Source organism: Janibacter indicus (genome assembly GCF_900176385.1).
GTDB classification, from domain to species: Bacteria; Actinomycetota; Actinomycetes; order Actinomycetales; family Dermatophilaceae; genus Janibacter; species Janibacter indicus.
In genome coordinates this window covers 1-54564 of sequence record NZ_FWXN01000015.1, presented here as the reverse complement: position 1 = coordinate 54564, position 54564 = coordinate 1, and the positions used below count along the sequence as shown (strand labels likewise).

60 protein-coding genes, 2 tRNA genes, 1 other RNA gene and 2 pseudogenes (1 of these 65 only partly in view) are annotated in these 54564 nt (G+C 70.2%); 36 read left to right on the top strand and 29 right to left on the bottom strand.

All coding sequences use genetic code 11. The annotated features are described in order from the left end of the window. From B9B60_RS16095 to B9B60_RS16080, 4 genes are all read left to right on the top strand, one after another. A protein-coding gene (locus tag B9B60_RS16095; protein WP_200811256.1) for an acyl-CoA dehydrogenase family protein crosses the window boundary here: on the top strand, window positions 1–394 show its 3' end. It extends 932 nt beyond the left edge of the window; the window shows 394 of its 1326 coding nt (coding positions 933–1326); its start codon lies off the left edge, out of view; the stop codon is at window positions 392–394. Between the two features lie 44 nt (window positions 395–438). Beyond that, a complete protein-coding gene (locus B9B60_RS16090) occupies window positions 439–1704 on the top strand; it encodes an acyl-CoA dehydrogenase family protein (protein ID WP_084453022.1) in 1266 nt (421 codons plus the stop codon). 152 nt (window positions 1705–1856) lie between these two features. Further along, window positions 1857–2651, top strand: a complete 795-nt coding sequence (locus B9B60_RS16085; protein WP_084453020.1) for a ParA family protein — start codon at window positions 1857–1859, stop codon at window positions 2649–2651. Window positions 2652–2749: 98 nt separating this feature from the next. Continuing rightward, window positions 2750–4495, top strand: coding sequence for a S8 family serine peptidase (locus tag B9B60_RS16080; RefSeq protein ID WP_084453018.1), 1746 nt, complete (start codon window positions 2750–2752; stop codon window positions 4493–4495). 84 nt (window positions 4496–4579) lie between these two features. Here the strand turns inward: B9B60_RS16080 and B9B60_RS16075 are convergent, their stop codons facing one another. The 4 genes from B9B60_RS16075 to icmF form a co-directional block, all read right to left on the bottom strand. Next, entirely contained in the window at window positions 4580–5335 is a 756-nt protein-coding gene (locus tag B9B60_RS16075) for a helical backbone metal receptor (RefSeq protein ID WP_084453016.1), read from the bottom strand. After that, window positions 5335–5652 carry a DUF202 domain-containing protein gene (locus B9B60_RS16070; RefSeq protein WP_084453014.1) on the bottom strand — a complete coding sequence of 106 codons (318 nt, stop codon included), beginning with the start codon at window positions 5650–5652 and terminating at the stop codon, window positions 5335–5337. Before B9B60_RS16070 ends, B9B60_RS16075 begins: the two co-directional genes overlap by 1 nt. A gap of 2 nt (window positions 5653–5654) precedes the next feature. Beyond that, a complete protein-coding gene (locus tag B9B60_RS16065) occupies window positions 5655–6020 on the bottom strand; it encodes a YidH family protein (RefSeq protein ID WP_084453013.1) in 366 nt (121 codons plus the stop codon). An 85-nt stretch (window positions 6021–6105) separates the two neighbouring features. Continuing rightward, on the bottom strand, window positions 6106–9357 hold the full coding sequence (gene icmF / locus B9B60_RS16060; RefSeq protein WP_084453011.1) for a fused isobutyryl-CoA mutase/GTPase IcmF: 3252 nt from the start codon (window positions 9355–9357) through the stop codon (window positions 6106–6108). Window positions 9358–9493: 136 nt separating this feature from the next. On the opposite strand from icmF, the gene B9B60_RS16055 reads away from it, so the two are divergent. Continuing rightward, window positions 9494–10033, top strand: coding sequence for a hypothetical protein (locus B9B60_RS16055; protein ID WP_084453009.1), 540 nt, complete (start codon window positions 9494–9496; stop codon window positions 10031–10033). 44 nt (window positions 10034–10077) lie between these two features. Here the strand turns inward: B9B60_RS16055 and B9B60_RS16050 are convergent, their stop codons facing one another. Beyond that, a complete protein-coding gene (locus tag B9B60_RS16050) occupies window positions 10078–10575 on the bottom strand; it encodes a MarR family winged helix-turn-helix transcriptional regulator (RefSeq protein ID WP_084453007.1) in 498 nt (165 codons plus the stop codon). Window positions 10576–10675: 100 nt separating this feature from the next. On the opposite strand from B9B60_RS16050, the gene B9B60_RS16045 reads away from it, so the two are divergent. Continuing rightward, entirely contained in the window at window positions 10676–11272 is a 597-nt protein-coding gene (locus B9B60_RS16045) for a superoxide dismutase (protein WP_084453005.1), read from the top strand. A 97-nt stretch (window positions 11273–11369) separates the two neighbouring features. On the opposite strand, the gene B9B60_RS16040 is transcribed toward B9B60_RS16045, so the two are convergent. From B9B60_RS16040 to B9B60_RS16030, 3 genes are read right to left on the bottom strand one after another with little or no spacing between them, the layout of a single operon-like run. Continuing rightward, window positions 11370–11726: a fluoride efflux transporter FluC gene (locus B9B60_RS16040; protein ID WP_084453003.1), complete on the bottom strand. Its 357-nt coding sequence runs from the start codon at window positions 11724–11726 to the stop codon at window positions 11370–11372. Beyond that, the gene (locus tag B9B60_RS16035) at window positions 11723–12169 is read right to left on the bottom strand and encodes a fluoride efflux transporter FluC (RefSeq protein WP_084453001.1); all 447 of its coding nucleotides are present in this window, start codon (window positions 12167–12169) and stop codon (window positions 11723–11725) included. Before B9B60_RS16035 ends, B9B60_RS16040 begins: the two co-directional genes overlap by 4 nt. Further along, a complete protein-coding gene (locus B9B60_RS16030) occupies window positions 12166–13383 on the bottom strand; it encodes a pyridoxal phosphate-dependent aminotransferase (RefSeq protein WP_084452999.1) in 1218 nt (405 codons plus the stop codon). Before B9B60_RS16030 ends, B9B60_RS16035 begins: the two co-directional genes overlap by 4 nt. 609 nt (window positions 13384–13992) lie before the next feature. On the opposite strand from B9B60_RS16030, the gene B9B60_RS16025 reads away from it, so the two are divergent. Genes B9B60_RS16025 through B9B60_RS16005 form a run of 5 tightly spaced genes read left to right on the top strand, consistent with a single transcriptional unit; the run spans window position 13993 to window position 17845 of the window. Further along, window positions 13993–14619, top strand: coding sequence for an ATP-binding cassette domain-containing protein (locus tag B9B60_RS16025; RefSeq protein WP_223277920.1), 627 nt, complete (start codon window positions 13993–13995; stop codon window positions 14617–14619). Then, on the top strand, window positions 14616–15932 hold the full coding sequence (locus B9B60_RS16020) for a hypothetical protein (RefSeq protein ID WP_084452997.1): 1317 nt from the start codon (window positions 14616–14618) through the stop codon (window positions 15930–15932). The genes B9B60_RS16025 and B9B60_RS16020 overlap by 4 nt, the downstream gene beginning before the upstream one ends. After that, window positions 15929–16549: a hypothetical protein gene (locus B9B60_RS16015; RefSeq protein ID WP_084452995.1), complete on the top strand. Its 621-nt coding sequence runs from the start codon at window positions 15929–15931 to the stop codon at window positions 16547–16549. Before B9B60_RS16020 ends, B9B60_RS16015 begins: the two co-directional genes overlap by 4 nt. 38 nt (window positions 16550–16587) lie before the next feature. After that, complete coding sequence (locus B9B60_RS16010; protein WP_234993907.1) at window positions 16588–17442, top strand: MFS transporter; 855 nt, start codon at window positions 16588–16590, stop codon at window positions 17440–17442. A gap of 22 nt (window positions 17443–17464) precedes the next feature. After that, window positions 17465–17845, top strand: a complete 381-nt coding sequence (locus B9B60_RS16005; RefSeq protein WP_200811255.1) for a hypothetical protein — start codon at window positions 17465–17467, stop codon at window positions 17843–17845. An 18-nt stretch (window positions 17846–17863) separates the two neighbouring features. On the opposite strand, the gene B9B60_RS16000 is transcribed toward B9B60_RS16005, so the two are convergent. Further along, window positions 17864–19522, bottom strand: a complete 1659-nt coding sequence (locus tag B9B60_RS16000) for an acetolactate synthase (protein ID WP_084452993.1) — start codon at window positions 19520–19522, stop codon at window positions 17864–17866. A gap of 33 nt (window positions 19523–19555) precedes the next feature. Here B9B60_RS16000 and B9B60_RS17250 point away from each other — a divergent pair, with 33 nt between their 5' ends. From B9B60_RS17250 to B9B60_RS15985, 5 genes are all read left to right on the top strand, one after another. Continuing rightward, window positions 19556–19696 carry a hypothetical protein gene (locus B9B60_RS17250; RefSeq protein WP_159451240.1) on the top strand — a complete coding sequence of 47 codons (141 nt, stop codon included), beginning with the start codon at window positions 19556–19558 and terminating at the stop codon, window positions 19694–19696. A gap of 177 nt (window positions 19697–19873) precedes the next feature. Beyond that, window positions 19874–21415, top strand: coding sequence for a Re/Si-specific NAD(P)(+) transhydrogenase subunit alpha (locus B9B60_RS17020; RefSeq protein WP_143445629.1), 1542 nt, complete (start codon window positions 19874–19876; stop codon window positions 21413–21415). A 3-nt stretch (window positions 21416–21418) separates the two neighbouring features. Then, window positions 21419–22867 carry a Re/Si-specific NAD(P)(+) transhydrogenase subunit beta gene (gene pntB / locus B9B60_RS17015; RefSeq protein ID WP_143445628.1) on the top strand — a complete coding sequence of 483 codons (1449 nt, stop codon included), beginning with the start codon at window positions 21419–21421 and terminating at the stop codon, window positions 22865–22867. A gap of 114 nt (window positions 22868–22981) precedes the next feature. Beyond that, a complete protein-coding gene (locus B9B60_RS15990) occupies window positions 22982–23317 on the top strand; it encodes a PadR family transcriptional regulator (protein WP_072625545.1) in 336 nt (111 codons plus the stop codon). Then, window positions 23314–24276, top strand: a complete 963-nt coding sequence (locus tag B9B60_RS15985) for a permease prefix domain 1-containing protein (RefSeq protein ID WP_143445627.1) — start codon at window positions 23314–23316, stop codon at window positions 24274–24276. The genes B9B60_RS15990 and B9B60_RS15985 overlap by 4 nt, the downstream gene beginning before the upstream one ends. Window positions 24277–24348: 72 nt before the next feature. Here the strand turns inward: B9B60_RS15985 and B9B60_RS15980 are convergent, their stop codons facing one another. The 3 genes from B9B60_RS15980 to upp form a co-directional block, all read right to left on the bottom strand. Beyond that, window positions 24349–25101: a PH domain-containing protein gene (locus B9B60_RS15980; RefSeq protein ID WP_084452989.1), complete on the bottom strand. Its 753-nt coding sequence runs from the start codon at window positions 25099–25101 to the stop codon at window positions 24349–24351. Between the two features lie 2 nt (window positions 25102–25103). Further along, a complete protein-coding gene (locus tag B9B60_RS17360; protein ID WP_164513600.1) occupies window positions 25104–25277 on the bottom strand; it encodes a hypothetical protein in 174 nt (57 codons plus the stop codon). Between the two features lie 91 nt (window positions 25278–25368). Next, window positions 25369–26007, bottom strand: coding sequence for a uracil phosphoribosyltransferase (gene upp, locus B9B60_RS15975; protein ID WP_084452987.1), 639 nt, complete (start codon window positions 26005–26007; stop codon window positions 25369–25371). Between the two features lie 81 nt (window positions 26008–26088). Between upp and B9B60_RS15970 the strand changes: the two genes are divergently transcribed. From B9B60_RS15970 to B9B60_RS15960, 3 genes are all read left to right on the top strand, one after another. After that, entirely contained in the window at window positions 26089–26535 is a 447-nt protein-coding gene (locus tag B9B60_RS15970; protein WP_084452985.1) for a nucleoside deaminase, read from the top strand. A gap of 63 nt (window positions 26536–26598) precedes the next feature. Continuing rightward, window positions 26599–26688 (top strand) — tRNA-Ser (locus B9B60_RS15965). A gap of 73 nt (window positions 26689–26761) precedes the next feature. Then, a complete protein-coding gene (locus tag B9B60_RS15960; RefSeq protein ID WP_084452983.1) occupies window positions 26762–27115 on the top strand; it encodes a hypothetical protein in 354 nt (117 codons plus the stop codon). 24 nt (window positions 27116–27139) lie between these two features. Here the strand turns inward: B9B60_RS15960 and B9B60_RS15955 are convergent, their stop codons facing one another. Next, entirely contained in the window at window positions 27140–27640 is a 501-nt protein-coding gene (locus B9B60_RS15955) for a LytR C-terminal domain-containing protein (RefSeq protein ID WP_084452981.1), read from the bottom strand. A gap of 9 nt (window positions 27641–27649) precedes the next feature. Then, window positions 27650–27949, bottom strand: coding sequence for a hypothetical protein (locus tag B9B60_RS15950; RefSeq protein ID WP_072625538.1), 300 nt, complete (start codon window positions 27947–27949; stop codon window positions 27650–27652). 51 nt (window positions 27950–28000) lie between these two features. Between B9B60_RS15950 and B9B60_RS15945 the strand changes: the two genes are divergently transcribed. The 3 genes from B9B60_RS15945 (at window position 28001) to B9B60_RS17245 (ending at window position 31582) form a co-directional block, all read left to right on the top strand. Continuing rightward, the gene (locus B9B60_RS15945; RefSeq protein WP_084452978.1) at window positions 28001–29560 is read left to right on the top strand and encodes a helicase HerA-like domain-containing protein; all 1560 of its coding nucleotides are present in this window, start codon (window positions 28001–28003) and stop codon (window positions 29558–29560) included. 323 nt (window positions 29561–29883) lie between these two features. After that, on the top strand, window positions 29884–31146 hold the full coding sequence (locus B9B60_RS15940; protein ID WP_084452976.1) for a hypothetical protein: 1263 nt from the start codon (window positions 29884–29886) through the stop codon (window positions 31144–31146). Further along, a complete protein-coding gene (locus B9B60_RS17245; RefSeq protein ID WP_159451239.1) occupies window positions 31079–31582 on the top strand; it encodes a hypothetical protein in 504 nt (167 codons plus the stop codon). The genes B9B60_RS15940 and B9B60_RS17245 overlap by 68 nt, the downstream gene beginning before the upstream one ends. Here B9B60_RS17245 and B9B60_RS15930 read toward each other — a convergent pair. Beyond that, window positions 31536–32000 carry a DUF3817 domain-containing protein gene (locus B9B60_RS15930; RefSeq protein ID WP_084452972.1) on the bottom strand — a complete coding sequence of 155 codons (465 nt, stop codon included), beginning with the start codon at window positions 31998–32000 and terminating at the stop codon, window positions 31536–31538. The two genes, B9B60_RS17245 and B9B60_RS15930, sit on opposite strands and share 47 nt — an antisense overlap. A gap of 84 nt (window positions 32001–32084) precedes the next feature. On the opposite strand from B9B60_RS15930, the gene B9B60_RS15925 reads away from it, so the two are divergent. The 7 genes from B9B60_RS15925 to B9B60_RS15895 all read left to right on the top strand — a co-directional run bounded on the left by B9B60_RS15925 (window position 32085) and on the right by B9B60_RS15895 (window position 37837). Continuing rightward, window positions 32085–32172, top strand: a tRNA-Ser gene (locus B9B60_RS15925). A 92-nt stretch (window positions 32173–32264) separates the two neighbouring features. Next, window positions 32265–32361: signal recognition particle sRNA small type (gene ffs, locus B9B60_RS15920), an RNA gene on the top strand. A 136-nt stretch (window positions 32362–32497) separates the two neighbouring features. Beyond that, window positions 32498–33760, top strand: a complete 1263-nt coding sequence (locus tag B9B60_RS15915) for a hypothetical protein (protein ID WP_084452970.1) — start codon at window positions 32498–32500, stop codon at window positions 33758–33760. Window positions 33761–33827: 67 nt separating this feature from the next. Then, window positions 33828–34397, top strand: a complete 570-nt coding sequence (locus tag B9B60_RS15910; protein ID WP_084452968.1) for an NADPH-dependent FMN reductase — start codon at window positions 33828–33830, stop codon at window positions 34395–34397. A gap of 68 nt (window positions 34398–34465) precedes the next feature. Next, on the top strand, window positions 34466–36625 hold the full coding sequence (locus B9B60_RS15905; RefSeq protein ID WP_084452966.1) for a DNA polymerase III subunit gamma and tau: 2160 nt from the start codon (window positions 34466–34468) through the stop codon (window positions 36623–36625). A 59-nt stretch (window positions 36626–36684) separates the two neighbouring features. After that, window positions 36685–37284 carry a recombination mediator RecR gene (gene recR / locus B9B60_RS15900; RefSeq protein WP_084452964.1) on the top strand — a complete coding sequence of 200 codons (600 nt, stop codon included), beginning with the start codon at window positions 36685–36687 and terminating at the stop codon, window positions 37282–37284. Further along, complete coding sequence (locus B9B60_RS15895; protein ID WP_084452962.1) at window positions 37277–37837, top strand: DUF5063 domain-containing protein; 561 nt, start codon at window positions 37277–37279, stop codon at window positions 37835–37837. Before recR ends, B9B60_RS15895 begins: the two co-directional genes overlap by 8 nt. A 54-nt stretch (window positions 37838–37891) precedes the next feature. On the opposite strand, the gene B9B60_RS15890 is transcribed toward B9B60_RS15895, so the two are convergent. Next, complete coding sequence (locus B9B60_RS15890; RefSeq protein ID WP_084452960.1) at window positions 37892–38923, bottom strand: ABC transporter permease; 1032 nt, start codon at window positions 38921–38923, stop codon at window positions 37892–37894. After that, on the bottom strand, window positions 38920–39831 hold the full coding sequence (locus tag B9B60_RS15885) for an ABC transporter ATP-binding protein (protein WP_084453029.1): 912 nt from the start codon (window positions 39829–39831) through the stop codon (window positions 38920–38922). The genes B9B60_RS15890 and B9B60_RS15885 overlap by 4 nt, the downstream gene beginning before the upstream one ends. 131 nt (window positions 39832–39962) lie before the next feature. Here B9B60_RS15885 and B9B60_RS15880 point away from each other — a divergent pair, with 131 nt between their 5' ends. The 4 genes from B9B60_RS15880 to B9B60_RS15865 all read left to right on the top strand — a co-directional run bounded on the left by B9B60_RS15880 (window position 39963) and on the right by B9B60_RS15865 (window position 44638). Next, window positions 39963–41237 carry an aspartate kinase gene (locus tag B9B60_RS15880; RefSeq protein WP_084452958.1) on the top strand — a complete coding sequence of 425 codons (1275 nt, stop codon included), beginning with the start codon at window positions 39963–39965 and terminating at the stop codon, window positions 41235–41237. Window positions 41238–41278: 41 nt separating this feature from the next. Further along, window positions 41279–42307, top strand: a complete 1029-nt coding sequence (locus B9B60_RS15875) for an aspartate-semialdehyde dehydrogenase (protein WP_159451238.1) — start codon at window positions 41279–41281, stop codon at window positions 42305–42307. Between the two features lie 232 nt (window positions 42308–42539). Further along, window positions 42540–43442, top strand: a complete 903-nt coding sequence (locus B9B60_RS15870) for a LytR C-terminal domain-containing protein (RefSeq protein ID WP_159451237.1) — start codon at window positions 42540–42542, stop codon at window positions 43440–43442. Beyond that, a complete protein-coding gene (locus B9B60_RS15865) occupies window positions 43442–44638 on the top strand; it encodes a pyrophosphate--fructose-6-phosphate 1-phosphotransferase (protein ID WP_084452952.1) in 1197 nt (398 codons plus the stop codon). Before B9B60_RS15870 ends, B9B60_RS15865 begins: the two co-directional genes overlap by 1 nt. A gap of 185 nt (window positions 44639–44823) precedes the next feature. On the opposite strand, the gene B9B60_RS15860 is transcribed toward B9B60_RS15865, so the two are convergent. The 6 genes and pseudogenes from B9B60_RS15860 to B9B60_RS17725 form a co-directional block, all read right to left on the bottom strand. After that, on the bottom strand, window positions 44824–45558 hold the full coding sequence (locus tag B9B60_RS15860) for an enoyl-CoA hydratase-related protein (RefSeq protein WP_084452950.1): 735 nt from the start codon (window positions 45556–45558) through the stop codon (window positions 44824–44826). After that, the gene (locus B9B60_RS15855; protein WP_084452949.1) at window positions 45555–45920 is read right to left on the bottom strand and encodes a YchJ family protein; all 366 of its coding nucleotides are present in this window, start codon (window positions 45918–45920) and stop codon (window positions 45555–45557) included. Before B9B60_RS15855 ends, B9B60_RS15860 begins: the two co-directional genes overlap by 4 nt. Before the next feature lie 14 nt (window positions 45921–45934). After that, a complete protein-coding gene (locus tag B9B60_RS15850) occupies window positions 45935–46570 on the bottom strand; it encodes a GntR family transcriptional regulator (RefSeq protein WP_084452947.1) in 636 nt (211 codons plus the stop codon). 8 nt (window positions 46571–46578) lie between these two features. Beyond that, entirely contained in the window at window positions 46579–47004 is a 426-nt protein-coding gene (locus B9B60_RS15845; RefSeq protein WP_084452945.1) for a VOC family protein, read from the bottom strand. A 99-nt stretch (window positions 47005–47103) separates the two neighbouring features. Next, window positions 47104–47352, bottom strand: a pseudogene (locus tag B9B60_RS17355) (AMP-binding enzyme); the annotation flags it as partial. Between the two features lie 12 nt (window positions 47353–47364). Then, window positions 47365–47592 (bottom strand): annotated as a pseudogene (locus tag B9B60_RS17725) (aldehyde dehydrogenase family protein); the annotation flags it as partial. Between the two features lie 381 nt (window positions 47593–47973). Between B9B60_RS17725 and B9B60_RS15835 the strand changes: the two are divergent. Next, complete coding sequence (locus tag B9B60_RS15835) at window positions 47974–49119, top strand: tyrosine-type recombinase/integrase (RefSeq protein ID WP_084452943.1); 1146 nt, start codon at window positions 47974–47976, stop codon at window positions 49117–49119. A 286-nt stretch (window positions 49120–49405) separates the two neighbouring features. Here B9B60_RS15835 and B9B60_RS17010 read toward each other — a convergent pair whose 3' ends face one another. The 5 genes from B9B60_RS17010 to B9B60_RS15810 all read right to left on the bottom strand — a co-directional run bounded on the left by B9B60_RS17010 (window position 49406) and on the right by B9B60_RS15810 (window position 52738). Further along, window positions 49406–50176, bottom strand: a complete 771-nt coding sequence (locus B9B60_RS17010) for a DUF6414 family protein (RefSeq protein ID WP_143445625.1) — start codon at window positions 50174–50176, stop codon at window positions 49406–49408. Between the two features lie 356 nt (window positions 50177–50532). Next, window positions 50533–51645, bottom strand: a complete 1113-nt coding sequence (locus B9B60_RS15825) for a YihY/virulence factor BrkB family protein (RefSeq protein WP_234993906.1) — start codon at window positions 51643–51645, stop codon at window positions 50533–50535. Further along, entirely contained in the window at window positions 51642–51977 is a 336-nt protein-coding gene (locus tag B9B60_RS15820) for a DUF3618 domain-containing protein (RefSeq protein ID WP_159451236.1), read from the bottom strand. Before B9B60_RS15820 ends, B9B60_RS15825 begins: the two co-directional genes overlap by 4 nt. Further along, window positions 51964–52389: a phage holin family protein gene (locus tag B9B60_RS15815; RefSeq protein WP_094078862.1), complete on the bottom strand. Its 426-nt coding sequence runs from the start codon at window positions 52387–52389 to the stop codon at window positions 51964–51966. The genes B9B60_RS15820 and B9B60_RS15815 overlap by 14 nt, the downstream gene beginning before the upstream one ends. Further along, window positions 52376–52738, bottom strand: coding sequence for a hypothetical protein (locus tag B9B60_RS15810; protein ID WP_084452937.1), 363 nt, complete (start codon window positions 52736–52738; stop codon window positions 52376–52378). The genes B9B60_RS15815 and B9B60_RS15810 overlap by 14 nt, the downstream gene beginning before the upstream one ends. A 174-nt stretch (window positions 52739–52912) precedes the next feature. On the opposite strand from B9B60_RS15810, the gene B9B60_RS15805 reads away from it, so the two are divergent. Next, a complete protein-coding gene (locus B9B60_RS15805; RefSeq protein WP_084452935.1) occupies window positions 52913–53185 on the top strand; it encodes a DUF4235 domain-containing protein in 273 nt (90 codons plus the stop codon). A gap of 135 nt (window positions 53186–53320) precedes the next feature. Here B9B60_RS15805 and B9B60_RS15800 read toward each other — a convergent pair whose 3' ends face one another. Next, the gene (locus B9B60_RS15800; RefSeq protein ID WP_226282804.1) at window positions 53321–53458 is read right to left on the bottom strand and encodes a hypothetical protein; all 138 of its coding nucleotides are present in this window, start codon (window positions 53456–53458) and stop codon (window positions 53321–53323) included. Between the two features lie 197 nt (window positions 53459–53655). Between B9B60_RS15800 and B9B60_RS15795 the strand changes: the two genes are divergently transcribed. Further along, complete coding sequence (locus tag B9B60_RS15795; RefSeq protein ID WP_234993905.1) at window positions 53656–54306, top strand: TetR/AcrR family transcriptional regulator; 651 nt, start codon at window positions 53656–53658, stop codon at window positions 54304–54306. Window positions 54307–54564 lie beyond the last annotated feature (258 nt).

Here is a 54564-nt window from a genome sequence, read left to right as displayed (position 1 = left end):
CGTGCGCCGTGCTCGGCTGGCCTGGGCGGCCGCCGCCGTGGGCACCTCGCAGGCGGTGCTCGACCACGTGAGCGAGTACGTCAAGGAGCGCAAGGCCTTCGGCGAGCCGATCGGCTACCGCCAGGCCGTCGCCTTCACCGTCTCCGACATCGCCATCGAGCTGGCCGGACTGCGCCTCGTCGTGTGGAAGGCCGCCGCCCGCCTCGACCGCGGCGAGGACGCCAGCGCCGAGATCGCCCAGGCCCGCAGCCTCGTCAGCCGCCACGCCACGTGGATCGGATCGAGCGGCGTGCAGCTGCTCGGCGGCCACGGCTTCGTCAAGGAGTTCGACAACGAGCGCTGGTACCGCGACCTGCGGGGCGCCGGAGTCCTCGAGGGCACGCTGCTCGTCTGAGCGCGGCCCCTTCACCCCACAGACCTGACACGAAGGACACGATCATGATCGACCTCGAGGTTCCCAAGAAGTTCCGCCCCCTCGTCGCCCAGGCGCGCGGCATGGCGGAGGAGGTCTTCTGGCCCATCTCGCGCAAGTACGACCGCGCCGAGCACGAGTACCCCGCCGAGCTCGACCTCGTCTCGGCCGTCATCGACGGCATGTCCGACGGTGGCGCCGGCCAGGGCGCGGGTGCCTCCTCCTCGACCCGCGCCAAGGACGACGGCGCGGAGGAGGGCGACGTCGCGGCCGTCGGCTCCGGCCGCAGCCCGAAAAAGGGCCCCAAGGACAACAAGAACGGCTCCAACCTCTCGTCGGTGCTCTCCATCCTCGAGACCTGCCGCGGCGACGTGGGGCTGACCCTGTCCATCCCGCGCCAGGGGCTGGGCAATGCGGCGATCGCCGCCGTCGCCAACGACGAGCAGAAGGCGCGCTACGCCGGCAAGTGGGCCGCCATGGCCATCACCGAGCCCGACGTCGGCTCGGACTCCGGCGCCATCCGCACGACCGCGGTCAAGGACGGCGAAGAGTACGTGCTCAACGGCGAGAAGATCTTTGTCACCTCCGGTGAGCGGGCCGAGCTCGTCGTCGTCTGGGCGACCCTCGACCGCAGCCTGGGCAAGACGGCGATCAAGTCCTTCGTCGTCCGGCGCGACAACCCCGGACTGCAGCTGGTGCGCCTGGAGCACAAGCTCGGCATCCGCGCGTCCGACACCGCGGCCTTCGTCCTCGACGACTGCCGCGTGCCGGCGGAGGACCTCCTGGGTGACCCGGAGATCAAGATCGAGGGCGGCTTCGGCGGCGCCATGCAGACCTTCGACAACACGCGTCCGCTCGTCGCGTCGATGGCGCTGGGGCTGACCCGTGCGTCGCTCGACAAGACCACGGAGCTGCTCAAGGAGGCCGGCATCGAGGTCGACTGGGACCGGCCGGCCAATGTGCAGTCCGCCGCTGCCGCCAAGCTCATCGAGCTCGAGGCCGACTACCAGAGCGCCTACCTGCTCACCCTGCGCGCGGCGTGGATGGCCGACAACGGCAAGCCCAACTCGATGGAGGCCTCGATGGCCAAGGCGAAGGCCGGGCGCACCTGCGTCAACGTCTCCCTCGCCTGCGTGGAGCTGGCCGGCGCCACCGGTTACGCCGAGACGCACCTGCTCGAGAAGTGGGCCCGCGACTCCAAGATCCTCGACATCTTCGAGGGCACGCAGCAGATCCAGCTGCTCGTCGTGGCCCGCCGGCTCCTCGGCTACTCCAGCAAGGAGCTCAAGTAGTCGCATTGCCGTAGGGCAATGCGGTCTCGGGTGTGCATTGCCGTAGGGCAATGCGGTCTCGGGGGCGCACGACCTTCAGGAGACTGCAGCCGCCGCCGCGCCCCCTTCGTCCCACCCCGGACGAAGGGGGCGCCGCGCCTTATCATCGGGGCGTGATCGTCCTCGCGGTGTGCAGCCTCAAGGGTGGTGTGGGCAAGACGTCCGTCACCCTCGGGCTCGTCGCGGCCGCGCGGGCCGCCGGGCTGCGCACGCTCGTCGTCGACCTCGACCCGCAGGGCGACTCGACTGCCGGTCTCGACGTCGACGGGGAGGTCAGCGCCTCGAGTGCCCTCGTCATCGACGAGCCGCGCCGCCGTCACCTGCGCGCCGCGACCCTGCGCAGCCACTGGAGCGACGGTGACCACCCGCCCGTCGACGTCGTCGTCGGCGGCGACGGCCTGGCCGCGATGGACCGCACCGACCTCTCCTCCCGGCGGCTGACCTCCCTTCGCGCCGTGCTCGACAAGGTGTCCGGCGACCACGACCTCGTGCTCGTCGACTGCCCGCCCTCGCTCGGGGGCCTCACCCGCATCGGTCTGGCCGCGGCCGACCGGGCGATCATCGTCACCGAGCCGGGGGTCTTCGCCATCGCCGCGGCCGACCGGGCGCTGCGGGCGGTGCACGACGTGCGCACCCAGCTCAACCCCCGCCTCCAGCCGCTCGGCATCGTCATCAACCGCGTGCGCCCCAACATCGGCGAGCACCGCTACCGCGTCGAGGAGCTCACCTCGCTCTTCGGGCCGCTCGTGCTGACCCAGCAGATCCCGGAGCGCACCGCGGTCCAGCGTGCGCAGGGCGCCTACGTCCCCATCCACGCCCTGCGCAACCCGGGCGCCCGCGAGGTCGCGGCGCTCTTCGACGGGATCCTCGCCCACGCCCTGCGGGCGGCTCGACGGCAGCGTCCCTGACCATTTCCTGACTCAGCGATCTCCCCCGGATGCGTGACCTGAGTCATACAGTTCCCGATGGCGGCGTACCGCCGCCGATCACCATCGGGAGGAACCACATGCGACACCAGCGCATGGCCGCGGTCCTGGGCGCCCTCGCGCTCGGGGCGACCGGGCTGACCGCCACTGCAACCGCCACCGCAGCACCCACCGTCGAGACCGGATCGACCGTCTCCGCCACCGGGGCCGAGACGAGCTACGTCGTGCTCGCCGACCGTGGCGGCAGCGCCACCGCCCTCGCCAAGCGCCTCGAGGCGAAGGGGGCGAAGGTCGTCTCGGTCAACGACAAGGTCGGGATGGTCACCGTCACGTCCACCGACACCGCCTTCGCCGCGAAGACGCGGGCGATGAAGGGCGTCTTCGGCGCCGCCGAGGAGGGCATCGTCGGTCGCTCCCCGCAGGAGCGGGCCAAGAAGCAGCAGCTCGAGCGTCCGCGCGCCCAGGCCAAGGGCAAGGCCGCCGCCGCGGGCCAGGGCAAGGGCAAGAGCAAGAGCAAGGGGGCCGACCCCCTCGACGACAAGCTCTGGGGCCTGGACATGATCAACGCGTCTGCCGCGCACCAGGTCGAGTCCGGCGACAAGCGGGTCAAGGTCGGTGTCATCGACACCGGCGTCGACGCGAGCCACCCGGACATCGCGCCCAACTTCGACCACAAGCTCTCGCGCAACTTCACCACCGACATCCCCGACATCGACGGGCCCTGCGAGGTCGAGTCCTGCGTCGACCCTGCCGACGTCGACAACGGCGGGCACGGCACCCACGTGGCGGGCACGATCGCCGCGGCCAAGAACGGCATCGGTGTCTCCGGTGTCGCGCCGGACGTCTCGATCGTCAACGTGCGCGCTGGTCAGGACGCGGGCTACTTCTTCGTCGGCCCCACCGTCAACGCCCTGACCTACTCCGCCGACGCCGGCCTCGACGTGGTCAACATGAGCTTCTACGTCGACCCGTGGGCCTACTACTGCGAGGGCGGTGCGCCCGAGGACAGCCCGGAGGAGGCCGCCGAGCAGGACATGATCATCGAGTCGATGTCGCGTGCGCTCAACTACGCGCACTCCAAGGACGTCACCATGGTCGGTGCGCTCGGCAACGCCGCGACGGACCTGGCCAACCCCGGGACCGACTCGGAGAGCCCCAACTACCCCGAGGGCAATGCCCACGACCGCACCATCGACAACTCGAGCTGCAAGGACCTGCCGGTCGAGGGTCCGCACGTCATCGGGGTCTCGGCCGTCGGCCCGACGGAGCGCAAGTCCTACTTCTCCAACTACACGACCGACCTGACCTCCGACGAGATCGAGATCAGCGCCCCCGGTGGTGACTCCCGCGACAACTACGGCACCCCCGACTACCGCAGCCCGAGCAACCTGATCCTGTCGTCCGTCCCGGAGAACGTCGTCAAGGCCGAGGGCTCGGTCGACGAGGACGGCAACATCACCGAGGCCGGTGAGGGTTACGTCTTCAAGGACTGCGGCAGGGTCAAGGGCAAGGAGCAGTGCGGCTACTACGAGTACTACCAGGGCACCTCGATGGCCTCGCCGCACGCGGCGGGTGTCGCCTCCCTGATCGTCTCGCGCTACGGCAAGACCGCCGGCAGGGCCGGCTTCGGCCTCGCCGCGGACACCACCCGTGAGGTGCTGCTGGGCACGGCCCGCAACAAGGCCTGCCCCGAGCCGCGCACCGTCGTCTACCCGGGGCTCCCGGCGGCCTACACCGCCACCTGCGTCGGTGACGAGGACTTCAACGGCTTCTACGGCGAGGGCATCATCGACGCCCAGGCCGCGGTGGCGAAGAAGAAGCTCTGACGCACCACCACGAACCGTCGTCCGCAGGTGCGACGCAGGAGCCTCGAAGGGGGCCGGTCACCGCGAGGTGACCGGCCCCCTTCGTCACGTCGCGAGCGTCTCGTGGGCCTCGACCATCGCCGGGCCGTACCAGGTGAGCAGGCGGCCGCTCACGAGCCGGGTCGGCGCGTGGGTGAAGGCCTCCGGTCCGTCCTCGGCCGTGAAGACATAGGGCTCGTCGGGCAGGAGGACGAGGTCGACGCGGGGATGGTCGAGATCGGCCAGGTCGACGCGCGGGTAGCGGTCGCTCGGGTCGGCGTCGGGGCCGGCGAGGGCATTGGTCCAGCCGAGCCGCGTCAGCAGGTCGGTCGTGTAGGTGCGGGGGCCGACGGCCATCCACGGGTCGCGCCAGATGGGGACGGCGACGGTCCCTCGGGTGGCGGGCGCCGCTGTGCCCCAGAGCTGCTCGGCCTGCACCAACCACTCGGGCACCGGCTGGCGCAGCGCCTCGACCCAGAGCCGGCGCATCGAGGTCAACGCCGACGGCACGTCCTCGATGTCGGTGACCCAGACGGTGACACCTCGTTCACGCAGGCGGCGCACGTCGAGCTCGCGATTTTCTTCCTTGTTGGCGACGACGAGGTCGGGGGAGAGGTCGGCGATCGCGCGCAGGTCGGGGTTCTTGGTGCCGCGGACCCGGGCCACGTCGAGGTCGGCCGGGTGGGTGCACCAGTCGGTCGCGCCGACGAGGGTCTCGGGGCAGCTCGTGGCGATCGCCTCGGTGAGGCTGGGCACGAGCGAGACGACCCGCCGCGGGGGAGCGGTCAGGTCGACGGGCGCACCCAGGTCGTCGCGCAGCATCAGTGCACCGCCAGGGTGAGCAGCTCGGTCGCCGCCATGCCGACGATGGCCACGGCGAGGACGAAGGGGGCCCGGCCGTCCCGTCGCCGGGTGGACTCGGGCTCGGCCGCATAGCGGCGGCGGCCCATGGCGAAGGCGGCACCGGCCAGACCGAGGGTGGCGAGCATGATGAGCAGCGCGGCCGGTCCGATCTCGCCGGTCGTGTGCCGGGCGATGACCGCGGCCCCCGCAGCGGTCGTCAGCGAGGTGCGCTGCCACGACAGCGCGGTGCGCTCCGGCTGGGCGCCCCGCGGCGCCGACCTCGCGAGCTCGGTCATCGTCAGCCGCCCGCCACGACGACGGCGAGGGCGGCCGCGGCGACGAGCACGACACCGGTGATGACGGCAGCCGACACCCCGAGCGAAGGGAGTGGCTCCTCCCTTCGCATCGCCCGCTCGGCCATCGCCCACCGGAGGAAGGCGAGGAGCGGGCACAGCGCGCCGAGGGCCAGCAGCATCGCGGCCAGCCCGGTGGTCATCGCGGCGGGGACACCGATGTCGATGACGTCCACGGCGACACCGGCGGCGAGCAGCGCGAGGGTCGTGCGCAGCCAGGCGAGGAAGGTGCGCTCGTTGGCGAGGGAGAAGCGGTAGTCCGGTTCTTCTCCCTCGCCGTAGACGTACCCGGGCCAGCGGTCTGAGGTCACGGTCGCAGGCTACCGAGGTCCGCATTGCCCTCCGGCAATGCGGCCGGGAGTGCGCATTGCCGTAGGGCAATGCGCGAGAGGGGCGTCAGACATTGCGGCGGTACTGGCCGCCCACCTCGAAGAAGGCGTCGGTCACCTGCTGCAGGCTGCACACCCGGGCGGCGTCCATCAGCACGGCGAAGACGTTGGCATCGGTCGTCGCCGCCTCCTTGAGGCGCGCGATCGCCTCCTCGGCGTGTTCGCGGTGCGTCTCCTGGTAGGTCTGCACCCGCTCGAGCTGGGAGCGCTTCTCCGACTCGCTGGCGCGGGCGAGCTCGATCTCGTCGGGCTCCCCCTTCGCGCCGTCCTCACGCAGGAAGGTGTTGACGCCGACGATCGGCAGGGACCCGTCGTGCTTGCGGTGCTCGTAGAGCAGCGACTCGTCCTGGATCCGGCCACGCTGGTAGCCGGTCTCCATCGCGCCGAGGACACCGCCGCGGTCGTTGATCCGGTCGAACTCGGTGAGCACGGCCTCCTCGACGAGGTCGGTGAGCTCGTCGATGATGAAGGACCCCTGGAGCGGGTTCTCGTTCATCGACAGGCCCCACTCGCGGCTGATGATCAGCTGGATCGCCAGGGCTCGGCGCACCGACTCGGTGGACGGCGTCGTCACGGCCTCGTCGTAAGCGTTGGTGTGCAGGCTGTTGGCGTTGTCGTAGAGCGCGTTGAGTGCCTGCAGCGTCGTGCGGATGTCGTTGAAGTCCATCTCCTGCGCGTGCAGCGACCGGCCGCTCGTCTGGATGTGGTACTTCAGCTTCTGGCTGCGGTCGTTGGCACCGTACTTCTCCTTCATGGCGACCGCCCAGATGCGGCGGGCGACGCGGCCGAGGACCGAGTACTCGGGGTCCATGCCGGAGGAGAAGAAGAAGGACAGGTTGGGCGCGAAGTCGTTGATGTCCATGCCCCGCGCGAGGTAGGCCTCGACGTAGGTGAAGCCGTTGGCCAGGGTGAAGGCCAACTGGCTGATGGGGTTGGCCCCGGCCTCGGCGATGTGGTAGCCGGAGATGCTCACCGAGTAAAAGTTGCGCACCCCCTGCTCGATGAACCACTCCTGGATGTCGGCCATCATCCGCAGGCTGAACTCCGTGGAGAACAGGCAGGTGTTCTGCCCCTGGTCCTCCTTGAGGATGTCGGCCTGCACCGTGCCGCGGACATTGGTCAGCGCGTGGGCGCGCAGCTCCTCGGCCTCGGCACCGGAGGGCTCGCGGCCCTCGCGCTCGCGGAAGGCGTCGACCTGCTGGTCGATCGCCGTGTTGAGGAAGAAGGCGAGGACCGTCGGCGCGGGGCCGTTGATCGTCATCGACACGCTTGTCGTGGGGGAGACGAGGTCGAAGCCCGCGTAGAGGGCCTTCATGTCGTCGAGGGTGGCGACGGAGACGCCCGAGGTGCCGACCTTGCCGTAGATGTCGGGGCGCTCACCCGGGTCGCGCCCGTAGAGGGTCACCGAGTCGAAGGCCGTCGACAGACGGGTCGCCGGCTGGCCCTGCGAGAGCAGCTTGAAGCGGCGGTTGGTGCGGAAGGGATCACCCTCGCCGGCGAACATACGCGCCGGGTCCTCGTTGTCGCGCTTGAAGGGGAAGACACCGGCGGTGTACGGGAAGAAGCCCGGCAGGTTCTCCGACCGCCAGAAGGTGACGAGGTCGCCGTGGTCGGTGTGCTTGGGCAGGGCGACACGCGGGATCTTGTTGCCCGACAGCGACTCCTTGGTCAGCTTGGTGTGCAGCTCCTTACCGCGGATCGTCACGACCTGCTCGTCACCCGAGTAGGACTCGACGACCGAGGGCCAGCGCTCGATCTGGTCGGCCACCTCGGTGGGCAGCGCCTGGCGGGCCGCGTCGAGCAGCTCGTCGACGCCGTGGCCGTCCTTGCCCGCGGCCGTCAGCTCGTCGTCGACGGCCGCCAGCCGCTGCACGCGGCGGGCGCTGTCGGCGAGCTCGGTCGTGCGTGCGTGGTAGCCGCGGACGGCCTCGCTGATCTCGGCGAGGTAGCGCACCCGGGTGGCCGGGACGACTTGGCCGAAGCGGGTGGAGTGCTTGGTGTCGACGGGCGCCAGCTGGCCCTCCTCGACCGGCAGCCCCTTGGCCGCGAGCAGGTCGCGCAGGTGCTGGTAGAGGCCGGTGACGCCGTCGTCGTTGAAGGTCGCGGCAGAGGTGCCGAAGACCGGCATGTCCTCGGGGCGCTGGCCGAAGGCCTCGCGGTTGCGGACGAGCTGACGGCCGACGTCGCGCAGTGCGTCGGCGGCGCCGCGGCGCTCGAACTTGTTGATCGCCACGACCTCGGCGAAGTCGAGCATGTCGATCTTCTCCAGCTGGCTGGCCGCGCCGAACTCCGGCGTCATGACGTACATCGGCACGTCGACGAAGGGGACGATCGCGGCATCGCCCTGGCCGATGCCGGGCGTCTCCACGACGACGAGGTCGAAGCCGGCGGCCTTGGTGATGTCGATGACCGTCGACAGGGCCTCTGGCACCTCGCGGTCGCCGCGGGTGGCGAGCGAGCGGAAGAAGACGGGCGACGCCCCCGAGAGGCTCTCGCCCAGGGAGTTCATCCGGATGCGGTCGCCGAGCAGGGCGCCACCGCCCTTGCGTCGGGTCGGGTCGACGGCGATGACGGCGATGCGCAGCTTGTCCTGCTGGTCGACGCGGAAGCGGCGCACGAGCTCGTCGGTGAGCGAGGACTTGCCCGAGCCGCCGGTGCCGGTCAGCCCGAGGACCGGGGCGTGGGACTTCTGTGCCGCCTCGGCGATGCCGCCGAGGAAGGTCTCGTCGAGGTGGCCGAGCTCGGCGCCCGAGATGGCCCGCGCCAGGGCGGCGCGCTCGCCGGCGAGCACCGCTTCGAGGCCGACCGGGCCGCCCTCCCAGACGTCGGTGTCGCAGTCGGTGATCAGCTGGTTGATCATGCCGGGCAGGCCGAGGCGCTGGCCGTCCTCGGGGGAGAAGATCGTCACACCGGCCTCGCGCAGCCGGGCGATCTCCTCGGCGACGATGACGCCGCCGCCACCGCCGAAGACCTTGACGTGGCCAGCGCCCTGCTCGCGCAGCAGCTGGGTGAGGTACTCGAAGTACTCGACGTGCCCGCCCTGGTAGGACGAGACGGCGACGCCCTGCACGTCCTCGTCGATCGCCGCGTCGACGACCTCCTGGACGGAGCGGTTGTGCCCCAGGTGGATCACCTCCGCGCCCTGGCTCTGCATGATGCGGCGCATGATGTTGATCGACGCGTCGTGGCCGTCGAAGAGCGCGGACGCCGTGACGAACCGGACCGGGTGGGTCGGGGAGTGCAGCTCGGGCGTGGACATGTCCTACCTCGTCGTCGAAGTGCGGGTCACCTCAGATGCTAGGACATCCAAGTATTTTTGGGAAACCGGCCGACCTCCACACGATCTGCAGATCTCCGCCCGATGATCGCCCCGGTCGGCGTGCCAGCCTGAGCCCGTGCGCCGCCTGCTGACCTCGCCCTGGACGACCGCGGTCGTCGTGGGGCTCTTCGTGCTCTCGCTGTGGGGTCCTCCCTTCGTCGTCGGGGGCCTCCTCCTGCGACCCGAGGTCGTGACCGCGGTCCTCGGCCTCGTCGTGGTCGGCCTCGTCGTCCGGCGGGTGCGCGCAGGTGGTGACGGGGCCGCCGGCCGGAGTGCCTGTGCTGCCCTTGCGGTGCTCGCCGTCGTCCTCGTCGTCGGCGCGCGGGGCGTCCTCGGTCTCGGCAGCTCCTACGTCGTGCTCGCGCCCGTGGGGCCGTCGGGGTGTCGGGTCGTCGTCGAGGAGTCGAGCTTCCTCATGCTCGGCTCCGGCCGGGTGGGCGCTGCGGGGAGGGTCGGGCCGGTCCGTCTCCAGTCGGACTACACCGCCGACGACGGTGGTCGACCGGCGAGCCTGGGGGAGTACGCCGTCCGGTGGTCGGGGCCGGACGCCGTCGTCCAGCTCCACGGCAACCCCGGCCAGCCGGTCTGGCCGGCGCTGCACGAGGTCACCTGCTGAGGCCGGGTGTCGAGGCTCCTTCGTCGCACCTCCACCAGCGTGGGTCAGCCGACGGTGTCCCCGTGCGCGGCGCGAAGGGAGGACAGCAGCGCCGTCGCCTGCCGCACCTGCGCCTCCGCCAGGCCGGGAGAGGAGAAGACCTGTGAGTTGAGGTCCGTCGTCGCGGACTCGACGACGTCGGCCCCCTTCGTCGTCAGGGAGGCGAGGACGACGCGACCGTCGTCGGGGCTCTGCCGTCGCTCGACGAGGCCCTGCTTCTCGAGCCGGGCGACCGCGCTCGTCACGCTCGTCGCGTGCACCTGCAGCAGCGAGCCGAGTCGACTCATCGGCATTTCCCGCCGCCGGCTGAAGGCGAGCAGCCGCAGGATCTCGAAGCGCGCGAAGGTCAGGTCGTGGGGCCGCAGCACCGACTCGACCCGCTCGTGGACCAGCTGCTGCGCGCGGACCACCGAGGTCATCAACGCCATGCCGTCCGCGGCGTCGGTCCACCCGTGAGCCACCCACTGGTCATGGGCGGCGGCGATGGGGTCGCGGTCGGTCATGGAGCCCGATCCTACGGGTGAGGGTGCCCTTTCATGGACTCGTTCCAGACGACGTGGAAGGGTAGGCAGGGCAAGCACATCCGCACGCATCGGAGGCCTCATGTACACCCTTCCCGATCTTCCCTACGACTACGGTGCCCTCGAGCCCGCCATGAGCGGCGAGATCCTCGAGCTGCACCACGACAAGCACCACGCGACCTACGTCAAGGGCGCCAACGACACCACCGAGAAGATCGCCGAGGCTCGCGACAAGGGTGACCTCTCCGGCATCGTCGGCCTCGAGAAGACGCTGGCCTTCAACGTCTCCGGTCACGTCCTGCACTCGATCTTCTGGGAGAACCTCTCCCCGGACGGTGGCGACAAGCCCGACGGCGCCCTCGGCACCGCGATCGACGAGCACTTCGGCTCCTTCGACAAGTTCCGCGCGCAGCTGACCGCCGCGACGCAGACGACGCAGGGTTCCGGCTGGGGTGTCCTCGCGTGGGAGCCGATCGGTCAGCGGCTGCTCGTCACGCAGGTCTACGACCACCACGGCAACGTCGCTGCGGGCATGACGCCGCTCCTGGCCTTCGACGCCTGGGAGCACGCCTACTACCTGCAGTACAAGAACGTGAAGCCGGACTACATCGAGAAGCTCTGGGACATCGTCAACTGGAACGATGTCTCCGCGCGCCTCGAGAAGGCCACCAAGGCCTGACCACTTCGGCACCGTGCCCGGGTCCCGTCCAGGGGCCCGGGCACAGCCGTGTCCAGCCGCATGTCCTCAAGGTCGTGCGAAGGGGAGGCCCCTCACCTCACGCGGTGACGGCCCAGCCGAGCGAGACGAGCGCGAGGCCGAGGGCGAGGTTGAGCGCGAGATCGGCCAAGGCGTGGCGGGTCCGGCCGGTCCGCAGGGCGCTCGCCACCTCGACCGCGTGGGTGGCGAAGGTCGTGTAGGCGCCGCAGAAGCCGATGCCGACGAGCGGCAGCAGCCACCCCGGGGCGGCGCCGGAGGCGTGCCCCGCCGCCAGGCCCAGCACCAGCGACCCGGTGGCGTTGACGACGAGGACCGCCCCGGCGGTCGTGGCGCCCGCGCCGCGCAGCCGCTCGACGACGAGGTGCCGGCACAGGGCGCCCAGAGCGGCACCGACGGCGACGAGCAGCGCGGTCACAGCTCCTCCTCGGCGACGGCCTCGTCGGCGAGAGCGTCACTGTTCCAGATACGGTCGCCGACGACCAGCCCCGCGACGGCAGCGCCGACGCCGAGCCCGATCGTCAGGACGAGGTAGCCGAGCAGCCCCCCGAGACCGTCGCCGGCCAGGGCATGCGTGTCGAGCGCGAAGCTCGAGTAGGTCGTCCACCCGCCGAGCAGCCCGACCGAGAGGAAGGGGCGCGCCAGCGGGTGGGCGGTGCCGCGCGCCAGCCACGCGACGAGCACCCCCATCGCGAAGGCGCCGGTGACGTTGACCAGGAGCGTCGCCCAGTGCGACCCGCCGGCCGCGAGGCCCACGCCCCACCGGCAGAGCGAGCCGACGGCGCCGCCAGCGGCGACGGCGGCGAGGGGGCCTCCCTTCGAGGCTCCTGCGTCGTGCCCCGGGACGACGCCCTGGCTCATGCCCGGATCGACTCGAGGTACTCCGCGATCCGGCCGATCGCCTCGGTGAGCACGTCCTCGTCGGGCAGCGTCACGAGCCGGAAGTGGTCGGTGTCGGGCCAGTTGAAGCCGGTGCCGTGGGTGACGAGGATCTTCTTGGCGCGCAGCAGATCGATGACGAAGGCCTCGTCGTCCTCGATTGGGTAGACCTCGGGGTCGAGCCGGGGGAAGCAGTAGAGGGCGCCGCGTGGCTCGACGCAGCTGACGCCGGGGATCTCGTTGAGCAGGCGCGAGGCGAGCTTGATCTGGTCGTGGTAGCGGCCGCCGGGGACGATGAGCTCGTTGATCGACTGGTATCCGCCGAGTGCGGTCTGGATCGCGTGCTGCGCGGGGACGTTGGCGCACATGCGCATGTTGGACAGGAGCGTCAGGCCCTCGAGGAAGTCGGCCGCCTCGTGCTTGGGTCCGGAGATCATCACCCAGCCGGCGCGGTAGCCGCAGACGCGGTAGGCCTTGGACAGGCCGGAGAAGGTCAGGCAGAGCACGTCGTCGCCCGCGTACTCGGCCGCGTGGTGGTGGACCGCGTCGTCGAAGACGATCTTTTCGTAGATCTCGTCGGCCATGACGACGAGGTCGTGGCGACGGGCGATGTCGACGAGGCCGCGGACGATCTCGGGCGAGTAGACCGCGCCGGTTGGGTTGTTGGGGTTGATGATGACGAGCGCCTGGGTGTGCTCGGTGATCTTCGACTCGATGTCCGCGAGGTCGGGGTTCCACCCGTTGTCCTCGTCGCACCGGTAGTGCACGGGTGTGCCGCCGGCGAGCGAGACCGCTCCGGTCCACAGCGGGTAGTCGGGGGCGGGCACGAGGATCTCGTTGCCGTCGTCGACGAAGGCCTGCAGCACCATCGAGATCAGCTCGGAGACGCCGTTGCCGATGTAGACGTCCTCGACGGTCGTCTCCTTGAGCCCGCGGGACTGGTAGTACTGCGCGACCGCGGTGCGCGCCGAGTAGATGCCCTTGCTGTCGACGTAGCCCTGCGCGTCGGGCAGGTGGCGGGTCATGTCGGCGACGATCGCCTCGGGTGCCTCGAAGCCGAAGGGGGCGGTGTTGCCGATGTTGAGCTTGAGGATCTTGTGGCCCTCGGCCTCGAGGCGCTGGGCCTCGACGAGGATCGGTCCCCGCACGTCGTAGCGGACGTCCTTCAGCTTGCGGCTCTGGCGGATCTGGCGCATGAGGCGCAGTCTTTCAGCAACCTCGACTTGCTGTTGACGAGGTCCATGCTTGGCTCTACCTTCAACCCCACCATCATCAGCCCGGGGAAGGGGAGGACATGTTCAAGAGATTCTCAAAAGGGGGGCGCTGGCTTTGGGCCTTGCCCTGATGCCGACGGCAGCCTTTTCAGTGGGTACGTCGTCGGATGACGGCGCTGGTTGGCAGACGCGCAAACAGGCGTACTCCAACGGAGCGTCGACCAACGGTGTCATCAGGAGCACACGAGGCGACATGGTGTACCACTCGGGTCAGGTGGCCAGGAACAACTGCGAGGACGTGGGGACCGGTCGCTACACGAGCAATGTCACGTCACTGACGAACGTCGGGAACAACGGGCGCATCATCACCACGTGGATGAACTGGCCGTGTCATGAGTTCCAGGGTGTCCGGGCCAAGATCTGCCGAGTCCGAAACAACGTGCCTGACGCCTGCGGAGCTTGGAGCTCCAGGTTTTGACGACACGTTCGCCCGACCTCCATGTCTCGTTGAGGGACGTGGAGGTCGCGTATCGGGGCAAGCAGGTCGTCCAACCGACGACGCTGTCGCTCCCTTTGGGGATCACGGCCTTCATGGGCAACAACGGTGAGGGCAAGAGCAGCCTGATCCGAGTGCTCGCGGGGGTCCAGCCTCCGTCCCGTGGGTTCCTCCTGCGCGGAGGTCAGGACGCTCACGCATCTGGGGCAGCCCGAAGGCAGCACCACCGAGTCACCGGATGGCTTCCCCAGGAAGCCGGATTGCCGCGCAACGTCACGGTGCGCGAGTTGGTCGACTACGCGGCCTGGCACAAGCAGGTGGCGCGAAGGGAGCGTCGCACCGCGTCGAGCGTGGCCATCGAGCAGGTGGACCTCGTGGAGCAAAATGACTCTCGGGTCGGCGCGCTCAGTGGCGGTCAGCGCCGACGAGTCGCGCTCGCAGCAGCGATCGTGGGTGCCCCGGACCTGCTCCTCCTCGACGAACCAACCACGGGGCTCGATCCCACCCAGCGCGATCAGCTGCACGGAGTGCTCAGATCGCTCCCTGCGAGCAGAGTCGTCGTCGCGACCCATCTCGTCGAGGACGTCCTCGCCGTCGCCGACCACGTCCTCTTCATCCGGGGTGGAGTCGTGCAGGCGCCGATCCCCATGTCTGAGCTCGTGCCCGCGGGAACAGACCTGGAGACGGCGAGCAGGGCACTCAGGCTCGGGCTGGCGGGATGACCATCGCACGTGCCGCACTGCTCGATCCGTGCCCGCCGTTGGTCCGTCGCCCGGCCCGCACGTGGGCAGCGCTGACCGCCTTCGTAGTTGTCGTGGACCTCGCGCTCGCCCTCACCACGCGTGAGCAGTGGTTGGGTTGGATGCCCTCAACGACCAATGCTTGGGCGGCCATGACCGTGACGCTGCCGCCTTCGCTCCTCGCTGGTGCCGCAGCGTGGCTCGTGGGCGCACCCCGGAGGAGCGGTGCGCAGGAGTGGTTGATCGCCTCGCCACGGCAGCTGAACTCGGCCGCGGTGTGGTCGGTCCTCTGGGTGGCCCTGGCAGGGGCGGTGGGGCACGTGATCACCTTCGCGGCCATGCTGATCTTGAGTTCGCGAGCAGCCCCCGTCGACTGGGCGGGGAGCCTGCCCGCGACTGCGTTCACCCTCGTGCTGATCATCGCCTTCTCTGTTCTCGCGGCGTCCTTCGGTGGGTGGGTGGGTTCGATCCTCCCGACGGCGGCTGCACTGCCTCTCGGCGCGGCTCTGCCGTACGGACTGGCCGTGTGCAGCGCCTTCATCAGCAGGGAGTCGCCGCTGGCGGCACTCTTTGTCCACAACGCCGTTCCCGTCGCGGCTCGCTCGACGACATGGGTGCTGCTCGCGCAGTCGGTGACCTACGCCGCCGTCGCCGTCTGGCTGCTGTTCCTGATGACGCGGCATGCCAAGAGTTCGTGGATGGCGTGGGTGGTCAGCGCGTCGGTTGCCGTAACGATGTTCGGAGGGCTGCCTCTGGTCTTCCCGCCCGGCGCCGAGGAGCCGGTCTGCCGAAGCGCGGCCTCGACGGTGTGTGTGCCCAGATCGCAGCTGGCTGCACTCGACGACCTGACCACGTTCACGGACGATGCGCTCGCGGACATGCCCGAGTCGATGCGGCCGGACTACGTGATCGGCAGCATGCCGCCTCCCGGGCGCGGCGCGATGGTCTCTGTCGGCAGTGACAAGGTCGTGGACCGTCAGCAAGTGATCGCCATGCTGGGTGCTGACTCCTTCGAGCCGCCGTGCGCGACGTCGACGGGAGACCCGTCAGCCACTCTTGCCCTGCTGACCTGGTGGTGGCGGGCGCACGACCTGCCGGAGGATGAGCAGGTCTATCCCGGTGGGCCGGTGCTGGCAGGCGAGGGCGCCATCGTCCCCACGGACAGCAGCAGAGTGGACCGTGTGGCCGTTGCAGAGCGGTTGTCGGCGATGTCGAGGGCCGAGCGAAACCGATGGTTCTCGGTCAGGGCAGACAAGATCCGGAGCTGCTCCCTCACAGCCGCGGACGTCAGGTGACTGCGCGCAAGACGGCGGCGCGGGTGCAGGGCATCAGCTCAGCTTGGCTCGTGCTGCTTCCCGTGGTCTGGGGGTTGGTGCCGACGTTGTCGTGGGCCACTCTGCCGCAGATCGCGCCGGGTGACCTCGGGATGACCAGGCCCTTGGAGATGTTCGGTACGGCTGTGCTCGCGGTGAGCGTCGCGCACATGGCCTGGCCGCTGGGGGATGAGGCGCCGTGGCTCTCGTCTGTGTCGGCACGAGGGGCTGCCCGACAACGCGTCGGGCGGTTCATGGCGCTCAGCGGACTGTGCGCTGTCGCGGCCGCTGTTACCGGACTGGTGCTCGTGCGGGCAGGGGTGGACCTGGCGCATTTCGTCGGGGTAGGGCTCTTGCTCTGGGCGCTCGCAGCTGCTGGCGCTGTGACGCTCGGACGCCGCGCCGCGGCGGTACTGCCCGTGGGGCTCATGCTCATTTCCAGCCGGGCCCACCTGATCCCCTGGGACAAGAACGTCGTCTTCAACGAGATGGCGACGGGCCCGCTGTGGGCGTTGGCAGTGGCCTGTCTGGCAGGTGCGGGGGTCGCCTTCGCGTACTGGGGGGAGGGCATCGCGCGCCGGGAGGTTCGCTCTGCGTGACCGACCGCCCAGAGGCGACCCGTGAGTAGCCTTCCGTCATGGCGGAGGACACGGCGGTGCTGCCGGCTCGCGTGCGGCGCGGCTACGGCCTCGGGTCGGTGGCGACGGGCGCCTTCGGCACGGTCCCCGGCCTGCTCCTGCTGCCCTACCTCACCGACCGGCTCGGCGTGGCCGCCGGCCTCGCCGGACTCATCGTCCTGCTGCCCAAGGCCTGGGATGTCCTGCTCAACCCGATCGCCGGCCGGGTCTCCGACCGCAGCACGCACCCCGATGGTCGGCGCCGCCCCTTCCTCGTCCGGGCCGGCCTGACCCTCGCCGTGCTCTTCGCGCTGCTCTTCGCCGGGCCGACCTCCCCTTCGACCCTGGCTGCCGCGTGGGTCGCCGTGCTCTTCCTCGCGTGCGCCAGTGCCTACGCCTTCTTCCAGGTCCCCTACGTCTCCATGCCTGCCGAGCTGACCCGTGACTACGGCGAACGCACCCGCCTGATGACGTGGCGGGTCGCGGTCCTCGCGCTGACGATCCTCGTCGCGGGCGGCCTGTCCCCAGCCCTGCGCGACGCCCTCGGTCCAGAGTGGGGCTACCGGGCCGTCGGCGTCTTCGTCGCTCTCCTCATCGTCGTCGGCGCACTCGGAGCCTGGTGGGGGACGAAGGGGGTTCCCCCCGTCGAGCACGTCGCCGCCGGCGGCTCCCTGGCCCACCAGCTGCGGGTCGTGGCGGGCGCCCCGGACTTCCGGGCCCTGCTGCTCACCTTCGCCGTCCAGGCGCTCGCGACCGGTGTCATGCTCGCCGGTGTCGACTACATGGCACGGTGGGTGCTCGGCGACCCCGGCGCCGCGACGGTCCTCTTCGTCGCCTTCGTCGGCCTCGCGCTCCTCGTCACCCCGCTGCTGTGACGTCATCACGATCGCCGACGAGATGAGCTCTCGCGGGTGGCTCGTGCAGCCCCAGATGGCCTTCGCCGACCACGCCGCGACACTGCACCTCACCCTCTGCGCGGCGACCGCTGCCCACACCGACGAGCTCGTCGCCGCCCTGACCGAGGCCGTCTCTGCGGCAAGGGAGTACGGCCCGGTCGAGGTCAACCCCGACCTCGTCGCGGCCGCCCGGCAGATCGACCCCGCAGGTCTCGACGAGGCGACCCTCGACGGTCTGCTCGCCATCGCGGGCCTCGGGGGCGGTGGCGGCACGCTGCAGGTGCCCGACCGCATGGCCGAGGTCAACGCGCTGCTCGACGCCGTGCCGCGGGCGCTGCGCGAGGCACTGCTCGCGGCCGTGCTGGACCGGCTCACCCGCTGAGTGGACCTCCCCTTCGGCTCACATACCGGTGGTCGACCGCGGATAGGGGATCTGCGGGTCGGTGACGACGTTGACGAGGTAGGGGACGCCGGAGGCGCAGGCCCGGTCGAGGGCCGGCCCGATCTGCCGGGGGTCGGTGACCATCTCGCCGGCGCCGCCGAGGGCCCGCACCACCTCGTCGTAGCGGGTCTGCGGGGCCAGGTCGGCGGCGACGTCGTAGCCGTAGAGCATCTGCATCGGCTGCTTCTCCAGACCCCACGCGCCGTTGTTGCCCATGACCATGACGACCGGCAGGTCGTGGCGCACGAGGGTGTCGACGTCCATGAGCGACATGCCGGAGGCGCCGTCGCCGAGGAGCAGCACGACCTGCGACGAAGGGCGGGCGATCCGGGCCGCGATCGCCGCACCGAGGCCCGCGCCCAGGCAGCCGAAGGGCCCCGGGTCGAGCCACGAGCCCGGCCGCGCCGGCTCGACGAAGCGCCCGGCCCACGAGACGAAGTCACCGCCGTCGCCGATGACGACGGCGTCGTCGGCCAATCGCGGGAGCAGCTCGCCGTAGATGCGCGCCGGGTGCGCGGGGGAGACGGCGCTGGTGAGCAGCTCGTGGTCGGCGGCGGCCCGGGCCGCCGACTCCTCGGCGAGGCGGCCGCTCCACGCCGACCAGTCGGCGTGACCGTGCTGCTCGACCACCGTCTGGACGAGGTCGAAGAAGGCGGTGAGGTCGCCGGCTGCGCTCGTCGCAGGGTCGGCATGGGCGCTGATCTGCCCGGGGGAGTCCGCGACGTGCACGACCCGGGCGTCGGGGGCGCCGCCGTGACCGCCGAAGGCCCCGTAGCCCAGCCGGAAGTCGAGGGGGGCGCCGACGACGAGCGCGAGGTCGCACTCGCCGACGGCCGTGCGGCGGGCTCGGGCGACGAGCAGCTCGTGCCCGCCGGGGACGATGCCCCGTCCCAGGCCGTTGGTGATCGTCGGCAGCCCGAGGTCGGTGACGAAGCGCAGCGCCGCGGTCTCGGCCCGGTCGCTCCACACGTCGGTGCCGAGGACGACGAGAGGTCGCTCGGCGGCCGCGAGCAGTCGGGCGATCGTGTCGACGTCCCCGGCGTCGGGAGGCGAAGGGAGGGTCTCGCCCGCGGTGACCGGCCTGCCCTCGGCGTCGCCGTAGAGCTCGTCCATCGGGACGTCGAGCAGGACCGGGCCGCGGTGCGGTGCGGCCGCGAGACGGAAGGCGTCGTCGACCTCGTCGGCGATCTTGTCGACGGAGCCGATCGTCGCGGCCCGCTTGGTCACCGGGCCGAGGAGGCTCGGGTGGTCGAGCTCCTGCAGCGCCCCCCGGCCCCACGAGTAGGTCGCTGCGCGCCCCCCGAGCACGACGAGCGGCGACCCGGAGAAGTGCGCCTGGGTGATCGCGCTGATGCCGTTGGTGACGCCGGGGCCGGCGGTGAGCACCGCGAGGCCCGGGGTGCGGGTGAGCTTGCCGGTGGCCTCCGCGGCGAAGACCGCGGTCTGCTCGTGGCGCACGTCGAGCAGACGCATCGGCGGGTTGGCCGAGACCGCGCCGTCGTAGAGGGGGAAGACGTGCGCTCCCGACAGGGTGAACATCGTCTCCACCCCGTGTGCCGCCGCTGCCGCGACCGCTCGGACTCCGCCACTCACCTCGTCGTGATCCACGCGTTCCATGTTACTCATGGGTATGGTCGCTAGGCTCGGCCCATGACCGAGCCATCGCACACGGTGTGGGAGGACGAGGAGGCCGCTCGCGAGGCGGCGCTCGCCGAGGAGGGCCTCGACCTCGAGCCCGAAGCCACTGGCGGCGACGAGACCGACCCGTCAGGGAGCGACGAGCCCGCCTGAGCGGAGGCGAGCCGAAGGCTCGTCGGGCACTACTCCCTTCGCCCGCGGTCGCGGCGCTGCGTCTCACCCAGTGGCGGTGTGACCATCGTCCCCGTCACAAAGTCTGCGGGTGCGCTCTCCGGTGCCCTAGGTTGCCCAGCGACCACATCCACCACACCCCTCATCACAGGAGTGACGATGCGACTTGGCGTGCCCAAGGAGTCGAAGCGCGGCGAAACCCGCGTCGCGGCGACCCCGAAGACCGTGGAGCAGCTGATCAAGCTCGGATACGACGTCGTCGTCGAGGCCGGGGCCGGTGAGGCGTCCGCCTACCCGGACCAGGCCTACGTCGACGCCGGAGCGAGCCTCGAGAGTGCGGAGCAGGTGTGGGCCAGCGACATCGTCGCCAAGGTCAACGCCCCCACCGACGAGGAGGTTCCGCGGCTGCGCTCCGGGGCGATCCTCGCCTCGCTGCTGGCTCCGGCGCTCAACCCCGACAAGGTCGAGGCGCTGCGCGCGCAGGGCGTGACCGCCCTGGCGATGGACGCGGTGCCGCGTATCTCGCGGGCCCAGTCGCTCGATGTCCTGTCGTCGATGGCCAACATCGCCGGCTACCGCGCGGTCGTCGAGTCGGCGCACGAGTTCGGCGGTCTCTTCACCGGTCAGGTGACGGCCGCGGGCAAGGTGCCGCCGGCCAAGGTGCTCGTCTGCGGCGCCGGCGTGGCCGGTCTGGCCGCGATCGGCGCGGCCGGCTCGCTCGGCGCGATCGTGCGCGCCTTCGACGTGCGGCCCGAGGTGGCCGAGCAGGTCGAGTCGATGGGTGCGGAGTTCCTCCAGATCGATGTCGAGCAGGAGGTGTCGAGCGACGGCTATGCGAAGGAGACCGGTGAGGACTTCAACCGCAAGGCCGCCGAGCTGTACGCCGAGCAGGCCAAGGACGTCGACATCATCATCACCACGGCCCTCATCCCGGGGCGCCCGGCGCCGCGGCTGATCACCGAGGAGATGGTCGCCTCGATGAAGCCGGGGTCGGTCATCGTCGACATGGCCGCCGGCTCCGGGGGCAACGTCGCCGGGTCGGTCGCCGACGAGCGCGTCGTCACCGACAACGGTGTGCGGATCATCGGCTACACCGACCTGGCGGGTCGTCTGCCCACGCAGGCCAGCCAGCTCTACGGCACCAACATCGTCAACCTGCTCAAGCTGGTCACGCCGGACAAGGACGGACAGCCGGTCCTCGACATGGAGGACACGGTCGTGCGCGGCATGACGGTCACCCAGGGTGAGGAGACCCTGTGGCCGCCGCCGCCCGTGCAGGTCTCGGCCGCGCAGTCCACGCCGGCCGCATCGAAGGTCGCCGAGGCTGAGGCTGACAAGAAGCCGGAGAAGCCGCACGACCCCAACCGCAAGTTCTGGTACATCGGTGGCGCCGCGCTCCTCTTCCTCGTCGCGGCCGCCTTCATGCCCGCGGCCTTCCTGTCGCACTTCATCGTCTTCGCGCTGGCGGTCGTCATCGGCTTCTACGTCATCGGCAGCGTCCACCACGCGCTGCACACGCCGCTGATGTCGGTGACCAATGCGATCTCCGGGATCATCGTCGTCGGCGCCCTGCTGCAGGTGACCTCGCCCGACATCGCGATCCAGGTCATCGCCGCAGCTGCCATCTTCTTCGCCAGCATCAACGTCTTCGGTGGGTTCACCGTGACCAACCGGATGCTCAACATGTTCCGGAAGGGCTGAGTCGTGCTGTCCACCGTCGTCACCGCCGCCTACATCGTCGCGGCGCTCCTGTTCATCCTCTCCCTCGCCGGCCTGAGCAAGCACGAGTCGGCCAAGCACGGCAACTGGTTCGGCATGGCCGGCATGACCATCGCCCTGCTCGCCACGATCGCCCTCGTCATCGACGGGGTCTACGGCGAGGGAGAGGCCACCGATGCCGGCAAGTGGGGCCTGGGCGTCCTCGTCGTCACCATGGCCCTGGGTGGTCTCATCGGCGTGCGCATCGCCCGCCGCGTCGAGATGACCGGCATGCCCGAGCTCATCGCGATGATGCACTCCTTCGTCGGTCTGGCCGCCGTGCTCGTCGGCTACAACACCTTCCTCGCCTCGCACGGTGACAGCCCCGAGGCCGTCGCCGAGCACCAGCGCCTCGAGTCCATCGACATGGTCGGGATCCACAACGGCGAGGTCTTCATCGGTGTCTTCATCGGTGCCGTGACCTTCACCGGCTCGATCGTCGCCTACCTCAAGCTCAGCGCGAAGATGAAGTCCTCGCCGCTCGTGCTGCCGGCGCGTCACTGGCTCAACCTGCTCGCCGTGATCGTCTCGATCGGGCTGTGCGTGTGGTTCGTCATCTCCCCGTCGATCGTGCCGCTGGGCATCATGACGGTCATCGCGCTGCTCTTCGGCTGGCACCTCGTCGCCTCGATCGGCGGCGGTGACATGCCGGTCGTCGTCTCGATGCTCAACAGCTACTCGGGCTGGGCGGCGGCCGCGGCGGGCTTCATGCTCTCCAACGACCTGCTCATCGTCACCGGTGCGCTCGTCGGCTCCTCGGGTGCCTTCCTGTCCTACATCATGTGCAAGGCGATGAACCGCTCCTTCATCTCCGTCATCGCCGGCGGCTTCGGGTCCGACGGTCAGGTGACGGGCGAGGACAAGGACTACGGCGAGCACCGTGAGATCCAGGCCGAGCAGGTCGCCGAGCTGCTCTCCGAGGCCTCCTCGGTGGTCATCGCCCCGGGCTACGGCATGGCCGTGGCGCAGGCGCAGTACCCCGTCGCCGATCTCACGGCCCAGCTGCGGGCGAAGGGAGTGGACGTCCGCTTCGGCATCCACCCCGTCGCCGGTCGCCTGCCCGGTCACATGAACGTGCTGCTGGCCGAGGCCAAGGTGCCCTACGACGTCGTGCTCGAGATGGACGAGATCAACGACGACTTCCCCGAGACCGACGTCGTCCTGGTCATCGGCGCCAACGACACGGTCAACCCGGCCGCCTCCGAGGACCCCGGCAGCCCGATCGCGGGCATGCCCGTCCTCGAGGTGTGGAACGCCAAGGACGTCATCGTCTTCAAGCGCTCCATGGCCACCGGCTACGCCGGCGTGCAGAACCCGCTCTTCTTCCGGGACAACACGCAGATGCTCTTCGGTGACGCCAAGGACAAGGTCGGCGAGATCCTCAAGGCCCTCTGAGGCAGCCTGACCGCAGCGAAGGGCGGCGCTCACCGGATCGGGTGGGCGCCGCCCTTCGTCGTCTGCGAGATGTGTCATGGACAATAGTGTGCGACACACACTATGGTGTGACGCATGGACGAAGAACTGCTCGCGGGGCACGTGCAGGAGCTGAGGCGGGGGACCGTCGTGCTCGCCGCCCTCGCCACGCTCGAGGAGCCGCGCTACGGCTACGCGCTGCTCGAGACGCTCGACGCCGCTGGCTTCGCGGTGGACGGCAACACGCTCTACCCGCTCCTGCGGCGCCTGGAGAAGCAGGGGCTGCTGACGAGCGAGTGGAACACCGACGAGGCCAGGCCGCGGAAGTTCTACCGCACAAGCCCGGCCGGCGCCGCCCTGCGCGCCCACCTGTTGACCGAATGGCGATCCCTCGACACCGCGATCGCCGCACTGGACGGAGACCAGTCATGAGTGGCACCAGCCTCACCGATCGTTATGTGTGGACCGTGACCCGCCAGCTCCCGCAGGAGACCGGGCCCGACATCGCCCGTGAGCTGCGCGGCACGATCGAGGAGACGGTCGAAGGGAGGATCGCCGCCGGTGAGGAGCCGGCCGCCGCCGAGCGCGCGACCATCGTCGGCCTCGGGGATCCCGACGTCCTCGCCCGTGAGTACGGCGGACGGCCCAACCACCTCATCGGTCCGGCGTTCTTCCCCGCGTGGGTGCGGTTGGTCCGGCTGCTGCTGGCCATCCTCGTGCCGCTCGCCGTCGTCGGCACCGTCATCGCGCATGCCATGGGCACCGATGCCGGCTTCGGCGCGATCGTGGGGGAGGGGGCTCTGCTCGCCTTCCAGGTGGCGGTGCACGTCGTCTTCTGGACCACGCTCGTCTTCGCGGTCGCCGAACGCTACGGCAGCCCGGGCGAGCAGCAGGGTCTGGTCGGCGAGTGGAACCCGGACGAGCTCGCCGATCCGGCCGACCGTGCCCGACGGGCCAGCCTGGCGGAGATGCTCTTCGAGGTCGTCTCGACCCTCGTCGTCATCGGCCTGTGCCTGTGGCAGTGGGGAGGAGTCGGGGCGCACGCGGTGCAGGTCCTCGACCCGGCGCTGGCCCTGGGCTGGCGGGCGATCATCATCGGCTTCCTCGCCGTCGACGTCCTCGTCACCGTGGCGGCGTGGGCGCGCGGCGGCTGGTCCGCCCCGCTGGCGGTCGTCAGCCTGGTGAGCGCCGTCGTCTCGGGTGTCGTGCTCGTCTGGCTGCTGCTCACCGACCGGCTGCTGACCGACCTGCCGGCGCAGTTCCACGAGACCTTTGGGTGGAGCCGGGACTGGAGCCTGTCGATGGCCGCCGTGGCCGTCGGCATCGCCGTCATCTGCGGCTGGGAGGCCGTCACCGCACTGCGCCGCCTGCGCGACTCCGACCCCGCCTGACCCTGCATTGCCCTACGGCAATGCGCGCTCCTGACTGCATTGCCTTACGGCAATGCGAAGGGGGGAGGGGCGTCAGTAGGCGTCGGGGTCGTAGGGCGGCAGCTCGCCGGTGTCGGCGTCGCGGTCGCGGCGCAGCAGGTCGCGGCTGCGGTAGATCGACGCGCCGTGCGAGACGACCGGCGGGTCCTCGTAGCCGTCGGTCGGCGGGCCGCCGACGTAGACGCCGTCGACGACGCCGAGGCGCGTGGTGAAGTCCTCGGACGTCTCCCAGGCCGGCTCGTCGTCCGCAGACCCCCCTTCGTCATCGTCGTCGAGGGGGCCCATGCCGAAGACCACCGAGCAGATCGCCCGGTAGTTGTCGTCCGGGTCGGGGACGTACTCGATGCTGGACAGGGCCTGGTCCTGGCCGGCGCTCTCGAGGACGAAGGTGCCGTAGCCGAGCAGTCGCCCGAGCAGCGAGCGCTCGTAGCCCATGTCGGTGACCTTCTTCAGCGGCATCATCGAGACCTTGTGGTTGATCCACCCCTCGAAGAGCACGATCCGCTTGTCGGTGGCGACGACGCGGGTGTGGCGCCACTCGATCCACTTCCACGCGGCCCAACCGACGACGGCGAACCAGGCCCACCAGACGTAGCCGAGGATGCCGGCATTGGCGTCGCTCACCGACAGGTCCAGCCAGACGACGAGCGCGAGCACGCCGACGACGATCGCGAAGGGCTTGAGGAGCACGATCCGGTGGTGCCGGATCTCCGCCACCGGGGTCTCGCCCGGGAGGAGGTACTTGCGCAGCCCCCGGTGGGCCACGCGGGCGACCTCCGCTGCCATCGCTACCTCGCGATGAGCGAGTCGAAGAAGCGGCCGATGTTGGTCACGCCGTTGGCGATGACGTCCCAGGCGGAGCCGACGATGTTGGCGGCCTCGGTCGGCGACGTGAGGATGGCGTAGAGCAGGAAGATCGTGAGCAGCCAGAGGACGATCTTCTTGATCGGCGGCGTGTTCATGACTCGTTCTCTTCCGTCGTCAGGCAGGCAGATGGACGCCCGGGCGGGCGCGAATCCTGCCCAGTGTTGCAGATGTGACGGGTGTGACGGGTCAGACCACGCCGTAGAGCCGGTCGCCGGCGTCACCGAGGCCGGGGACGATGTAGCCCTGCTCGTTGAGCCGCTCGTCGATCGCCCCGGTCACGAGGGTCACCGGCACGTCGAGGTCGGCCAGCTCGCGCTCGATGCCCTCGATGCCCTCCGGTGCGGCGAGGAGGGTGACGGCCGTGATGTCGTCCGCGCCGCGGTCGACGAGGTACTGGATCGACATCGCGAGCGTCCCACCGGTGGCGAGCATCGGGTCGAGGACGTAGCACTGTCGGCCGGACAGGTCGTCGGGCAGGCGGTTGGCGTAGGTCACCGCCTCGAGGGTCTCCTCGTTGCGCAGCATGCCGAGGAAGCCCACCTCGGCGGTCGGCAGCAGCCGGACCATGCCCTCGAGCATGCCCAGGCCGGCGCGCAGGATCGGCACGACGAGCGGCTTGGGCGTCGACAGCTTGATGCCCGTCGTCGCGCTCACCGGGGTCTCGATGTCGAAGGGCTCGGTGCGCACCTCACGCGTCGCCTCGTAGGCGAGCAGGGTGACGAGCTCGTCGGCGAGCCGACGGAAGGTCGGGCTGTCGGTGCCCTTGTGCCGCAGGTAGGTCAGCTTGTGGGCGATGAGCGGGTGGTCCGCGACGATGACGCGCATGGTGCCGAAACTACCGTGCGGGAGACTGTCCCCGTGAGTCCCGACCCCACCCGTCCGCAGCGCCCCGTCGAGGAGGCGTGGATGGACCGGGCCCTCGAGCTGGCCCGTGAGGCCGCCGCGGACGGCGACATCCCCGTGGGTGCGCTCGTCGTCGACGCGGCCGGCGTGATCATCGGCGAAGGGCGCAACACCCGTGAGCGCGACGGCGACCCGACCGGCCACGCGGAGGTCGTGGCGATGCGCGCCGCGGCGGAGGCGAAGGGGGAGTGGCGCCTCACGGGGTGCACGCTCGTCGTCACCCTCGAGCCGTGCCCGATGTGCGCCGGTGCCGTCGTTGCCAGCCGCGTCCCACGCGTGGTCCTCGGGGCGTGGGACCCCAAGATGGGCGCCTGCGGGTCGGTGTGGGACGTCGTGCGCGATCGCCGGTCGGCCCACCGGGCCGAGGTCGTCGGCGGGGTGCGCGAAGGGGAGGCCGCGCGCCTGCTCCTGGACTTTTTCGAGGGCCGCCGCGACGGCTCGCCACGATAGGTGACGGCACTCTCCCTTCGCCCGATTGGGGACCGGCCGCCTCGACCTTGTATTGTGCTCCGCGGTGGCGTGTCCGAGCGGCCTAAGGAGAACGCCTCGAAAGCGTTTGTCGGTTGACGCCGACCGTGGGTTCAAATCCCACCGCCACCGCCAGCTGACCGCGGGCCCCACCCCATGCCGGGTGGGGCCTGCGGCGGTCTGCGGCACGTCTGGTTGTCTGGGGCCCATGCGTCGTCCCGTCCGTGCCCTCGTGTCCGCCGCCGCTCTCACCGCGCTCGCGGTCCCACTCGGTGCCTGCGACCGCTGGAGCTCCAAGTGCGACACCGACAACACCTGCACGATCAAGATCCAGGGCGATGAGTTCTACGACTTCCCGCGGCCCTACGACACGGACGACGGACTGAGGTCCCGCGACCGCATCCGACTCGTCTCGGCGACGCAGGGCGGTGAGGCGCTCATCCAGGCCGGTGGGGTCGAGAGCACGTGCACGCAGGGCAGCAGCTTCCAGATCGTCGACACGACGATCACCTGCGACGTCGTCGGTGACGACAAGGTCGAGCTGACGACGACCCGCCCCTGACCGGTCAGCGGCCGACGTGACCGGTCAGCAGGCGGCGACGCGGCTCTCGTCGACGAGCTGGCGGAACTGCGGTCCGACGACGACGTCGACGGTGCGTCGCTGGCGGGTGTCCTTGATCCGCTGGAAGTCGCCGGTGTGCCGCAGCACGAGCTGGGCGTCGGCCATGCTGTTGCTGCCGTAGCGCAGCTCGCCGCGGCCGGTGATCGTGCGCTTCTTCGGGTCGTTGGCGATCGTCTTGACGGTGAAGCCGCGGGACTTGAGCTGGGCGGCGACCCGGGCGGCCAGACCGTCGCGGTCGGTCGCGTTGTAGACGTTGACCTCGACCTGCTGGGGCGAGGTCGTGCATGCCGGGCGGTTGTCCGTCGTGGTGCCCGAGGCGCTGCCGGACTCGGCGGCACGGATGTAGGACATCGCGTACCAGAAGGAGAAGAAGAGCAGCAGGAGCACGACGACGACGGTGATGATCGCCCGCTGCCGGCGGGCTCTGGCCCCGCTGCCGGCCCCGTAGTACTCCCCGTCGCTCACGGTCGGTCCTCAGTCGTCGAGCTCGAGCACCCGGGCGTGCAGGGTGGAGCGCTGCTGCAGCGCGGCACGCAGGGCGCGGTGCAGGCCGTCCTCGAGGTAGTGGCGTTCGCGCCAGAGGACGACGTGGGGGAAGAGGTCGCCGTAGAAGGTGGAGTCATCGGCGAGCAGGTCGTGCAGGTTGAGCGCGCTCTTGGTCGTCGTCAGCTGCTCGAGGCGCACCGCGCGGGGCGGGACGTCGGCCCAGTCGCGAGGAGCCGAGCGCCCGTGGGCGGGGTAGGGGCGGGTGTCACCGACGGACTGGAAGATCACCCGGACACGATAAGAGGGGCCGCCGACGGTGACCGCACTAGGCTCCGGCTTGTGACCGACTCTTCACTCCTGGACTCCATCCGCGCCGGCTACGCCTTCGAGACGCCGGCGGTCGAGCTCGGCGCCACCGTCGTCGACGGCCAGCCCCATGCCGATGCCCCCGTGCGGGTGCCGCTGGCGAGCCTGACCAAGCACGGCCTGGTCGCCGGTGCCACCGGCACCGGCAAGACCAAGAGCCTGCAGGTCATGGCCGAGCAGCTCTCCGCTGCAGGCGTGCCGGTCTTCCTCGCGGACATCAAGGGTGACCTCTCGGGCATCGCCACCCCGGGCGAAGGGGGCGAAAAGCTCACCTCGCGCAGTGCCTCCGTCGGTCAGGACTGGCAGGCCACGGGCTACCCGACCGAGTTCCTCACCCTCGGTGGTCAGGGCACGGGGGTCCCGATCCGCACGACGATCACGAGCTTCGGTCCGACCCTGCTGAGCAAGGTCCTGGGCCTCAACGCGACCCAGGAGTCGAGCCTGGGCCTGATCTTCCACTTCGCCGACAAGCAGGGTCTGGCGTTGCTCGATCTCAAGGACCTGCGCGCGGTGATCCAGCACCTGGTCTCCGACGAGGGCAAGGCCGAGCTCAAGGCCCTCGGTGGCCTCTCGAGCGCGACGGCCGGCGTGATCCTACGTCAGCTCATCGCCTTCGAGGACCAGGGCGCCGACGTCTTCTTCGGCGAGCCGGAGTTCGACACGGCTGACCTGCTGCGGGTCGCCGACGACGGCCGGGGAGTCGTGAGCTGCCTGGAGCTGCCCGCCGTGCAGCAGCGTCCCCAGCTCTTCTCGACCTTCCTCATGTGGCTGCTCGCCGACCTCTTCCAGGACCTGCCCGAGGTCGGTGACGTCGACAAGCCGAAGCTCGTCTTCTTCTTCGACGAGGCGCACCTGCTCTTCGACGAGGCGAGCAAGCCCTTCCAGGACGCCATCGAGCAGACGGTCCGGCTCATCCGCTCGAAGGGAGTGGGCGTCTTCTTCGTGACGCAGAGCCCCAAGGACGTGCCGGCCGACGTGCTCGCCCAGCTCGGCAACCGGGTGCAGCACCAGCTGCGGGCCTTCACCCCCGAGGACGCCAAGGCGATCAAGGCGGCGGTCACGACCTACCCGCACACCGACTACGACCTCGAGGAGCTGCTCACCCAGCTCGGCACGGGCGAGGCCGTCGTGACCGTCCTCGGTGACAAGGGCACACCGACCCCCGTTGCGCACACGATGATGCGCGCGCCCCAGTCGCTCATGGCGCCCTCGGCGCCGGAGCTGCTCGAGCAGACCACCACTGCCTCGCCCCTCGCCCCGAGGTACTCCGAGGCGCTCGACCGAGAGTCCGCCTACGAAAAGCTCTCGGCCAAGCTCCAGGCCGCTCCTGCGGAGGACGAGCCGAAGGGGGAGGGCGCTGCCCCGCAGCAGGCCAAGGCGCCGAAGGCTCCCAAGCAGCCCAAGGAGAAGCCGGGCCTGGTCGAGCAGGTCGTCGGCAGCTCCGCCTTCAAGTCGGCACTGCGCTCCGCGGGCACGGTCATCGGCCGCGAGATCACGCGCTCGCTCTTCGGCACCAGCCGGCGTCGCCGCTGAGGCCGGCCGGCGCCCTCGGTCACCGACCGGGGGAGTGATCCCCATCGACCGCGGCACGGGCCCTTGACAGGATTGCCTGCAACACACAACGGCGAGGGTGAGGAGCAGTGCCATGACGGGCGTCACCCACGGGGCGGATGCCGCGCGGTTGGACGAGATCAGCGGGCAGCTGCGCGTCCAGGGCGAGCAGGTGGGCCAGATCGGGGAGACCCTCGGCGTGGTCTCGGGGACTCTGCGGGAGGCGTGGAGCGGCCCCGACATGGAGCACCTGCTGGCCCACCGACCAGCTGCGCCCGGCGATCGCCCGCACCGGGGCCTCCCTCGTGGCGTGGGCCGACGCCCTGCGCGAGCAGGCGGACCAGCAGCGGACCGGCTCCGGCGAAGGGGGATCCCGCGGCTCCTCCGTGGTCGACAACCTCGTGGGGGCCCGCACCTCCGGCAGCGCCACAGCGCGCCCGGACCTGTCGGGGGTGACGGGCGTCTTCCGCGACCTCGTCGGTGGGATGTCCGCCGGGGGAGGCTCTCCCTTCGGGGGTCTGCCCGCCGGCAGCATGGCCAATGCCATCGGAGACGGACCCCAGACCGACCCCGGTGAGCTGCGTCAGCCCGGGTCGGTGACCACGTCCGACACGGCCGAGGGCAAGAAGTCCGCCTTCAAGATCGAGGCCGGGACGGCCACGACCGTGGGCAACTCCCGGGAGTCCGTGGACTCGGAGGGACGCAGCGTCCAGACCACGACGGTCACCGCGGAGGCGTCCGTGGTCGGCTCCGTCGGGGGCGAGAGCAAGAAGGGCACGGGCGTCGCCCTCGAGGACGGGGGCGGGTCGCGGGTCAGCTACTCCGTCACGGCACCCGTGGGCGTCGACCCCCTGAGCATCGACCCGACGGACCCGCAGTCGTGGCCGCCCGGCACGAGCGTGCGCTTCGACGAGGAGTTCTACGCCACGCTGGGTCTCTCGGGCAGCTTCCGTGGCCTCATGGCCTCGGGCGGTCTGGAGAACGGCGTCGGTGGCTACGTCGAGGTGTCGAAGGGGGAGGGCGACCAGGTGGTCGTCCTCGTCGGGGACGAGAAGTTCTCGCGGGCCTCGCAGGAGGTCGGGGTCGGGACGCCCGATGCCAACGTCAAGGTCGGTGGGTCCAACGAGGTCTCCACCGGCACCGCCAAGGAGGTCGTCATCGACCTGTCGACCCCCGAGGGCCGGGAGACCTACCTGACCCTGCTCGAGGGCGGGGAGGCCCCGACCGTCGACGCACCGGGCGTCGTGGACGTCGCCGACCTGCAGGTCGTCTGGGTCTCGAAGTCGGCGGGTGCGTCCGGGACGCTCGGCGACTGGAGCGCGGGCGGCAACTTCGCGGAGTGGAGCACCGGCGGGGGTCCAGCGCACGCACGCCGACGGGACGACGTCGCTGGAGTGGAACGAGGTGCAGAACGAGACCCAGATCGGCGGTGTCACCGTCTTCGACGCCAATGGCGACATGATCGAGGACAAGAGCGCCGTCTACATGCGGCTCGAGGGCGTGGACCCCTCCCAGGCGGGGAACTACAACCGCAACTACCTCGACGAGGACGTCTCGCCCACCGGTGAGCACAACGTCGTCATCGACCTGACCCACGGCGACATCTCGCAGATGAAGACGCAGGCCGCGCAGGCACAGGCGGCGATGATCAACGCCGACCCGGACGCCTACCCGCACTTCCCCGGGGCGGGGGAGCGCGAGATCACCTCATCGGACGTGCTCCGCCACGTGGCGACCACCGAGGACGCCTGGATCGAGCTCAACGGGATGGACACGGCGACCCAGCAGATCCTCCTCGCCGACAGCGACCTGGAGGTCGTCAAGACGATGATGTCGACGGGTGGGGCCGCTGGAGTTCCAGCAGGAGCTGGCGGCGGACTACTACCGCTCGAAGGGCGAGCGCATCACGCCCGTCGGCGAGGTGAAGAGTCAGCGCTCCGCCTGACCGGGAGAGGGCTCAGGCGCCGCCCACCGGCGGGCCGACAGCCAGCGCGATCGCGGTGAGCACCGCGACGGCCACGACGAGGCCGAGCGCCGCGAGGCCGGGGCGGCGCAGGGCGCCGGAGACCAGACCCTCGACGGGGCCGGAGGCGGCCCCCTTCGTCCGCAGTCGCCAGGAGTCGCCGAGCTGGCCCTCGCGCTGGAGCCACCGCTCGGTCCACAGCGTGACGAGCGGCGGGATGGCGCTCGCGAGCGCGACGAGGCCGTGCTTGGTGCTCCACCGCTGGTCGACCCAGACGATGACGGTCACGAGCACGTAGGCGATGAAGACGATGCCGTGGAGCATGCCGCCGATGCGCACGCCGAGCTCCGTGGTCTCGGTGACGTACTTGAGGAACATGCCGATGAGCAGCAGGGTCCACGTCACCGCCTCGGCGGTCGCGACGGTCGTGTAGAGGCGGCGGGGAGAGGGCAACGACATGCCCACCATCGTCGCCGACGGGTGTCGAAGGGGTGAAATCCGCCCGATTTCGAGGTAGCCGATCGCTCGGGTAATCTCTCCCGCGGAGGATTCGCATAGTGGCCTAGTGCGCGCGCTTGGAAAGCGCGTTGAGTGAAAGCTCTCAGGGGTTCGAATCCCCTATCCTCCGCCAGAGCGAAGCCCCGGTCCTCACGACCGGGGCTTCTGCGCTGTCACGGCGCCACCCCGACTTTGGTCCGGGGCCAGGGCCACGTAGACTCGGCGATCGGCACCCCGCGTGGTGGTACCTCACCGAACTCCCCCAGGGCAGGAATGCAGCAAGGGTAGGCGAGCTCTTCCAGGTGCGCGGGGTGTCCTTTTTTGTGCGCTCACGACCCCGGAATGCCGCGGGAGATCGCAGATGTGCGATCGCTCCCGAGTGGCATGCGTCGCATATCCCCCTAGGTTGGGTGCAAGCGGTCGCGGCTGCGATCGCCCCCCACTCAAGGAGGCGGATCATGGACACCTGGATCTGGATCATCGTCGGGATCCTGCTGGTGCTGCTCGTCATCGGGCTCATCGCAGCACTGGCCAGGGGCTCGAAGGCCAAGCGCGTCGAGCGCGAGCGTGCCGAGGCCGAGCAGCTGCGGCAGGAGGCCGCCGAGCGCGAGCGGCAGACCCGCGAGAGCCAGGCCGCGGCGCAGGCCAGCGACGCCGACGCCCGTGCGGCCAAGGCCGAGGCCGACCGCCAGGCCGCGGAGGCCGAGCGCCAGGCCGCCGAGGCGGAGAAGCGCCGCATCGCGGCCGAGCAGAAGCAGGAGGCCGCCGCCGGTCAGGCGGAGGTCGCCCAGCAGGACCAGCAGGCCTACGACGCCAAGCTGCGTGAGGCCGATGCCAAGGACCCCGACGTCCTGACCGACGAGCACGGCAACCGCATCGATGACGCCGACCGCGACCTCGATCGCGACCGCCGGGGCGCCGGCGCCGGGGCCGGGGCCGGGGCCGTGGCCGGGGGCGCGGCCGTCGGTGCCGGTGGGGCCACCGCGGCTGCCGCAGGTGCTCACGATGACCGTGCTGATGACCGGCGGTCCGACGAGGTGCGTGCCGACGAGGTGCGCGCTGACGACCGTGGCGGCCGGGACCAGGGCTTCGTCGACGACAACCGCGACGGCTACCGCGACGGCGTCATCGAGTCCGAGGACCCCTACGCGGAGGGCGATCCCGTCACGGGTGACCCGCGCCCGGTGGGGGATGCCCGAGCCCACGCTGCCCCCGAGCCGGGGGTCGACCCGACCGGTGGTCGTCACGCGGCTGTCGACGAGCCCCTGCCGCCGGCCGGCACCCAGCCCGTCGAGGAGCCCGCGGGTCGCCACGCCGGCGCCGAGCCGGTGGTCCACGACCAGGGTGCTCGTCCGGGTCAGGTGGACGAGCCCGCCGGCGCGACGCCCGCGGCCGCACCCGCACCGGCTGACGTCGATGCGGCACGCGGCTGGGAGTCGTCCGACCCGACCCGCCCGGACACCACGCCGGCCCCGGAGACGACGGGAGGGGACCTCCCTTCGTCCTCGACCGGGCAGGCACCGCCCGCCGACGTGCCGCCGGCCGACCCGGCTCGTGGCGACGTGCCCCCCGCGGACCCGGCCGCACCGCCGGTCGACCCCGGCCGCGAGCGCGGCCACCTGGCGCCGGAGGAGCGCCCGCAGCCCGATCAGGGCAAGGGCTTCTTCGACAAGGTGCGCGATAAGGTCGACGAGGTGCGCGACGACCGCCGCCGCAGCTGACCTGACGGTGGGCCCATCATCCTCCGGGATGGCGGGCCTTCGCCGTGCCGATGACCCAAGGAGTCACATGAAGATCGCCATCGTCCTCGGAAGCACCCGCCCGGGCCGCTTCGGCGCACAGGTTGCCGACTGGGTCATGGACCAGGTCGCCGGCCGCGACGACGCCGAGTACGAGCTCGTCGACCTCGCCGACTACGACCTCGACCTGCTCAACGAGCCGACCGTCCCGGGCGCGGCGAAGCGACAGTACGACAACCCCAAGACCCGCCGTTGGAGCGAGACGATCGACGGGTTCGACGGCTTCGTCTTCGTCACCCCGGAGTACAACCACGGCGTGCCGGCGGCCCTGAAGAATGCCTTCGACGTCCTCTACCCCGAGTGGGGCCACAAGGGCATCGCGCTGGTCTCCTACGGCGCCGACTGCGGGGTCCGAGCCGTCGAGCACTGGCGCACGATCGTCGCCAACGCCCAGATGCACGTCGTCCGCGGCCAGGTCTCCTTCTCGACGATGCTCGAGGTCGAGCAGGGCGAGGACGGCGACGTCTTCGCGCCGGCCGAGCGCCGGGCCAAGGAGCTCGGCAACGTCCTGCGTCAGCTGACGCGGCTCACCGAGGCGACCGCCTCCCTTCGCGCCTGATCCCGCGCATCCACAGCGGCCTCCCCTCGGGGGAGGCCGCTGTCGTGCTCCGCACGTAGGCTCGTGCCGTGAGCACCGCCCTGTACCGTCGATACCGCCCCGAGTCCTTCGCCGACGTCATCGGGCAGGAGCACGTCACCGAGCCGCTCATGCAGGCGCTGCGCTCGGGACGGGTCAACCACGCCTACCTCTTCTCCGGGCCGCGCGGCTGTGGCAAGACGACGAGCGCGCGTATCCTCGCTCGCTGCCTCAACTGCGAGCAGGGCCCCACCCCGACCCCGTGCGGCGAGTGCGACTCGTGCACCGCCCTGGCCCGTGGCGGCCCGGGCACCGTCGACGTCATCGAGATCGACGCGGCGAGCCACGGCGGTGTCGACGACGCCCGCGACCTGCGCGAGCGGGCCTTCTTCGGTCCGGCGCAGAGCCGCTACAAGATCTACATCATCGACGAGGCGCACATGGTGACGCCGCAGGGCTTCAACGCCCTGCTCAAGATCGTCGAGGAGCCGCCCGAGCACGTGAAGTTCGTCTTCGCCACGACCGAGCCCGAAAAGGTCATCGGGACCATCCGCTCGCGGACCCACCACTACCCCTTCCGCCTCGTGCCGCCGGCTCGGCTGCAGGACTACATGCAGCAGCTGTGCGAAGCCGAGGGTGTGCAGGTCGAGCCGGGCGTGCTCTCCTTCGTCGTGCGGGCCGGCGGCGGGTCAGTGCGCGACTCGCTCTCGGTCCTCGACCAGCTCATCGCCGGCAGCGACGAGCAGGGCCTGACCTACGAGCGGGCGGCCGCGCTCCTCGGGTTCACCGACGGCGAGCTGCTCGACAACGCCGTCACCTCCTTCGGAGCCGGTGACGCGGCCGGCGTCTTCCGGGTCATCGACTCGGTCATCGAGACCGGGCTCGACCCGCGGCGCTTCGTCGAGGACCTCCTCGAGCGCTTCCGCGACCTCATCGTCGTCTCCGCGGCGCCCGACGGGGCGGCGGCGATCCTGCGCGGGCTGCCGGGTGACCAGATCGACCGGATGCGTCAGCAGGCGGCCGCCTTCGGGCCGGCCTCCCTGTCGCGGGCGGCCGACATCATCAACGCCGGCCTGACCGAGATGACCGGTGCGACCTCGCCCCGGGTCCAGCTCGAGATCATCGCCGCCCGGGTGCTGCTGCCCGCTGCCGGTGGCGAGTCGGGCTACGGCGCCCGCCTGGACCGCATCGAGCGTCGCCTCGAGGTCGGCGGCGTCCCCACGAGCGAAGGGGGGAGCGCCCCCGTCCCGCAGGCCCCCACCGGGCAGGCGCCTGCGACGCACCACGCGCCGTCGGCGGACCAGCCCCCGGCTGCTGCGCCGGAGCCCGCGCCGGTCGAGCGAGACCGGTCGACGCCGCCGGTGGCCCCGTCGGAGACGACCGAGCCTCCTGCGAGCCCGTCAACGCCCCCCGCGGCGCCTGCCGCAAGCCCCGCCGCGCCTGAGGCGACCCCGCCGGCTGCGCCCGCGGGGACCCCGCCCGCGGCGAGCGTGCCCGACCAGGCCGACGACGTGGCTGCGACCACGGCACCGGCGGCGTCGCCCCCTTCGTCCGGGGGGATCGACGTCGAGGCCCTGCGCCGCAGCTGGCCCGACGTCCTCGGGCGGATCTACCAGATGCGCCGGGCGACGTGGACCTTCCTGTCCGAGCACGCCCAGGTGCTCACCTACGACGGGCAGCGGCTCGTGCTGGGCATCGCGACGGTGGGTCTGGCCAATGCCTTCCGCAACGGCTCGCACGCCGAGGTCGTGCGGCAGGCACTCATCGACACCCTGGGCGTCGACGCCCGCGTCGAGGGTGTGCCGCACGACTCCGGCGCGGCGCCGCAGCGCAGCGGCAGTGCCCAGGCGACGATGCCGGCCCCGACGGGGCCTGCGGGTGGCGCAGGGGTCGGGCCGGTCGGTGGGGGAGACCCCGCCATGGACGCCTCCGCACCCGCACCCGAGGCGCCCGCCGCGCCACCAGCCGACGTCGGGGTCCCCGCACCGAGCGGTGGGCCCGCCGGGGCCGAGTGGGGCAGCCCGGCGGCCTCGGCCGCCGCGGCTCCGGCCTGGGCGACCGCGCCCGAGCCGGTCGCGCCGACACCCGAGCCGCGTGAGCCCGACGACTCGTCGGTCAGTGACGACGACGAGGACATCGTCGAGGCGGGCAATGCCGGCCCGGCCGTCATCGAGCGGATCCTCGGCGGGACCGTCATCCGCGAGGAGTAGCCCACGGCGCACCGACCGCGGTGTCCCTCGTCGTCCCCCGTGGGGCGTAGGGTCGAGGGGTGTACGAAGGCGTGGTCCAGGACCTGATCGACGAGCTCGGGCGACTCCCCGGGGTCGGCCCCAAGAGTGCCCAGCGGATCGCCTTCCACCTGCTGCAGGCCGACCCGCAGGACGTCCAGCGGCTCGTCCAGACCCTCAGCGAGGTCAAGGACAAGGTGGCCTTCTGCGAGACCTGCGGCAATGTCGCCGAGGGCACCCAGTGCCGCATCTGCGCCGACGCTCGCCGCGACGCCAGCGCCATCTGCGTCGTCGAGGAGCCCAAGGACGTCGTGGCGATCGAGCGCACGCGCGAGTTCCGTGGCCGCTACCACGTCCTCGGCGGGGCGATCAGCCCGATGGACGGTGTCGGTCCCGACGACCTGCGCTTCACCGAGCTGATGTCGCGGCTGTCCGATGGCACGGTGAGCGAGGTCATCATCGCGACCGACCCCAACCTCGAGGGGGAGGCCACCGCCTCCTACACGGCGCGGTTGCTCACCCCCTTCGACATCAAGGTCACCCGACTCGCCTCCGGCCTGCCGGTCGGCGGCGACCTCGAGTACGCCGACGAGGTCACGCTGGGTCGTGCCTTCGAAGGGAGGAAGCTGCTCAATGCCTGACGAGACCACGCTCCTGGCCGACGAGTGCGCCGCCGAGGCCCGCGCTTGGCTGGGCACCGTCGCCGAGATCGCCTCCGGGGCCGCCCCCGAGAGCGCCATCCCGCTGCTGCTCCTCACGACCAGCCAGGTCCAGCTCGTCGGCGCCCGCCTCGGGGCGATCGCCGACATCGTGCTCGAGGAGCGCTTCGAGCGCGACCCCGGCCCCGACACCGAGATGGACCCGCTGCGCGCCGGGCTGGCCCAGCTCCTCGAGGGCGTCGACGACTACGCCGACGTCGTCGACCCGGTCACCTCGACCGAGACCACGAGCGGCTCCCTGAGCAACGACCTGGCCGTCGTCGCCGCGGCGCTCGCCCACGGCCTGGCGCACCACGACGCGGGGCGACCGACCGAGGCCCTGTGGTGGTGGCAGTACAGCTACCTCGCCGACTGGGGCGACCGGGCGGCCATGGCCGTGCGGGTCCTGCAGACCCTGCTCGCGCACATCCGCCTCGACGCCGATGCCGATGCCGACGTCGTCGGCGAGGCGGAGTTCGACGCCCTGCACTCCTGACCGGCTCGACCGGGTGAGCGGAGCCCCCTTCGCCCGACGGGGTGGTCGCCGACGTCAGGCGACCCGGGTGCCGCTCGGCAGGCGCCGGATCGGGGTGCGCACCCGGCGGATCGCGACGGCCGTGGCGCCCGCCCCCGCGAGCACGTAGACACCCAGGCCCATGGGCCATGCGGGGAACTCCTCGCGCACCCGTGCGCTCGAGTCCGAGGTGTCCTCGTCGTCGGACCAGCACTCGTCGTGCACCTCCGGGGGGCCGGCCTTGGCCAGGCGGGTGCCGTAGGCGATCCAGCGCAGCGGGGTGAACCCGGCACTGGTCGTGTCGGCCGGGCCGTCGGGCCCGTGCGGCGCCGCGTCCGCGACGATGACGAAGGGGTTGACGCCGAGGAGCCACCAGTTGCGGTCGGTGCGCACGACCCGGCGGGTGTCGGTGTAGGTCGTGCACGCCTGCGAGGTCGTGTAGTCCTCGACGCCGTGGACCCGGACCTGCTCGTCCCGGGCCACGAGCGGCGTCGTCATCGCGAAGAGGATGAGTGTGAGGAAGGACAGTCCGGCGACGGTGAGGTAGGTCAGGACGGCCGACCCGACGGGGCGGGCGACGAGCGTGGAGAACATCAGCCCGATCGCGCAGACGGTCAGCAGGATGACGCCCAGGACGACGAGCACCCGGGCCACGCCGAGAAGTCCCACCCCGCCCTGGAAGAGCGCCAGGACGAGGAAGGGGGCGGCCAGGGCCAGGAAGGTCGTGGCCATGACGAGCGAGGCGAGCAGCTTGCCGATGATGATGTCGGTCGGCGTGAGCAGCGTCGTCTGCAGCGTGGCGAGCACCCCGGCATCACGGTCGCCGTTGACCGAGGTCGCGGTGAGGGCCGGCATGACGAGCAGGCTGAGGCCCAGGACGAAGAAGAGCACCACGTCGAAGGTCGTCGGCCCCCGGACCATGTCGCTGTCGCGCATCGCGAGCCAGGTCAGCCCGGCGATGCCGGCGATGCAGGTGAACCACAGCAGGAAGGCGATGTACCAGCGCGCCCCACGGAAGCGCTGCATCAGCTCCAGGCGGGCGACGGTGAGGACTCCGGAGACACTCACAGGCGGTCCTGCGTGACGGCGAGGTAGGCGGCTTCGAGCGAACCCTGGGCGGGGGCGAAGGCGGTGACGGGCACGTCGGCCGTGACCAGGGCGCGCAGCAGGTCGGTCGCCGCGATCTCGTCGGGCACCACGACCTCAAGGGCGCGGTTGGCGCGGGCGGGGCGGTGGCCGAGGTCGTGCAGAGCCCGCTCGAGGACCGCGAGGTTGCCGGCGGTGATCCGGTAGGTGAGCGCGCCGGCGGGTGCCGCGATGCCCTGGCTCTGGATGCTGCGGCCCCGGGCGACGATGACGGCGTTGTCGGCGATCTCCTGCAGCTCGGTGAGGATGTGGCTGCTCACCAGGACGGTGCGGCCCTGCGCCGCGAGACCCCGCAGGATGTCGCGCAGCTCGATCCGGGAGCGGGGGTCGAGGCCGGAGGCGGGCTCGTCCAGCACGAGGACGCTCGGGTCGTGGACGAGGGCGCGGGCCAACCCGAGGCGTTGCTTCTGGCCCCGGCTGAGCACCCGCGCCGGTCGCTCCGCGAGGTCGTCGAGGTGCACGGTCCGCAGCAGCGTGTCGATGCGCTCGCGTGCCGTGGCCGAGGGGATCTTGTAGGCGGCGGCGACGATCTCGAGGACCTCGCGCACCCGCAGCACGTCCCAGGTGCCGAACCCGTCGGGCATCCACCCGAGTCGCGAGCGCACCTGCGTCGGATGGGTCACCGGGTCGAAGCCGTCGATGCGGATGGCGCCGTGGTCGGGGACCAGCAGGCTGGCGAGCATGAGCATCAGGGTCGTCTTGCCCGAGCCGTTGGGGCCGATGAGGGCGGTCACCTCGCCCGGCCGCGCGACGAGAGACATGTCGTCGACGGCCAGCACGGGACCGAAGGCGCGCCGCACGTGCTCGACGACGATCCCCTGTGTGGTCATGACCACAAGGTAGCCGTCGCCGGGTCTGGGAGATGGACTCGACTCGGGTGCGCCGGTCGCGGTCGTTATCCTCGAGGGGTCGTGCCGGTCCGACCCGGGCCGGACCCGCGAGATCCCAACGGAGTTCTCCTGTGAGCCTGGTTGTCCAGAAGTACGGCGGTTCGTCGCTCGCCGATGCCGAGAGCATCAAGCGCGTCGCGCACCGCATCGTCGAGACCAAGAAGGCGGGCAACGACGTCTGCGTCGTCGTCTCCGCCATGGGTGACACGACCGACGAGTTGCTCGACCTCGCCGAAAAGGTCAGCCCCGTCCCCCCGCCGCGCGAGATGGACATGCTCCTCACCGCGGGCGAGCGCATGTCGATGGCCCTCGTCGCCATGGCCATCGCCGACCTGGGGCACAGCGTGCGCTCCTTCACCGGCAGCCAGGCGGGGGTCATCACCGACGCCGCCCACGGCAAGGCGAAGATCATCGACGTCACCCCGGGCCGGATCACCGAGGCCCTCGGCAAGAAGCACATCGTCATCGTCGCCGGGTTCCAGGGCGTCAGCCAGGGGACCAAGGAGATCACCACGCTCGGGCGCGGTGGCTCCGACACCACGGCGGTCGCGCTCGCCGCGGCCCTCGAGGCCGACGTCTGCGAGATCTACACCGACGTCGACGGCATCTTCACCGCCGACCCGCGCATCGCGCCCAAGGCACACAAGATCGACCGCATCTCCCACGACGAGATGCTCGAGCTCGCCGCGAGCGGCGCCAAGGTCCTGCACCTGCGGTGCGTCGAGTACGCCCGCCGATTCAACATCCCCATCCACGTGCGTTCGTCCTTCTCCTCGAAGGAGGGCACGTGGGTCCTGCCCCCCGACCCTGAAGGAGCCGAGGACATGGAAGACCCGATCATCGCGGGCGTCGCCCACGACAGCAGCGAGGCCAAGATCACCGTCGTCGGCGTGCCCGACCAGCCCGGCCGCGCCGGGCAGATCTTCACCACGGTCGCCGAGGCCCAGGTCAACATCGACATGATCGTGCAAAACGTGTCCGAGGCCGACACCGGCCGCACCGACATCTCCTTCACCCTCCCGATGGCCGACGGCCAGATGGCGGTCGAGGCGCTCATGCGCACCAAGGACGAGGTCGGCTTCGAGTCGATCCAGTACGACGACCAGATCGGCAAGCTCTCGCTCGTCGGCGCCGGCATGCGCACCAACCCGGGCGTCTCGGCGACCCTCTTCCGGGCGCTCGCCGATGCAGGCATCAACATCGAGATGATCTCGACGTCGGAGATCCGCGTCTCCGTGGTCACCCGCGCCGACCAGCTGGCCGAGGCCCTGGAGGCCGTGCACACCGCCTTCGGTCTCGACTCCGAGGACGGCGAGGCCATCGTCTACGCCGGCACCGGCAGGTGAGCCCCAACCCGTCGCCGTCCACCGGGCCGACCCTGGCCCTGGTGGGGGCGACGGGACGCTTCGCGGAGGCGATCGCCTCCGCGCTCGCCTTGCGCGCGGACACGTGGGGCGAGATCCGGCTCCTCGCGCCGGGGGTGAGCACCCGCACCCTGAGCATCCGCGGGCAGGAGCAGACGATCGACTCGCTGCGCGAGGACTCCTTCGCGGGGGTCGACGTGGCGCTGTTCAACCTCGCTCCGGAGATCACCCCCGAGTGGGCGGCCCGCGCCGTGGCCGCGGGCGCCGTCGTCGTCGATGCCAGCGCTGCCTTCCGCAGCGACCCCGACGTCCCGCTCGTCGTCCCGGGCATCAACTCCCACCTCGTCGCCGAGCGCCCCAAGGGGATCGTGGCCCTGCCCGGTCCCGTGACGTGGGGCCTCATCGACGCGGCCTACGTCCTGCACCAGGGCTGGGAGCTGCAGCACCTCGTCGTCACCGGCCTGATCGCCGCCGTCTCGAAGTCCGACCGGGGCGTCGCGCGCCTGCGCGAGGAGCTGCACACCGTGGCCGGCGACCCGAGCATCGGCCAGCACCCCGGCGACGTGCGGGCCGCGGTCTCCGACCTGCCCGTCGGATCGCCCTTCCCTGCGCCCCTGGCGCTCAACGTCATCCCCTGGGTGGGGCAGCCCGGCGAGGGCGGCTTCACCTCGGCCGAGCTGTCCGTCGGCGACGAGGTGCGCAAGGTCCTCGGTCTGGCCGAGAGCGTCCCCGTGGTCGCGACCCTCGTGCAGGTGCCGGTCGTCCTCGCCCACTCCATGGCCCTGCACGCCCGCTGCGCCCGGCCGGTCGCCATCGACAAGGTCCGCGCCGCCTGCGTCGCGGCGCCTTCGCTCGTCCACCTCGACGAGGAGACCGGCGAGGTCCCGACCCCGGTCGACAGCGTCGGCGTCGACCCGCGCTTCGTCGGCCGCATCCGCCAGCCGAAGGGGGCCGGCCACCACGTCGACATGTTCGTCAGTGCCGACACCACCCGGCGCGGGGCCAGCGCGATGCTCCTCGTCGCGGAGCTGGTCGGCGCGCAGCTGCGCTGACGTCGCCGGAGTCACCGATTGGTGACCGGCACGCAACCCACTCGTCACCCAGGATGTCGACCATGGTGAGGGGCCATTGGCGCCACCTCGGTGCCCAGGGTCCACTGCCCTCGGTCTCGGTCCGGGAACGATCCGCGGATGTGACTTGTGTGACTGGAGTGGTCAGAGTGAATCTAGGCACCACCTATACTGGACTCTCGGGGAGCGGTGCATGACGAAGGAAGGGAAGGGCGTGGAACCGCAGGATCAGGGGCCGGTCTCGTACCGGGTTGTTGGCTTCGACGAGCTCGATGGCTCGGCCGCGGAGCACTATCGGCGACAGCGCCGACGGCGCCTTCTGCTCTTCGTCACCCTCCCCGGCCTCCTGCTCGGCACGGCCACCGTGGCCACCGCCTACGGCACCGGCCTGGTGGGCAGCGACGACCAGACCGAGTGCGCTCCGATCACCCGGCCCGCGCCCGAGCGCGACTCCTTCGACATCAAGCTGCTCAACAGCAACGACACCAACGGCCTCGGCAGCGACGTGGCGCGCGAGCTGACGCTGCGCGACTTCAACGTCGTGTCCGTGGGCAACGCCGACAGCTCCGTCTACGTCAAGGGCGCGGCCACGATCTACTACGGGCCCGACGGCCGCGACAACGCGCTGCTGCTGCAGAAGCAGATCCCCGGCTCCAAGACGTGGAACGACGCGCGCCCCGGCGACAGCGTCCAGCTCGTCCTCGGCTACGGCTACGACCGCATGGTCAAGGAGCCCGAGCCGCCGCTGCCGGCGCCCTCGGAGATCACCCTCAACGTCTACAACACGACGTGGAAGGAAGGCCTGGCCACCGAGGTGGCCGGCGACCTCAAGGACCGCGGCTTCAAGATCAAATCCACGGGCAACGACCCGCAGATGACCTTCCTCGAGGACGAGGTGGCGGTCATCCGCTTCGGGCCCGAGGGGCAGCGGGCGGCCAAGCGTCTGGCCCAGCAGATCGATGGTGCCCAGCTGCAGAAGGACGATCGCACGAGCACCAAGGTCGACCTCGTCCTGGGCAGCAAGTGGTCCCGGGTCAAGCCGGCCTCCGAGGTCCCGCAGGTCAAGCCCTACGTCCGCCCGGCCGAGACGATCCAGCTGCCCTGCGAGCGCAAGTGATGCCCGGCACGGTCGCGTTCCTCACCGCTGGCGGGATCGCGCCGTGCCTCTCCTCCGCGGTCGGTGGACTCATCGAGCGCTACACGCAGGTGGCGCCCGGGGTGCGCCTCATCGGCTACCTCGACGGCTACGCCGGGTTGCTCACGGGGCGCAGCACCGAGATCACCGAAGAGGTGCGGCGCCGGGCCCACCTGCTGCATGACTTCGGCGGCTCACCGCTCGGCAACTCCCGGGTCAAGCTGACCAATGCCGACGACCTCGTGCGGAGGGGTCTCGTCGAGGCGGGGCAGGACCCCCTTCGCGTCGCCGCGGCGCAGCTGGCCGCCGACCGGGTCGACGTCCTGCACACCATCGGCGGCGACGACACCAACACGACCGCTGCCGACCTCGCCGCCCATCTGGCCGCCGAGGGGCACGACATGCGGGTCATCGGTCTGCCCAAGACGATCGACAACGACATCGTGCCGATCCGGCAGAGCCTGGGTGCGTGGACGGCCGCCGAGCAGGGGGCGCTCTTCGCCCGCAACATCATCGGCGAGCACACGTCCAACCCCCGCATGCTCATCGTCCACGAGGTCATGGGCCGGCACAGCGGGTGGCTCACCGCCGCGACGGCGCACGCCTACCGGGCCGACCTCGCCGGTCGCGACTTCGTCCCCGGCATCGGCAACGACCGCCGGCGGTGGGACCTCCACGCGGTCTACGTCCCGGAGCTCGACCTCGACCTCGAGGCCGAAGGGAGGCGACTGCGGGCGGTCATGGACGAGCTCGGTTGCGTCAACGTCTTCGCTGCGGAGGGCGCCGGGGTCGACGAGATCGTCGCCGCGCTGGAGGCCGATGGGGTGCAGGTGCCGCGTGATGCCTTCGGTCATGTCCGGCTCGACGAGGTCAACCCCGGCGAGCGCCTCGCCTCGACCCTTGCCCAGCGCGTCGGTGCCGACAAGTCCAAGGTGTGGAAGTCCGGCTACTTTGCCCGCTCGGCCGCGGCCAACCCCCGCGACCTCGAACTCATCGCCGCCTGCACCTCGCTCGCCGTCGAGGCGGCCCTCGACGGCCGGTCCGGCGTCGTCGGTCACGACGTCGAGCGCGGCGACGAGCTGCGCGTCATCGAGCACGAGCGCATCGCCGGCGGCGGGGCCTTCGACCCCACCACCCCGTGGTTCGCCGACCTGCTCCACGACATCGGCCAGACCTGAGGGGTGCGGTGCCCCGTAGCGGCGCTACCAGCCGTGGTGTGGCTGCGCGGGCACCGGGCTGGGGGTGGCCCTAAGAAGAAGTCCGGCCGCTGGGCAGGGCGCGTCATGTCGCGGAGGTAGCCGGACTTCTTCATGAGTCGGGCCGACCCCCACCCTGTGCCCGCTCCGCCGGGGCCCTGGTCGCGTCAGCCGTGCTTGCGCCGCAGCGACCACATCTGGGGCGAGCGCTCGAGCTCGACGGCGACCTCCCAGGGCATGCCGCCGGGGGCGGTCTCGCGGCGGAAGCTGCGCACCAGACGCCGGGCGAGCTCGGGGTCGGCCGCGACCCGGGCGGCGACGTCCCGGGCGGCCTGCTCGACCTGCTCGTCCTCGTGGACGGCCCAGGCGAGCCCGAGCTCGACGGCGCGCGCGCCGCGCACCTCCTCGCCGAACAGGCCCATGGCGGCGGCGGTCTCGCGGCCGGCCGTGCGGTGCAGCAGCGACAGGTGCCCGCCGCCGGGGTGGATGCCGATCTGGGCGAAGCCGGGCAGCAGGCGCGCGGTGGTGGACACGATCCGCAGGTCGGTGGACAGTGCGAGGTTGAGCCCGGCTCCGACGGCCGCGCCGCGCACGGCGGCGATGGTCGGCAGGTCGATGGTGCCGATGGTGGTGAAGGCCGCGTAGACCGTCTCGAGGTTGCGGTAGGCGGTGTCCTCGACGGGATCGCGCCCCACGTCGGCGAGGACCTCGCGGACGGCGCCGGCGCAGAAGTGCTCACCGCCGGTGACGACGACGGCCCCGACCTCGCCGTCGGCCTCGGCGGTCCGGGCCGCGTCGATGAGTTCCCTCGACATCTCCACCGACAGGGCATTGCGCCGGTCGGGGGCATCGAGGGTGATCGTCGCGATGCCGTCGGCGACGGCGTAGCTGACCTCGGTCACGGGATCTCCTTGGTGTAGAACCACCGGCCACCTCGTCGGGTGAACTCGCTGCGCTCGGCGAGCTCGCCCCCTTCATGCCTTGCGACGAAGTCGACGACGCCGGTCCTGTCGTCGGGGCCGCCCGCAACCGTCTCGCGGACCTCCAGCCCCAGCCAGCGGGTGTCGTCGAGGTGCACCTGCTCGGGCCGGGTGCGGCCGTCCCAGGTGCGCCAGAGGTGCTCGGCATTGCCGTAGACGTGGGCGGTGTAGCGGCTGCGCATGAGCTCCTCGGCGGTCGCGGCCTGCCGCTCCATGGCGAGCAGCGGTCCGCAGCACATGGCGAAGGGGGAGCCGGTGCCGCAGGGGCAGGGGTCGGCGCTCATGTCTGCAGGGTAGGTCAGGTGCGCGGGGCGGTGCTGACGATGTGGCTGCCGAGCGCCTCGGCCAGGGCCTCGCCGTCGCCCTCCTCGAGCAGGTCGAGCAACGCGTCGTGCTCGCGCACCAGAGCCATCATGTGCCGCTGCGGGGTCGGCTGCCCGAGCCGGGCCAGGCGGACGAAGGCGCCGAGCTGGTCGAGGAGGCGGTCGAGCGTCGGCATCGCGGCGACGCCGGCCAGGGTGCGGTGGAACTCCTCGTCGGCCGCCATGAAGGCGGAGCTGTCGCCGACGCGGGCGTAGCGGCGCTGCCGCAGCACGAGCGTGCGCAGCCCGTCGACGTCGCCCGAGGTGCGGGTGGTCACCGCCACGCGGGCCGCAGCGGTCTCGAGGGCGGTGCGGACGGTGGTGATCTCCTGCCGGTGCTCGGCCGAGATGTCGACGACGTGCAGCTGGCGGCGGGCGCCGGGGACGAGCAGGCCCTCGCTGCGCAGCGCCCGCAGCGCCTCGCGCACCGGGGTGCGCGAGACGCCGTGGGCCTGTGCCACGCCGATCTCGTCGACCGGCGACCCGGCGGCGAGCTCACCGCTGAGGATGGCGTCGCGCAGGGCGGTGTGCAGCCGTCCGGCCTTGGTCTCGGTCGCAGGGGAGAGGGTCACGGCGGGCCCTACTTGGCGAAGATCTGCGACTCGTCCGCGAAGGCCTTGAACTCCAGGGCATTGCCGGCCGGGTCGAGGAAGAACATCGTCCACTGCTCGCCGGCCTGACCCTCGAAGCGCAGGTAGGGCTCGATGACGAAGGTCGCACCGGCGGCCTTCATCTTGCCGGCGAGGTCGTGGAAGTCGTCGTAGGAGAGCACGGCGCCGAAGTGGGGGACGGGCACCTGGTGGTCGTCGACGGGGTTGTGCCCGGCGGGGCCGGGGGAGCCGGCGGCGGTCTGGTGGGTGACGACCTGGTGGCCGTAGAAGTTCCAGTCCACCCAGAGGGTGTCGGAGCGACCCTCCTCGAGGCCGAGGACGCCGCCGTAGAACTCGCGGGCCTTGGCGATGTCGTCGACGGGGATGGCCAGGTGGAAGCAGGGACGTGCGGTCATGGGAAGGGTCCTCCTCGGGGCGTCGGTGCGCTCAATGTATACAACGGGGGAACTTGTATGCAATCCCGAGGAGGACCCGGCTGAGGGTCGGGCCGGCAGTCAGCCGGCCGCGACGGTGGGTGTGGTGTGGCCCGCTCGCACCTCCCGGCGCAGGATCTTGCCCGTCGGCCCCTTGGGCAGCTCGTCCATGAGCCAGACGACGCGGGGGTACTTGTAGGGCGCGACGCGCTCGCGGACGAACTGGTGCACGTCGTCCTCGGTCGCGCTCGAGCCGGCGCGCAGCGTCACGGCCGCGGCCACCTCCTCGCCGAGCTCGGGGTGGGGGATGCCGACGACGGCCGCCTCGGAGTACATGAGGAAGGCGAAGATCGAGCCGTCGATCGCCATGTCGAGGTCGGCGTCGTCGAGGATGATGTTGGGTCCCTTGCCGCCGAGCTCGAGGGTGACCTTCGTGAGGTTGCCGGCGACGGCGCGCTGCACGGACCTGCCGACCTCGGTCGAGCCGGTGAAGCCGATCTTGCGCACGTCGGGGTGCGCCGCGAGGCGCGAGCCGACGGTCTCCGGGACCCGGTCACAGAGATCGCGCACGCTCCTGTGGGGTGGCCACAGCGCGCAGGGTCTGGGCCTTGCCTGACGTCGTTGGTGCCGCCTGGTGCCGTTGGTGTCACCTGGGTGCCCGGAGAAGGGGGACCAGGTGACCACAACGACGCCGGGCAGCCGAAGAAAGCAAGAGCCGGACCTACGAAAACGTAGGTCCGGCTCTGCCGATGTCCTGAGACATCACACGGTCGGGGTGACAGGATTTGAACTGCTCACGCGCGACTAGTCTCACTGGATCAGATCCGCATCCTTGGCGAAAAATCAAGGAATTAATAGACTCTAACGCGTGAGAATCGCGGGCACAAGAGGACGCAACTACCCTTTAGTTATGCCCGGATTGTGTCCAGATGTGACTGGTGGTGACCGTTGATGACGCGGGCGAAGCGAGACTTCGGGACCATCCGCAAGCGGGCCAACGGCCGTTATCAGGCGTACTACATGGGGCCGGACCAGGCCTTCCATCGGGCGCCATCGACCTTCGAGACGAAGGCGGATGCCGAGGCGTGGCTGGTGGGGGAGCGTCGGCTCATCCAAGACGACGACTGGACGCCGACGAAGTCCCGCCGGGCGAGGGTCATCCGGGCCACTGAGTCGTTCGGGCCGTATGCGGAGGCGTGGCTCGAGTACCGCGAGCTGAAGCCGAGGACTCGAGCCCTCTACCGTCGGCAGCTGGATCGGTTCCTCCTGCCCTACTTCGCCGACACCTCCCTGCGCGACATCACCCCTGCGGTCGTGCGGGTCTGGCACAGCCGGCTCGATCCGACGAAGCCCACGCAGCGCGCCCACGTCTACGGCCTGTTGCGCTCGATCCTGTCCACAGCGGTGGCCGACGAGATCATCCAGGCGAACCCGTGTCGCGTGCGGGGCGCAGGCACGGTGAAGCGCGCACGGCGGGTGGAGCCGGCGACACTGGACGAACTCGAGATCCTTGTGACGGAGATGCCGGAGAAGTACCAAGCGCTGGTGCTCATAGGCGCGTGGTGCGGTCTCCGGTTCGGCGAGATGGCCGAGCTGCGCCGTGGCGACATCAACCTCGTCACCGGCCAACTCCAGGTGCGACGAGGAGTCGTGAGAATCAGGGGGCAGGTGACCGTCGGGTCGCCCAAGAGTGACGCTGGTGTGCGCGATGTCGCCATCCCGCCGCACCTTGTCCCACTCTTGGAGGCCCACCTTGAGGAACATGTCGGCTCCGACAGGGATGCCTTGGTGTTCTCAGCGGTCAACGACCCGAGCGTTCAGGTCCACCCAAACACCCTCTATCGGCACTGGTACCGGGCGCGGGAGAAGGCAGGGCGGCCAGATCTGCGGATCCACGACCTGCGCCACACGGGCGCTGTCCTCGCTGCCCAGGCTGGGGCAACCTTGGCTGAGCTGATGTCCCGTATCGGCCACTCAACGCCCCAGGCGGCGCTCCGCTACCAGCACGCGGCGCGGGGGAGGGACACGGAGATCGCGGCGGCGCTGTCGAGACTGATGGAGGAGCGGGCATCGGCCCCTGCCGACTCAGAGGAATGACGGACGAGTCAGGCGAAGGTCTGCGATAGGGAGGTCCCGAGTCATGTCCGGCCATCGGCTCGCTGACCCGATCGGGCTCTACCTTCCATCAATGTATAGCCCGATCTCCTGCACCTTCCTCTCGCCGACCGTGATCATTGAGATCCCTGGGGCGCGTGGTTGCTTCCATGATGGTGGTCACTGAGACACCTCGTTCTGGCCCTGACCTGCGCCTCTGCTTGGGCGGCCGAGATCGATTTGCGAGTCGCGTGCGGGTCATGGGGCGCCACGTTCGTGTCCACGACGATCAGGTGTAGGTCGCGAGGTAGTCGACGACGAGGAGCGGCCCCTCTAGGAACAGCGACTTTTCGTCATCGCTCGTTGGCCCCTGCCGCTCTTGGCGGCGCCGCTCCTCGCGAGAGCTGACGTTCATCCCCGGCAACGAGAGCAGTGGGTAGAAGCTCCCGGCAGGGATTCGCCTCTTCACCTTCGCGACGATCCTGGCATCGCCGTCAAAGGCTGCGCCCTTCGCCATCCACTGGTTGTTGAGCGAACCGACGACCTTCCAGTCTCCGCCACTAGTGTCCTCACCGACCACAACCAACGCCACGTCAACGTTTTCGAGGAAGCCGGCCACCGCGCTCATCTCGTCTGAGTCGGGTAGCCCCTCCGTGTCAAGGCCCATTGCTCGCGCCTGCGGCATCATCGCCTCCATCGTCCGCAAGGCGTCTCGGAGCCCACTCTGGTTCGCGACCGGTGCGATGCCCTCTGGCACGTAGACCTCGCACTCCCAGTCGATCAGAGCTCCCGTCCCGGCAGCGGGGAACTCAGTTTCAGGCTCGAGGACCTCGCGCCACCCGTGTTCCTCGGGATCGGCGCGACCTGCAGCGATGAGCCGCTGCAGACGTGCCGCATCATGATCGTCGACGTTGAGCGTGGCCTCATTCTCGGAGTCCTTACGCGCCTCAACCTTCGCCCCCGAGAAACCTGCTGAGCCACCGAATCCCTGTCCACCCTTCGAGCGGGAGGAGCCGGACCTCCGCAGTCCGCCCTCTGCGCTGGCGATATAGCTCGCCAACGCACCACCGTCGGGAACCTTCAGCAGTCCCGAACCACACTAACTGGCCACCCGACCTTGAGAGCGCTTCTTGAGTGCACTGGAAACCCAGTCCCGGATTCACACCTCCTGACCGACGTCACCAACGTCTTGCCCGGTTGCATCGAACAAGGCGTCAACCGCCCGGGCGGGCCGAGTTGCCGGGCGGGCTGCCTTCTCCGGCTGCTGATGGTCCCCGGCTATTGCGGGATTCACGCTGCTGCGCCCGGCGGCGATTTGCTGCCTGAGGGCTTGGAGTCGCGAACGGCGGCGGGCGCATTCTTCGCTCTCATCTGGGACCCTCACCAGTCGCTGGCGCGGGTCTGTGGGACGTCCGGTCATGACGGTCTCCGATCGGTGTCTTTGCGGGGGTCTTCAGTCTTATCCGTGTCCGTGGTCTGGCCGGAGCTGTGGCGCAGGTTCGCTGCCTGCTCGATGTCTTGCTGCTCCTTCTTTTCGTCTTTGCGGATCTTGGTGTCGTCCCGCACAGGGAGCTGGATGTCGCGTTCGGCCTCGATCCCGGCCATCAGTTGACGGGAGCGTTCGAGCTCTGCGTCGACCTCGGCCCCGAACAGCAACGCGAGGTTAGTGATCCACAGCCACAGCAGGAAGATGACCACTCCGGCGAACGAACCGTAGGTACTGCCGTAGTTGGAGAAGTTGACGATGTAGAGACCGAAAGCGAGCGATATCAGGATCCAGACCAGAATCGCGATGCCAGCGCCGACGCTGATCCAGCGGAATTTCGGCTGCTGCACGTTCGGGGTGGTGTAGTACAGGATCGCCACGATCAACATCACCAAGACGAGGATGACGGGCCACTTGGCGATGCTCCAGACAGTCAAAGCGGTGGAACCCAGCCCAATCAGGTCGCCGATCGCCTGCGCTGCAGGTCCGGACAACACCAGCATCAAGGCCACAAGCACCACGAGCAGGACCATGACCAAGGTGATCAGGAGCATCAGGGGACGAAGCTTCCAGATGGGTCGCCCCTCGCCGATCTCATAGATACGGTTCATCGCCCGGCTGAAAGCCGTGACGTAGCCCGAGGCGGACCACAAGGCGGTGGCCAAACCCAGGATGAGAGCCAGCCCGGCCCCGGGTGAGGTTGCTAGGGAGCGGACGACGGGTTCCAGGGTCTGGGATCCGGAACTGCCCAGGACCTGCTTCAGTACCGGCATGACTGCGTCGATGGTGGTCTGGCTCTGACCGACGAGTCCCAGCAGGGAGAAGATCGCGATCAGCGCCGGGAAGATGGCCAGCACTGCGTAGTAGGTCAGCGCGGCCGCCAAGTCCGTGCACTGGTCGGCCAAGAACTCCCGGACGGCTTTGCGGCCGGTGAATTTCCAGCCCGCGCTGGTGATCTTCGCGGGGCTGTCCGCTTTGGCGTCGTCTTCCGGGTGCGGTGCCTTGCCGTGGTCCTCATCGCCGGTGAGGGCCCGAGCATTCACCGGCGCCACCACCAGATCGCCCCGGCCACGGCAGCCACGCCGGCCACGAGCGCGAGCATCTGTGCGGCGAGGACCGCCAGTTCGATGTTTTGGGGCTGCTGGGCTCGCATCTTGAGGTCTTGGACTCGGTTAAGGCCTTGGCCCTTGAGGTCGTTGACCTGGCGCTTGGCCCGCTTCTTCACGTCCAGGCGGTCGGTCAACTCATTGACGGTGATGCCCAGGTCTTCGCGGTGTCGGGCGATGTCCGCTTCGATCTTGGCCGGATCGGTACTGTCCGACTCGGTGGGTGTCGACGCACTAGTGACGGGCTCGTTGGATTCATTCGTGCTCACGGCTGCTCGCTTCCTTGACCTGGGTGACATCACGTTGCACATTCGCCATGGCGCGCTCGGGTTTTAGTGGTCCGACCTGCTCGACCTGCTTCTTGCCCAGCAAGGACACCACCCCGGCGGCGATCAGCAGTAGCGCCGCCACGATCAGGGCCGCGGCCCACGCCGGCAGGATGAGCGCCAAAGCCAAGATGGCGGTCGTTACCAACGCGGCTGCGCCAAAGAACGCGAGCAAACCCCCGGCGCCGAACATGCCCAGTCCCGCACCGGCATGCTTGGCCTTGGCGCTGAGTTCGGCCGTCGCCAGTCGCATCTCATCGCGAATCAATGTGCTGGTCTGTTCGCTCAACCGGGAGATCAACTCGCCGGTCGAAGCGCCGCGGGGTGGCGGTTCCATCTGCTCAGCCACGACCATGACCGCCTGGGACGTCGCTCACCCCTGGCTCCGGACCGGAGGCCGGGGGCGGCCAGGGGTCGTCGTGGTCCATGTCTGGGGCGGATGCGAAGTCGTCACCCATGGTGTGGGTCTGGGTCCTGTACTTGCCGTCCTGAGATGTCCTGCTTATGGAGTCGGGCAAGTGCTCCTTGACCTGTCCGGGCACCTGTTTGGCTTGCTCTTGGACCTTCTTGGCTTGCTTCTGCACCGTCGGGTCGGTCCACAACGCCAGTGCGCGGTCGCGCAACTGGTCGTAGCGTTCCCGGCCCGCTCGAGTGCCGAGGACGTACCCGGCCCCGAACGCCACTGTCATGGTGATCTTGTTCATCGTCTGCTCCAGTCTCTTCGGGAGCCCAGGACGGGACCTTGGTGGTGCTTCCGCGCTTGCCCCGGGGTGCGTGCCTTGTAAACTTACAAGTGAAGGCGCCCCCTTCACAACCTTCTTCTTCGTGTTGGCGGTGCCCGAACTCAGCACACCGACAGCAACGAGGAGCACGCCATCATGAGCGACAAGCTGTGGAGTCTGGCCACTACCGGCACGGCCATCGGCGGCGGGATCATGGCGAGGAAAGTCATCGAAAAGGGGTGGGCGCTCGTTACCGACGGCACCGTTCCAGACAACCCGGAAAACCCGGAGGTCAACTGGGGGGAGGCCATCGCCTTCGCGCTGATCTCCGGCGCAGTCGTGCAACTAGCCAAGGTCATGATCAATCACAAGTCCACGCAGGCCTACGCCAAAAGGAAGGGCCATCTGCCCGGATCCGCGGCAACCTGAGCAGCCATCGTTCGCCTCTTGACCGAGGACGCCCTCGCCCCCTGAGCGAGAAGGGGGGAGACTGCGAACGTGGTCGCCGCTGGCCAGTAGGTCAGAGGCTGAAGTTGCCAGCGAGGTTGGCCAGATCGGTCGGGCTTAGTCCCAGACTCCCCAGCACGCCCTGGTGTTGACTGGTGTCCACGTCGTCCGGCAGGGCCGCGTCCGCTCCTGCGCCTTGTCGTTCTCCCCACGGCTGTTGAGCAGGTCAACGATCTCCTGCTTGTCAATCTGCATCAGAGACTCGTTGGGGGCGAGGGCGCGGCACAGATCGTGCTTACGACGTAAACCTAGTTGGTGTGCGAGGTCGTGGCAACGGGCGGCAGAGGTCCGCGATGATGGGCACGCCAGCCCGTACCTGTGGAAGGACAGCCATGAATACTCTCTCCGGTCCATCTGGAGGTTCGCGCCCACGCTTGGACCGGGATCTGATCGTGCAGACAGCGATCACCTCGATCGACACACACGGCGTTCAGGGACTGACGATGCGCCGCGTGGGACAAGACCTCGGCGTCGCAGCAATGTCCTTGTACCGCTATGTCTCCGGACGCGAGGCCCTGCTGGAGGCGGTCGTGGAGAAACTCATGGATGGTGTCACCGCCCGCGCGGACGCGGTCGGGTTCACGTCGTGGCAGGGGTACTTGCAAGTGCTGGCCAATGAAGTCCGCCGGGTGGCCCAATCCCATCCTGCCGCGTTCCCGTTAGTCGCTTCCCGGCACCCAGCAATACCGTGGCTGCGCCCGCCTTTGCGCAGCATCGAGCTGGTCGAGCACTTCCTGGCCACGCTCAGCGACTTCGGCTTCGATGACATCAGGGCCGTGGATGCATACAAGGCCTTCACCACGTTCTTGATCGGTTCCCTGCTGCTGGAGGTCGCTGCACATGGGGAGGACATCCTCTCCGTGGATGAAACCCTCAACGAAGGTGAAGCCGCCATCCCCGAACAGGACGCCTACTTCGACCTCCAGCAGGCCCCCCATGTGTGCCGCATGCAGGACCGACTCAGTCAAGACACCACCGAGCAAGAGTTCGAGATCGGCCTGGAGGCCCTCATCGACAGAATTGAGCGCTCGGTCTCCCAATAGACAGCCCACGGCAGCATCTCTGGCCTGGGCGTTGTCCTGCTGCGTGCACGCAGCGTCACTGTTCCCCCTCTCGACCTGGTCGTCGTGGAAGTAGGTGAGCACGACCGCGTCCAGTGAACCGCCCCGGTGTGTCCGGAGACCTTCTAGTTTGAGACTCCAGCGTTTGCTGGGGCCTGGTGGTGAGCGTAGTGAGCCTGCTCGGCCTGCACTGGGGTGAGGTCGTCGCAGTACTCGTGGGGTCGGCGGTGGACGCTTCTA

Excerpts from the sequence above, each read along its gene's own strand:
- B9B60_RS17360 (WP_164513600.1), bottom strand. The coding sequence starts at position 25,277 with ATGAACACGCCGCCGATCAAGAAGATCGTCCTCTGGCTGCTCACGATC.
- B9B60_RS16020 (WP_084452997.1), top strand. The coding sequence starts at position 14,616 with ATGACCATCGCACGTGCCGCACTGCTCGATCCGTGCCCGCCGTTGGTC.
- B9B60_RS15985 (WP_143445627.1), top strand. The coding sequence starts at position 23,314 with ATGAGTGGCACCAGCCTCACCGATCGTTATGTGTGGACCGTGACCCGC.
- B9B60_RS15960 (WP_084452983.1), top strand. The coding sequence starts at position 26,762 with ATGCGTCGTCCCGTCCGTGCCCTCGTGTCCGCCGCCGCTCTCACCGCG.
- B9B60_RS15990 (WP_072625545.1), top strand. The coding sequence starts at position 22,982 with ATGGACGAAGAACTGCTCGCGGGGCACGTGCAGGAGCTGAGGCGGGGG.
- B9B60_RS15910 (WP_084452968.1), top strand. The coding sequence starts at position 33,828 with ATGAAGATCGCCATCGTCCTCGGAAGCACCCGCCCGGGCCGCTTCGGC.
- B9B60_RS15845 (WP_084452945.1), bottom strand. The coding sequence starts at position 47,004 with ATGACCGCACGTCCCTGCTTCCACCTGGCCATCCCCGTCGACGACATC.
- B9B60_RS15835 (WP_084452943.1), top strand. The coding sequence starts at position 47,974 with ATGACGCGGGCGAAGCGAGACTTCGGGACCATCCGCAAGCGGGCCAAC.
- B9B60_RS16080 (WP_084453018.1), top strand. The coding sequence starts at position 2,750 with ATGCGACACCAGCGCATGGCCGCGGTCCTGGGCGCCCTCGCGCTCGGG.
- B9B60_RS15805 (WP_084452935.1), top strand. The coding sequence starts at position 52,913 with ATGAGCGACAAGCTGTGGAGTCTGGCCACTACCGGCACGGCCATCGGC.
- B9B60_RS16025 (WP_223277920.1), top strand. The coding sequence starts at position 13,993 with ATGGGCAACAACGGTGAGGGCAAGAGCAGCCTGATCCGAGTGCTCGCG.
- B9B60_RS16005 (WP_200811255.1), top strand. The coding sequence starts at position 17,465 with ATGAGCTCTCGCGGGTGGCTCGTGCAGCCCCAGATGGCCTTCGCCGAC.
- B9B60_RS15980 (WP_084452989.1), bottom strand. The coding sequence starts at position 25,101 with ATGGCAGCGGAGGTCGCCCGCGTGGCCCACCGGGGGCTGCGCAAGTAC.
- B9B60_RS15800 (WP_226282804.1), bottom strand. The coding sequence starts at position 53,458 with ATGCAGATTGACAAGCAGGAGATCGTTGACCTGCTCAACAGCCGTGGG.
- B9B60_RS17250 (WP_159451240.1), top strand. The coding sequence starts at position 19,556 with ATGACCGAGCCATCGCACACGGTGTGGGAGGACGAGGAGGCCGCTCGC.
- B9B60_RS16045 (WP_084453005.1), top strand. The coding sequence starts at position 10,676 with ATGTACACCCTTCCCGATCTTCCCTACGACTACGGTGCCCTCGAGCCC.
- B9B60_RS16090 (WP_084453022.1), top strand. The coding sequence starts at position 439 with ATGATCGACCTCGAGGTTCCCAAGAAGTTCCGCCCCCTCGTCGCCCAG.
- B9B60_RS15810 (WP_084452937.1), bottom strand. The coding sequence starts at position 52,738 with ATGAACAAGATCACCATGACAGTGGCGTTCGGGGCCGGGTACGTCCTC.
- upp (WP_084452987.1), bottom strand. The coding sequence starts at position 26,007 with ATGCGCGTCATCGTCGCGGACCACCCGCTCATCGCCCACAAGCTGACC.
- B9B60_RS15855 (WP_084452949.1), bottom strand. The coding sequence starts at position 45,920 with ATGAGCGCCGACCCCTGCCCCTGCGGCACCGGCTCCCCCTTCGCCATG.
- B9B60_RS16035 (WP_084453001.1), bottom strand. The coding sequence starts at position 12,169 with ATGAGCCAGGGCGTCGTCCCGGGGCACGACGCAGGAGCCTCGAAGGGA.
- B9B60_RS16050 (WP_084453007.1), bottom strand. The coding sequence starts at position 10,575 with ATGACCGACCGCGACCCCATCGCCGCCGCCCATGACCAGTGGGTGGCT.
- B9B60_RS15865 (WP_084452952.1), top strand. The coding sequence starts at position 43,442 with ATGCCCGGCACGGTCGCGTTCCTCACCGCTGGCGGGATCGCGCCGTGC.
- B9B60_RS15970 (WP_084452985.1), top strand. The coding sequence starts at position 26,089 with ATGGACCGGGCCCTCGAGCTGGCCCGTGAGGCCGCCGCGGACGGCGAC.
- B9B60_RS15915 (WP_084452970.1), top strand. The coding sequence starts at position 32,498 with ATGGACACCTGGATCTGGATCATCGTCGGGATCCTGCTGGTGCTGCTC.
- B9B60_RS17020 (WP_143445629.1), top strand. The coding sequence starts at position 19,874 with ATGCGACTTGGCGTGCCCAAGGAGTCGAAGCGCGGCGAAACCCGCGTC.
- B9B60_RS15895 (WP_084452962.1), top strand. The coding sequence starts at position 37,277 with ATGCCTGACGAGACCACGCTCCTGGCCGACGAGTGCGCCGCCGAGGCC.
- B9B60_RS15930 (WP_084452972.1), bottom strand. The coding sequence starts at position 32,000 with ATGTCGTTGCCCTCTCCCCGCCGCCTCTACACGACCGTCGCGACCGCC.
- B9B60_RS15885 (WP_084453029.1), bottom strand. The coding sequence starts at position 39,831 with ATGACCACACAGGGGATCGTCGTCGAGCACGTGCGGCGCGCCTTCGGT.
- B9B60_RS16075 (WP_084453016.1), bottom strand. The coding sequence starts at position 5,335 with ATGCTGCGCGACGACCTGGGTGCGCCCGTCGACCTGACCGCTCCCCCG.
- B9B60_RS16010 (WP_234993907.1), top strand. The coding sequence starts at position 16,588 with ATGGCGGAGGACACGGCGGTGCTGCCGGCTCGCGTGCGGCGCGGCTAC.
- B9B60_RS16070 (WP_084453014.1), bottom strand. The coding sequence starts at position 5,652 with ATGACCGAGCTCGCGAGGTCGGCGCCGCGGGGCGCCCAGCCGGAGCGC.
- B9B60_RS15815 (WP_094078862.1), bottom strand. The coding sequence starts at position 52,389 with ATGGTCGTGGCTGAGCAGATGGAACCGCCACCCCGCGGCGCTTCGACC.
- B9B60_RS16030 (WP_084452999.1), bottom strand. The coding sequence starts at position 13,383 with ATGCGCCAGATCCGCCAGAGCCGCAAGCTGAAGGACGTCCGCTACGAC.
- B9B60_RS16000 (WP_084452993.1), bottom strand. The coding sequence starts at position 19,522 with ATGGAACGCGTGGATCACGACGAGGTGAGTGGCGGAGTCCGAGCGGTC.
- icmF (WP_084453011.1), bottom strand. The coding sequence starts at position 9,357 with ATGTCCACGCCCGAGCTGCACTCCCCGACCCACCCGGTCCGGTTCGTC.